Genomic DNA, 57,671 nt, shown 5'->3' with positions numbered 1-57,671 from the left:
CTGCACGGTGCGGCCAAAGTCGCGGGCCGCCCGCTCTCGCAGCAACAGATCGTCATGCTCGGCGCCGGCTCGGCCGGCATCGGAGTGCTCGACATGGTTCGGCGGCAAATGATGAACGAAGGGCTCTCCGAACAGGCTGCCTCGCAGCGCATCTGGGTTGTCGACGTCGTCGGCCTGCTCACCGATGACCGCGCCGACCTGTCTGATGCCCAGCGCGGATTCGCCCAGCCCGCCGGCCGCGTCGCCCGGTGGGGTTTGTCGGGTCCCGCGCAGCTGGCCGACGTCGTCCACCATGTCGACGTGGGCGTGCTGCTCGGCCTGTCGACCGCGGCGGGTGCCTTCACCGAGAGCATCGTGCGCGAGCTCGCCGGCAAGACCGAGCGGCCGATCATCTTCCCGCTGTCCAATCCCACGAGCCGCGCCGAGGCGCGCCCCGCTGAGCTGGATCAGTGGACAGATGGCCGGGCCCTGATCGCCACCGGATCACCGTTCGCGCCGCTACACCGCAATGGTGTGGAACACGCTGTCGCCCAATGCAATAACGTCTATATCTTTCCCGCCATGGGACTCGGGGTGACGGCGGCCCAGGCGACCAGGATCACCGACGAGATGATGCGCGTCGCCGCGGAGACCCTGGGCGAGGCATCGCCCGCCCTCGCCGACCCCGACCAGCCGCTGCTGCCGGCGTGGGCAGACGTGCCCGATGTCGCCCTGCGGATCGGGCACGCGGTCGCCGTGCAGGCGGTCGCGGACGGCGTCGCCCCGAGGCGCAGCGACGCAGAGCTCGCCGACCGCATCGCGCAGGTGCGTTGGCAACCCGAGTACGCCACGTCAGCCAACCCGTGAACGCAGGCGGTCACGGTGCCGAAAGGCCGGTGTGATGATTTTCACTTCCCATTCGTGCTCCAGTCTTGGCCGTGTGCAACGACTTTGGACGCCGCATGAAACGCCAGCGCAGCGGCGCATCCGCCTGACATCCCCGGGGGGCGACGTACCTGGATGCCGACGCCACTGCAGGATTGAGAATCGGCAGCGCGTGGTACCAGGTGGACTTGAGCGGGGGCGAACGACCGGCGCCTCCACGATCCCAGAGGAACTGAATGCACTTCGCGGTATTGCCGCCGGAGGTCAACTCCGGCCGCATGTACGCAGGTCCCGGCTCGGGGCCGCTGCTCGCCGCAGCGACGGCGTGGGATGAGCTGGCCAGTGAACTGCACGCCACGGCGGCCAACATCGAGTCGGTGATCTCGGGGCTCACCGATGAGCCGTGGCAGGGGCCGTCCGCGGCGACGGCCGCGGCCGCGGCTGCGGGCCAGGTGGCCTGGCTGAACGCCACCGCCGAGCAGGCCGCGCAGACCGGCGCTCAGGCCAAAGCCGCTGCGACGGCATATGAGTCGGCATACGCGATGACCGTGCACCCCTCGGTGATCGCGGCCAACCGTTCCCAGTTGGCGTCGCTGGTCGCCACCAACCTGCTGGGCCAGAACACCGCCGCGATCGCGGCCACCGAGGTGGCCTACGGCGAGATGTGGGCCCAGGACGTCGCCGCGATGTACGGCTATGCCGGCGCCTCGCGGGCGGCCGCGCAAGTGACGCCCTTCGCCCCGCCGCAGCAGACGACCAATGAGGGCGGGCTTCCCGCGCAGAACGCCGCCGTCGCCCAGGCTGCCGGCACCGCGGCCGGACGCGTGCAGTCGACACTGTCCAGCAACGCGATGAACGCCGTCCCAAATGCGCTGCAAAGCCTCAGTTCCACGTCGTCGGCGTCGGGACTCGGCGACTTCTCCAGCTTCATGAATCCCTACAACCTGGTGTCGCTCGGCTCGGGGTTCCTGGGCAACGGCGTGGGGCTGATCGGGGTCTCGGGCGCAGCGGGATTCATCTCCGACGCCGAACACAAAATCACCGAGCCGGGGGCGAAGCCGAAGGGCGGAAAGCTCGACGGGCCGGCGGCGCCGCGCCCGTCGACCAAAGCGATGACGGTGTCCGCGGGAATGGGGCGGGCGTCCTCCTTGGGCGGCATGTCGGTGCCGCAGGGCTGGTCCACGGCGGCGCCCGAACTGCGCCTCACCGCGCTCGAGTCGCCCACCGCCAGCGCGGCCCGTCCCGGCCCCGGACCGCTCGGCCACATGCCGCTCTTCGGTGGCGCGCCGTTGATGGGTCTGCCCGGCCGGGGCGCCCCCGACTCCCGGGCGCAGCGATCGGCAGACACGAGCGATATGCCCCGCCGTCAGGTTCCTGCCGGAGCACTGCACGAGCGGGGGAGGCCTTCGCGCAAAACGCCAACGGGGGGAAGCGCCGCCGAGCTGCGTGAAATCACCGACGTGCTAGGCAAACTCGCCGAACTCCGCGCCAGCGGCGCGCTGACCGACACCGAATTCGCCGAACAGAAGCAACGCCTCCTGGGCACCGGCTAACCAGGACGGCGCCGGCGTAGAAAGCCAGCGGGCATACCTTGACTCTGATTTCGCCGAGGGGGCCGCCATGCGTTGCGCGCCAACGATTCTGGCTGGCCCTCCACACCGTCAATCTCACCGATGAGTGTCGCTACGCGGCGATGCTGCCGCCGCCGTCGGCTCGGATGATCTGGCCGGTGATGTAGCCGGCGTCCTCATCCAGCAGGGAGCAGATCGCGTGGGCGATTTCGCGGGGTGTCCCGAGGCGGCGCAGCGGAATCGTCTGCAGGATGCGGGCTTCGCGTTCGGAGCCGACCGGGCTGAGCTCGCGGTACATCTCGGTTTCGATGGGCCCGGGCGCGACGGCGTTGACGGTGATGCCGGACTGTGCCAGCTCGCCGGCCCAGATACGGGTGCACGCTTCCAGCGCCGCCTTCGTCGCCGCATACGGCGTGCGTTCGGGCGTGCCCAGCATGGTCAAGCTGGAGACGTTGACGATGCGCCCCCACCCGTTGGCCAGCATGCCGGGCAGCACCGCCTGAACCACCTGCACGGCGGCGCGCACGTTCAGGTCGTACGTGCTGGCCAGATCGTCCAGATCGATCGAACCGAGTCGGCCGAACCGCGCGACGGCCACGTTGTTGACCACCGCGTCGATGCGCCCGTTCGCCAGGACCCGCCCGAGCACCGCGTCGGTCGCCGCCCGATCGGCCAGGTCCGCCTCGTAGAACTCGCCCGGGAAGTCGTCGGGCCCGGTGCGAGCCACGCCGACCGGAATGTCGCCGGACTTCGCGATCCGGTCGGCGACTGCCCGGCCGATCCCCTTCGATGCCCCGGTGATCAGTACGCGCCTTGCGGTCATGGTGTCCTCCTTCGACGGCCTTCGTATGATTACCTCAACGTTGTGGAATGCCAAATCCTCATAACGTTGTTGGTATGGGCGATGACGTGGCCCTTATGGAGGATCGATGACGACGTTGGCGCAGCTCAGAACCTTCATCACGGTGGTCGACCAGGGCGGCTTCACGGCGGCGAGCCGCCGGCTCGGGTTAAGCCAGCCGGCGGTGAGCCGCACCGTCGCCGCGCTGGAAAAAGAGCTGGGCCTGCCGCTGTTTCTGCGCCGCCGGGACGGGCTCTGCCTGACCGAAGCGGGCGCCGTCGCGCTGACGCATGCGCGAGAAGCGGTGCGGCAGATCGCGTTGATGCGCACCGAGGTCGCCGGCCTGGCGGGCGACATCACCGGGACGCTGAGCCTCGCGAGCCTGCCGTCCGCCACCGCGACGCTCGTCGCCCCCCAACTCCGCGCATTCGCCCAGCGGCATCCGGCCGTCGCCATCCGGCTGCTCGAGGGCAGCGAGCAAGAGATTCGGGATTGGCTCGACCAGGGGGCCGCCGAAGCCGGTGTGGTCAGCCTGCCCAGCAAGGGCCTCGACGTCGCGGTCCTCGGCGAACAGGACATGGTTGCGGTGGTACCGGCCGACAACTGGCTGGCGGCCAAGGACGTCGTCACCTACGCCGACCTGGCCAAGGAACCGTTCGTTCGCGGGACCGGCGGTTGTGCGGAGGTGTTCATGCCGATCGCGCGGCGCGAAGGGGTCGAGTTCGACCTGGCCTTCGAGGCGCGCGAGATTGCGGCGACGCTCGAGATCGTGCGCGCCGGGCTGGGCGTGAGCATCCTGCCCAGCGCCGGCCTGCCCGATCTGCCCGGCGTCGCGGTGCGTCCGCTGCTGCCCCAGACCGTGCGGCGCCTCGGCGTCGCGGTCTCCGCGAGTGCGTCCGCGCCCGCGCGCGCGTTCCTCGATCAGATCGCGGAGCTGAAGCGGCGCTGATTCGCTTGGGCCAGCGCGGTTTTGAGCCCCGCTCGGACTCGCCCCGGTCCGCAACCACCCGCGCGCCGAGACGCGCTTTCGGCCGCGCCGCACCGACGTGGTATCTTCGCCGACGTGAATATCGGCGTGCGCGCGTATTGGCGCTTTATCGTGGCTCCGGGTGGAGCCAGCGATGCGGCGGCCGATTGACGCACGCGCACGACTGATACCCGGAGCCCAGCAGTGACCACACGGTCGCTGCTTTTCGTTTTTCAGGGCATCGGGAACCAGCGGGCGTGCCCTGGGAGCCATCACAGAAAGGCACACACCCCACATGTCCATCATCAATTGCGAGACGGCGACCGTCGATACGTCCGATCACCGGATCGTCTCGTTCCGGGAACTGTCGGCACCGGCGGTGATCCGCACGGAACTACCGTTGACCGCGCGGCGTGCCCAGGCCGTCCAGCGCGATCGCGACGAGATCTCGGCGATCCTGGCCGGTGCTGACGACCGGCTGTTGCTGGTGGTCGGCCCGTGCTCGGTGCACGACCCGGTCGCGGCGCTCGATTACGCACGCCGGCTCGCCCCGATGGCCGCCGAGTACGCGGATCGGCTGAAGATCGTGATGCGCGTCTACTTCGAAAAGCCGCGGACCACCGTCGGGTGGAAGGGACTGATCAACGACCCCAACATGGACGGCAGCTTCGACGTCGAGCGGGGGATACGCATGGCGCGTGGATTATTGCTCGACGTCATCGACGTCGGCCTCCCGGTGGGATGCGAGTTCCTGGAGCCCACCAGCCCGCAGTACATCGCCGACGCCGTCGCCTGGGGCGCGATCGGCGCGCGGACCACCGAGTCGCAGGTGCACCGCCAGTTGGCGTCGGGCCTGTCGATGCCGGTCGGGTTCAAGAACGGCACCGACGGCAACGTCCAGGTCGCCATCGACGGGGTCAAAGCCGCTGCGGCGCCGCACCATTTCTTCGGCACCGACAACTTCGGTCGCGCGGCCGTGGTCGAGACCATGGGCAATCCCGACTGTCACGTGATCCTTCGGGGCGGCACCACCGGACCCAACTACGACACCGCCTCGGTAACCACCGCGATCGAACGGCTAAGCAAGGCAGGACTTTCCGGGCAGGTCATGATCGACTGCTCACATGCCAACTCGGCCAAAGACCATGTGCGGCAGGCCGAGGTCACCGCGGAGGTGACCGCGCGCATCGCCGCGGGCGAGCGCGGCATTGCCGGTCTGATGCTGGAGAGCTTCCTGATCGCCGGTGCTCAATCGCTCGGCGGGGAGCTGGTCTACGGCCAGTCCGTGACCGATCGGTGCATGGACTTCGACACCACGGCGGGCCTGTTGGCCGGACTGTATGCGGCGATGGGTTGATCGTCGAGGTCAGTCGCCCAGCACGAAGATGGGCTTGCTGCCCGCCGCATCCGAGGTCAGGACGTCTGGGATTTCGGCCCAGTCGTAGGTGCCGCTGGTGATCAGGTCGGGGTGCAGTGTGCCCGCGGCAACCGCATCGAGGGTCGGAGTCATGTTCGGGCGGGCGTGGCCCTTGCCGTTGTGAAAGTGCACACCGCGCACGTAGAGCTGCAGCATCGGCAAGGCTAAATCCTGGAAGTAGATGCCGACGCTGTTGACGTGCCCTTCCGGCATCACCGACAGCAGAGCCTTGCGCAGCCGGTCGGGGTCGGCCGAGGCGTCCACGGCAAGGTGAAAATCCTTCTCGCGCTTGCCGTTGATGTCGTGAACCTGCGCGCCGAGCTTCTCGGCGATGGCCATCCGATCGTCGTTGTCGTCGTAGTAGACGGTTCGCGCCTTCGCGCAGTGCACGGCCACATCGACGCAATACAGACCGATGGAGCGGGTCCCGCCGAAGATCGCGATCTGCGGGTCGGCGATCCCGGCGATGGTCGGCATCACGGTCTCCCATCCCAGCGCGAGGTTGTCGCCGATGGAGGCCAGATGGATTGGATCGATCCCGGCGGGCAGCGGCGCCAGGTTGTAGTCGGCGTAGGGGACCCGGATGAGCTCGGAGAAGGTGCCGCCCCAGAAGCCGTTGACGGGAAGTCCGTACTGAGCGTCACCGTGGTGGACGCACCGCGCGGGATGCCCGAGCTCGCACTGAGGGCAAGTGCCGCAGGCGATGTGCCAGGCCACGCCGACGAGGTCTCCGACAGCGACCGTGGAGCAGTCGGGGCCGACCTCGATGACGGTGCCAATGCATTCGTGGCCCAGCGGGAATGGGCCGAGGTTCGAAAAAGGGGTCTTCCCGGCGATCACCTCGTGGTCGAGGTCGCAGGTGGTGGCTGCCAGCGGACGCACCAGGGCGTCGGCCGCCTCGACGATTTGGGGCGCATCGACCTCCTCGAAGCGAAGCTGACGCGGGCCGACGAACATCACAGTCTTCACAAGAGCTCCTCGAATTCCGGACAGCGCGGCGTGCTGGTTGGCGCCGAAAGACGTTTGGACAACAGGCAATTCGTGGACGCGACGCCAGTTTTCGTCACGGGTTCCGCTCAGCTCGTCGCGTTATAACACTCGCTATAACCAGGCCCACGCTAGACTATAACGGTCGTCATAGCAAGGAGGGGCCTCAACAGTGGCCGAGAACACATCGAGCTCGCGCGCACGCATGGTTGCCGGGGCCGCCGACATGATCAGCCGCCGGGGCCTCAACGCGACCAGCGTGCGCGATCTGGCCAAGCACACCAAGGCCCCGTTGGGTTCGACCTACCATTATTTCCCCGGCGGCAAATACGACCTGGCGACCGAGGCCGTGCGGTGGACCGACCAGATCACCACGAAAATACTGATCGAAGAGCTGAAGGCCGGACCGTTGGCGGGCCTGCTGGCGTTCCTGGCGATATGGCGGAAAGTGGTACTGGACAGCGATTTTCACGCGGGATGCCCCGTGCTCGCCGTCGCGGTGGAAGACCTGCCTGACGAACAGTCCGCGCCGCGTGAGGCGGCGGGCGCCACCTTCGGCAACTGGACTGCGCTGCTGGCTCAATCGATGCAGCAGCACGGCGCCAGCGCGCCCGACGCCCGACGCATCGCCACCCTGGTCGTTGCCGCGGTTGAGGGCACGGTCGCGATGTGTCGCGCCCAGCGCTCCATCGAACCCCTGGATCAGGTCACGGCCGAACTCACCCGGATCGTGGGCGAGACCCTTGGCTAGCGGCGAGAGACGTCGTCAGCCTGGGCTGGGCGACCGCTGTCGCGCCGAAACCTGACCGGCGATCGCCTTTTTGTCGATCTTGCCGATCGGGGTGGTGGGCAGCGACGTCATCGCCACCAAGACGTCGGGGCGGGCGTGCGCGGCCACACCGCGCTCGTCGAGATAGCCGTTCAGTTCTGTCAGCGACAGTTCAGGGCCGTTGAAAACCACTGCCGCACAGATCTTCTCGCCCAGGTAGGGGTCGGGCAGCGCGACCGCGGCGGCCGAGAAGATCGCCGGATGGCTGTGCAGCTGCTCCTCCAGGTCCGCCGCCGAAACGGTCTCTCCGCCACGGCAAATCACGTCTTTGACCCGACCGGTCACCACCAGATAGCCGTCGTGACGCAGCCGCACCACGTCACCGCTGCGGAAGAACCCTTGCGCGTCGAAGCTGCGCTCGTTGTCGCGCTCGGCCCGAAAGTAACCGTTGAACGTGTACGGTCCGCGGACCAGCAGCTCCCCTTCCTCGCCCGGGGCTACCGGCTTTCCCTCCGCATCGACGACGCGCAGTTCGTCCGCCGCGGACAGGGGCCGCCCCTGGGTCTGTTCGATGAGTTCCGGGGGATCGTCGAGGCGCGTGTAGTTCAGCAGCCCCTCCGCCATCCCGAACACCTGCTGCAGGCCCGGGGTCAGCGCGCTGCGCACCAGGCGGGCATCCTCGGCTTCCAGCTTAGCGCCACCAACCTGCAAGAGCCGCAGCGTCTTTGGCGTCACGGGTTCCCAGTCGCACGCGTGCGCCCACAGCTTGGCCAACGCCGGCACCAGGGCGGTCACCGTGACGCCGTGGCGCGCGATGGCGGCGAAGGCCGCTTCGGGGCTGGGGTCGGTGCCGAACACGGTGGTGGCGCCGACCGTCATCGCGCCGAGCAGACCCGGGCAGGCGAGCGGGAAGTTGTGCCCGGCCGACAGCACCGCCAAGTAGACGTCGTCGCGGGTGAGTCCGCAGAGTTCGGCGCTGGCCTTCGCGTTGAAGACGTAGTCGTCGTGGGTGCGGGGGATGAGCTTGGGCGTGCCCGTGGTGCCGCCCGAAACCAGCAGCAGCGCAGGCGATCCCGGATCGGGCATCGCAGGCGCTGCGCCGGTGACCGCCCGTTCGCGCAGTCGCGCCCACGAGGTGAACGGCCCCGGGTCGCCGTCGACGATGACGTGCTTGAGCGCGTCGTACCGCTCGACGAGCCCCTGCGCCATGGTTCGGTAGTCGAATCCGCCTGCGGTGTCGGCGATCAGCAGCCCGGTGGCCCCGCTGACCGCGGCGAAATGCCCTAGTTCGGTGGCCCGGTGACCGGGGAGGCACATCACCGGGATCGCCCCGGCCCGCAGGATGCCGAACAGGGCGACCGCGAACTGACAGCCGTTCGGCAATTGCAGCAGCACCCGGTCGCCCGGCGCGATGCCCGCGCCGCGCAGTCCATCGGCCGCGCGGTTGGCCTGGTCGTCCAGGTCCGCATAACTGAAGCCGGTGTCGCCCATGGCGTCGAGGACGGCGATTCGATCGGGCCAGTGCCGGGCCGCGTCGGTCAGGATCGTGTCCAGGGTCCGTCCCGTCCAGTAACCGGCCGCCCGATAGGCGGCGCTCCGTTCGGCGGGAAAGGGCACAAACCCGTCGAGGACTCCGGCCGGCGGCCGCGGTGTGTTCGGGCTCATGGCTCCTTCAGAGGGGGCTTCGCACGGGGCTAGTAGCGGGGACGCAGGGAGTAAGGATAGGGTAACCAAAAAATTAGGGCAGCCTGTGCTAATTCAGGGAGGGTCTGTGGTGCACGCCTCGGCACGCTCGGAGGACATCCGGGCGGAGGTGGCCGAACTGCTCGGCGTCGACGTCGATGCAGTTCAGCCGGGTAACAACCTCATCAGCCAGGGCCTGGACTCGATCCGCATCATGACGTTGGCCGGCCGCTGGCGCCGTCAGGGCATCGCCATCGACTTCGCCACCCTGGCCGAGCAGCCGACGATCGACGCCTGGACCCGCCTGGTCACCGCCGGCGGGCAAAGCGCCGACCACCAGACCCTTCCCACGCCCGGGGGCGGTGAGCCAGCGGCCGAGGACGAGCCGTTTCCCCTGGCCCCGATGCAGCACGCGATGTGGGTGGGCCGCCACGATGACCAGCAGCTCGGTGGCGTCGCCGGTCACCTCTACGTCGAATTCGACGGTGGACCGATCGACCCCGAGCGGCTGCGCGCGGCGGCGACCGCGCTGGCACGCCGCCATCCGATGCTGCGCGTGCGCTTCCTGCCCGACGGCATCCAGCGCATCACCCCGGCCGACCAGACCGGCGCCTTCCCGGTCGACGTCGAGGACCTGCGGGAGCTGAGCGCCGACGAGGTCGAGCGGCGGCTCGCCGACATCCGCGACGTGAAATCCCACCAGCAGCTCGACGGCGCGGTGTTCGAACTGGCGGTGACGCTGCTGCCGTCCGAGCGCTCGCGGCTGCACGTCGACCTGGACATGCAGGCCGCCGACGCGATGAGCTACCGCACCCTGATGGGCGACCTCGCGGCCCTCTATGGCGGCCGCGACCTCCCCGAGCTGAGCTACACCTACCGGCAGTACCGCCAAGCCATCGAGGCCGAAGAGGCCCAGCCCCGACCGGCCCGCGAGGCCGACCGGGACTGGTGGGCGCGGCGCCTGCCGGAGCTGCCCGACCCGCCTGCGTTGCCGTCCACCGGCGGCCGCGGCCGCACGCAGAGCACCCGGCGCTGGCACTGGCTGGACCCGCAAACCCGCGATGCGCTGTTCGCCCGCGCCCAGGCGCGGGGCATCACCCCGGCGATGGCGCTGGCCGCGGGATTCGCCAATACCCTGGCGCGCTGGTCGACCACCTCGCGCTTTCTGCTGAACGTCCCGCTCTTCGGGCGCCAGGCCCTGCACCCCGACGTCGACGCGTTGGTCGGTGACTTCACCTCCTCGCTGCTGCTCGACATCGATCTCGCCGGCGCGAACACCGCGGCCGCGCGGGCGCAGGTGGTGCAGGACGCGATGCGCACGGCAGCCGCCCATTCCGCCTATCCCGGGCTGTCGGTGCTGCGCGACCTCAGCCGTCATCGCGGCACCCAGGTGCTCGCCCCGGTGGTGTTCACCAGCGCGCTGGGGCTCGGTGAACTGTTCAGCCGCGAGGTGACCGACCGATTCGGCACCCCGGGATGGATCATCTCCCAGGGGCCGCAGGTGCTGCTCGACGCGCAGGTCACCGAGTTCAACGGCGGCGTACTGGTGAATTGGGATGTGCGCGAAGGCATGTTCCCCCCGGGCGTCATCGACGCCATGTTCGGCTACCACATCGACGAGCTGCTCCAGTTGACCTACGCCGACGACTCCTGGGACGCGCCGGGCCCCCCGGCGCTGCCCCAGGCGCAGCGCGCGGTGCGCGAGGCGGCCAACGCGCGTACCGCGGAACCCAGCGGAGAAGCCTTGCACGACGGGTTCTTTCGGCAGGCCGCGCGGCGGCCCGACGCTCCGGCGGTGTTCGCGAGTACCGGCGACCTCAGCTACGCCCAATTGCGCGACCAGGCGCTGGCGGTGGCCGCGGCGCTGCGCGACGCCGGTGTGGCCGCCGGCGACACGATCGCGATCATGGGACCGAAGACCGCCGAGCAGATTCCGGCCCTGCTGGGCATCCTGACCATCGGCGCCGTGTACCTGCCGATCGGCGCCGACCAACCGCGCGATCGCGCCGAGCGCATCCTCGAATCCGGTGCGGTGAGCCTGGCCCTGGTGTGCGGCGGACGGCCGCTGTCCGTGCCGCTCCGCGAACTGGTGCTGGCCGATGTCCTTCGCGGCGCGGCCTCGAGCGCCGAGATTACTTCAGCGAGAGTCGATCCCGCCGCGCTCGCCTACGTGTTGTTCACCTCGGGCTCCACCGGCGAGCCCAAGGGGGTCGAGGTCACCCACGACGCGGCGATGAACACCGTGGAATTCATCGGCCGCCACTTCGAGATCGGCGCGGGCGATCGATGCCTGGCCCTGTCGACCCTGGAGGGCGACATCTCGGTGATGGACGTCTTCGTCACCCTGCGCACCGGCGGGTCCATCGTGGTGGTCGACGAAGCGCAGCGGCGTGATCCCGACGCCTGGGCCCGGCTCATCGAGCGCCACCAGGTCACGGTGCTCCACTTCATGCCCGGCTGGCTGGAGATGCTGATCGAAGTCGGGCGCGGACGACTGTCCTCGGTGCGGGTGATCCCCACCGGCGGTGACTGGGTGCGGCCCGAGGTGGTGCGCCGCCTACAGGCCGAAGCGCCCAACCTACGCTTCGCGGGCCTCGGTGGTGCGACCGAAACCCCGGTGCACAACAGCATTTTCGAGGTGACCGAGACGATACCGGAGGATTGGACGGCATTGCCGTTCGGCGTCCCGCTTCCCAACAACGCCTGCCGCGTCGTCGACGACACCGGCGCCGACTGCCCCGACTGGGTGCCCGGCGAATACTGGGTGTCCGGCCGTGGCATCGCGCGCGGCTACCGCGGGCGCCCGGATCTCACCGCCGAACGCTTCGTCGAGCATGACGGCCGAATCTGGTACCGCACAGGCGATCTGGTGCGTTACTGGCCGGACGGCACCCTCGAATTCGTGGGCCGGGCCGACCACCGGGTCAAGATCAGCGGCTATCGCGTCGAGCTGGGTGAGATCGAGACCGCGCTGCGGCGGGTGCCCGGGGTGCGCACTGCGGTGGCCGCGCTGATCGCCGTGTCCGGCGAGTCCGACGTGCTGGCCGCGCAGGTGTGCACAGACGACGCCTCCCTGACCGCCGAGCGCATCCGGCAGCGCCTCGCTGACCTCGTGCCCGCGCACATGGTCCCGCGCCACATCACGGTAGTGGAGCGGATCGGGTTCACCGATGCCGGAAAGCTCGACCGCCGGGCCGTCGCGCGCGAATTGCAAACCGCCGTGGCGCAATCGCAGCGGCCGGGCCACCGGGCGCCGTCGACGCCGCTGGAATCCGCACTGGCACTCATCGTCGGCGAGCTGCTCGGCCGGGAGAACATCGGGGTCGACGACGACTTCTTCGCGCTCGGCGGTGACTCGGTGCTCGCCACCCAGGCGGTGGCGAGAATTCGGGCCTGGCTCGACGCACCGGACATCATGGTCGCCGACATCTTCGCCAATCGAACCGTGTCGACGCTGGCCGCGGTGCTCGGTGCCGGCGAGGACGACCCCGGCCGGCTCGACCAGGTCGCCGAGCTCTATCTGGAGGTGATCGGCATGGACGCCGAATCGGTTCTGGCGGCCACTCAGCAACCCGCGAAATCGTAGACTGCGCAATGACATTGGATAACCTGATCGCCGTGTCCGGTACGTTCCCGTCCTGGATCAAGCTGACCTCGGGCCGCGACAACGGCTCCTCCACCGGAGCCACCGTGGTGTTCCCGCACGCCGGCGCGGCCGCCGCAAGCTACCGGGTGCTGGCGGCCGCGCTGGCCGCCGGCGGCGACACTTACGTCGTTCAGTACCCGCAACGGGCCGACCGCCTCAGCGAACCCGGCCACGACAGCGTGCACGACCTGGCCGCCAGCCTCTTCCAGGCGGCACCATGGTCCACCGTCGCACCGCTGAAGTTGTTCGGGCACAGCATGGGCGCCGTCGTCGCCTTCGAGTTCGCCCGTGTCGCCGAGACGCACGGCGCAGCCGTGCACAAGCTCTGGGTATCGGCGGGCCCGCCGCCGTGCGTCGTCGCCGAGATGCCCGAACTGCCGACCAGTGACGACGGGCTGCTGGCCGACATCGCCGATCTGGGCGGCACCGACCCCGAACTGCTTGCCGACGAAGAGTTCTCCGAACTGATCACCACCGCGGTGCGCGCCGACTACCAGGCTTTCAACGGCTACGATCCCAGCCCCGATGTTCGCATCGGTGCAGACATCCATGTGCTGGGCGGCCACGACGACCACCGCATCGCCACCGACGTGCTGCGGCAGTGGGAAAGGCACACCGCCGGGTCCTTCGCCTTGTCGTTGTACGACGGCGGGCACTTCTACGTCTACGACCACGTCGAAGCGATCGCCGCGCAGGTGAATGCCGGATGACATCGATGTCTGACGATGGGTTTGACGTGGGCCTCGACGCCGCGCACGCCGACCCGGTCGTGATCGTGGGAATGGGTGTGGAGGCGCCCGGCGGCATCGAAACCGCCGACGCTTACTGGGATCTGCTGGCACACGGCCGGGAGGCGCTGGGCCCGTTTCCCACCGACCGTGGTTGGGCGGTGCGTGAACTGCTCGCCGGCTCGCGCCGCAGCGGCTTCAAGGAGATTCATGACCGCGGCGGCTTCCTCACCGGGGCAACCACATTCGATCCGGAGTTCTTCGGCATCTCGCCCCGCGAGGCCGTCGTGATGGACCCGCAGCAGCGGGTCGCGTTGCGGGTGGCCTGGCGGGCGTGCGAGAACAGCGGCATCAACCCCGACGACCTGGCCGGGCACGATGTGGGCTGCTTCGTCGGTGCCTCGGCCACCGGCTACGGGCCCGAAATGGCCCAATTCTCCGAACACAGCGGGCATCTGCTCGCCGGGACCGCACTGAGCGTCATCTCGGGTCGCATCGCCTACACGCTGGGACTGGCCGGGCCGGCACTGACTTTGGATTCCTCGTGCGCGTCCGCGCTGGTGGCCTTCCACGTCGCGGTGCGCTCGCTGCAGAACCACGACTGCGATCTGGCGATCGCGGGCGGGGTCAACGTGCTGGGCTCACCGGGCTTTTTCGTCGAATTCTCCAAGCAACACGCGCTCTCCGACGACGGATACTGCCGCCCCTACAGCGCGCAGGCCAGCGGAACCGTCTGGGCCGAGGGAGCGGCGATGTTTGTGTTGCAACGTAAATCGGCCGCGTTGCGCGCCGGCCGGCGGATCGTCGCCGAGGTGCGGGCCACCGCGATGAATCAGGACGGGCGCAGCGCCGGTCTGAGCGCGCCCAGCGGCGAGGCCCAGGTCCGGCTGTTCCAGCGGGCCATCGACCAGGCCGGGATCAAGCCCGACGAGGTGGGGATGATCGAGGGGCACGGCACGGGCACCCGTCTCGGCGACCGAACCGAGTTGCGCTCGCTGGCCCAGACCTACGGCGACACCGAGCCCGGCGCCGGAGCCTTGCTGGGTTCGGTGAAATCCAACGTCGGTCACTCATTGGCCGCCGCCGGCGCGCTGGGTCTGGCCAAGGTGCTGGTCGCCGCCGAGCACGGCGCCGTCCCACCCACCCTGCACGCCGGCGACGCCAGCCCCGAAATCGACTGGGACAAGCAGGGTTTACGGTTGGCCCAGAACTTGACACCGTGGCCGGCCATCGACGGGCAGCGCACCGCCGCGGCGTCCGCGTTCGGGATCGCCGGCACCAACGCGCATCTGATCGTCTCCGTCCCCGAGGTCGCATGATGCCCACCCATGGCCTGCCCGACGGGCGTATCCCGGTGCTGCTGAGTGCCCACGACCCAGAGCTGATCCGCCGCGACGCCGCCGCCATCGCCGATTACGTGGGCCGCGTGGCGAATTCGGCAGACCTGACCGACGCGGTCGCCGCCACCCTGCTGCGGTTGCGGCGCATACGACGGCACCGCGCGGTGGTGCGAGCGGCGGACAGCACCGAGCTCGTCGCGGGACTGTCGGCGATCGCCGGCGGGGAGGAGCACGAGCTGGTCTCGTACTCCGCGAAGACGACGCCGCCGCGCGTCGCGTTCGTCTTCCCCGGCCAGGGCAATCAATGGCAGGCGATGGGCGCCGGCGCCTACCAACTGTTACCGGCCTACCGCGAGGCCGCCGACCGGTGCGCGCACGCTTTCGGCGCCGCCGGATTCGCCTCCCCGCTGCCGTATTTGGTCGGCGACGCAGAACGCAACTGGTCACGCCCCGAGATCCAGGCCGCCCAGTTCACCCACGCGGTGAGCCTGGCCGAGGCGTGGCGGTCCTGCGGGGTACTGCCGGACATGACCATCGGTCACAGCCTCGGCGAGGTGGCGGCGGCCTATGTGGCAGAAGCGATATCGCTGCCCGACGCGGTCGCGTTAGTCGTCGCCCGCGCCACCGTGGTCGACCAGCTCACCGGCCACTACGCCATGGCGGTGCTCGGGACGGGTCTCGAGGCCGCCGAGGCGCTGCTCGCGCAGGCCCCGGGCTGGCTGGAAGTGTCGGCGGTCAACGGGCCGTCGTCGACCGTGGTCGCCGGTGATCACGACGCGGTGGCCGCCGTGGTGGCGCTGGCCCAACGGCGCGCAATCTTCAGCCAGCAGCTGTCCGTCGACTATCCCGGACACACCAGTGCGCTACGGCCGTTGCGGGCGAGCCTGGCCGAGCTGACACCGAAGTCGACCTTCCGGGATGCCGCGGTGCGCTTCATCGGCTCCACGCTGGGCGCCGAGCTGGGGGAGGCGACCGACTTCTCCGGCTATTGGTATGAAAACCTCTGCGGTACCGTGCGATTCGACCTCGCCGTGCAGCATGCCCGCAGCTGCGGGGCGGACACCTTCGTGGAACTCTCCGCGCACCCGTCGCTGCTGTACCCGCTGGGCGACATCGTCGACGACGAGTCGGCCGTCATCGTCGGCTCGGGCCATCGCGACCGACCCATCACCGAGTCATTGTCGGCGAGCATCGCCGCCCTCGCGACCGCCGACCCCGGGTTCCGCTGGGCCGACGCGGTTGCCACGACCGACCGGCCTGCGCTGCGCGGCTTCCCGAATGCGCCGATGCGTGCGGTGCACCTGTGGGCGGCCCCGCGGCGGGTGACCGAGGCGGCGCCGGCGCCGGCGCTCACCGTGGCCGTCGAGGACTGGCAACCGGCCACGGCGCCGGTCACACCCAGCGCCCGCACGCTCGACATCGCCTTCGTCGGTGCGGGCACCCCGACGCAGCGGCTCCTCGATGCCGTTGCCGCACACGACGGGTGCCGAACCGTGCCGGCCGACGAGGCGGACATCCTCGTGATCGCCGCCCCGGAACTCGACACGCTCGAACCCGCCGCCGCCATCGACCTGATCGCCGGGCGGCCCGACGCGGGCCTACCCGATTACCCCGCGCTCATCGGCCCCCGCTGCCGCGCCGTCTGGATGCTCACCGCCGGTGCCGAACACGTCGACCGCGACGACTCCCACGTGTCTCCCGCGCAGGCGGCGCTGGCGGCCATGCATCGCAGCGTCGGCTTCGAATTCCCAGACCAGGCATTCGGGCATCTGGACCTCGAACGCCGCGAGATCGACGCCGCCACGGCACGAACCGTCATCGACGTGCTGCTGGGTGAGCCGGCCGAGGTCGCGGTGCGGGGCATCGAATCACCGCGACGCCACGTCCGGACGTTCCGTGCGTGCGGCGAATCGGCGACCCAGCGCCCGCTCGATGCGGCCGCGCTCGACGACGTGGTGATCACCGGGGGCAGCGGCGCCATCGGCCTGCAGTACGCGCGGTATTGCCTGGAACGCGGCGCCCGGACCGTCACCTTGTTGAGCCGCAACGGTGTTGATCCGGCGGTTCTGCGCGAGCTCATCGGCGAGTATGACGCCAATGTGCATGCCCCCCACTGCGATATCACCGATCGCGACGCGGTGGCCACCGTCGCCGCCGAATACGCGGGGCCCGGCGCGTCACTGCTGATCCACACGGCGGGCATCGCCCAGGCCCGCTCACGTTCGGATCTCAGCGGTGCTGACGTGGCCGCGGTGTGCGCGGCCAAAGTGCGCGGACTGGCGGTGCTGGCCGACGTCTGGCCGCTGCGGCCGGAGTGCCGGATCCTGGCCTGCTCATCGGTGTTCGGGGTCTGGGGCGGACACAACCACGCGGCCTACGCGGCGTCCAACCGGATGCTCGACGTGCTGGCCGCCCAGTTGCGCGCCGCGGGCCGCGACTGCACGGCGATCCGCTGGGGCCTATGGCAGGGCGCCGGGGTCGTCGCGGGCAACGAGATCACCCGTACCGAGCGCTCCGGCCTGGTGGCCATCGAGCCGCAGCGGGCGATCGCCGCGAGCCTGTATCGCTACGACGGCGACCCGCTGATTTTCGACGCCGACTTCGAGCGGCTTCAGGTGTTCTTCGAAAGCCAGGGCATGCCAATGCCATTCAGCGTGGCGCGCGCCGCCGAGGACGAGGCAAGCGATATCTCGGTCGAAAAGCCGCTCGCCGACATCGTGCGCGGCGAATTGGCGGCGACGCTGCACCTGGGTGATTCGCTGTCGATCGACCCCGCCACCTCGCTGATCGACCTGGGCGTGGACTCGTTGCTCGCACTCGATTTGCGCAAACGGCTGCGCCGGACGGTAGGGAACTCGGTTCCGGTGTCCCGCATGCTCGGCGGCATCACGGTGACCGAGCTGATCGACGCGTTGCGGGACGACTCAACGCCGGCGGCGACGCCGTCATTCGAGCGCGCCGGCACCGCCAACGGCGCGCACCACTCAACGCTCGCAATGCTAGAAAGGTTGGACTCCTAGCGTGACTAACACCACCGGTGTCAGCACCCGGCTCGACGACGAGCGCCTGGAACTACTGCGCCGCAAGCTAAACGAGCGCGGCCTGGCCAGGACGGCGGCCGCGGCACCCGCATCGGGCGACGACGAGCCACGCATGTCGGTCGGGCAGCACCGGATGTGGTTCGTGCAGTCCGTCGACCCTGACAGCGCGCTGCTCAACATCTGCGTCTCCTACCGCCTGTCGGGCACCGTCGACACCGCGCAGTTGCACCGCGCGGTCGATGCCGTCGCCGCGCGACACCCGGTGCTGCACACCACGTATGCCACCGACGCCGACGGCGATCCGCATCCGGTGATCCGCGCGGATCTGCGACCCGAGTGGGCCGAACACGACCTGGCCGGATTGACCGATCAGGCGCGACGGCTGCGCCTGGATGTGCTGGCGCAGCGGGACTTTCGTCGCCCATTCGACCTGAGCAAGGATTCGCCGCTGCGGGTCACGGCGGCGCGGCTGGCCGACGACGAGCTGATGCTGCTGATCACGGCGCATCACATCGCCTGGGACGACGGCTCGTGGGCACCGTTCTTCGCGGATCTGACCCGCGCCTACACCGACCCCGACGCCTTCGCCGACGGGCAGGTCCGCGGAGGCGTTCCGGCGGATTCGACCGCCGTTCGTCAGGCGGATCTGGACTACTGGCGTCCGCTGATGGCCGACCTTCCGGAGCCACTCGAGCTGCCCGGGCCCAACGGTTCGGTGGTGCCCACCACCTGGCGCGCGCAGCGCGCGTCCACGCAGCTGTCGCCGGAGACCGTCGACCGGGCCGCGGCGTTGGCCCGCGAGACGGGCGCCACGGCCTACATGGTGTTGATGGCGGCCTTCGCCGCGCTCGTGCACCGCTACACCCAGTCGAACGACTTCCTCGTCGCCGCCCCGGTGCTCAACCGCGGCGTGGGCACCGAGGATGTCATCGGCTACCACGGCAACACCGTGGTGATCCGGCTGCGCCCGCAGCCGCACCAGACGTTCCGCGAGTTGCTGACCCAAACCCGTGACGGCGCGGTGGGCGCCTTCGCTCATTCGCGCGCCGACCTCGACTGGCTGGTCCGCGAATCGAACCCCGATCGCCGGCACGGCGCCGACCGGATGACCCGGGTGAGCTTCGGGCAACGGGAACCCGATGGCGCCGGCTTCTGCCCGCCGGGCGTGCGCTGCGAACGCGGCGAATTGCGCGGCCATTTCAACCAACTGCCGCTGAGCCTGATGGTCGAGCTGGACCGAACGCCCGGGGGCGACGGCGGCGGCTTGATCGAGGCCGAGTACCTCGTCGAGGTGATGGATCAGCAGCTGGTCGAACAGTTGTTGCGCCACTACGCCGCCCTGCTGGACGGGCTGCTGTCCGATCCGGACGCGAAGCTGTCGACGTGCGCGCTGATGGGCGCCGAAGACGCCGAGTGGCTGCGTGCGGTGTCGACCGGCGAGGAATTCGTCACGCCTGCCAGCACGTTGCCCCAGCTGGTCAGCCGCCGCGCGACGCTGACGCCCGACGCCGTTGCCGTCGTCTACGAGGGCCGCGCCTACACCTACCGAGAGATCGATGAAGAGTCGAACCGGTTGGCGCACTGGCTCATCGAGCGGGGGATCGGCACCGAGGACCGTGTCGCGGTACTGCTGGACAAGTCCCCCGAACTGGTCATCACCGCGCTCGGGGTGCTCAAGGCGGGCGGGGTCTACCTGCCGGTGGATCCCACCTACCCCGAGGACCGGCTGAGCTTCATTCTCCAGGACGCGGACGCCAAACTGGTGCTGCGCGAACCGGTTTCCGACGTCGCGCACTACCCGGGCACCGCGCCCGCCGAGTTGATCCGGCCGCTGAGCCCGCAGAACACCGCCTACCTGATTTACACCTCGGGTTCCACCGGGCTGCCCAAGGGTGTGCCGGTGCCGCACGCACCCATCGCCGAGTACTTCGTCTGGTTCGGCGACGAATACCGCATCGACGACACCGACCGGCTGCTGCAGGTCGCCTCGCCCAGCTTCGACGTGTCGATGGGCGAGATCTTCGGCACGTTGATCATGGGCGCCCGGTTGGTAATTCCGCGGCCCGACGGCCTGCGCGACATCGGCTATCTCACCGAGCTTTTGGCCCGCGAGGGCATCACATCGATGCACTTCGTGCCGTCGCTGCTGGGGCTCTTCCTGTCGTTGCCCGGCGTCAGCCAGTGGCGGACGCTGCGGCGCGTGCCCATCGGCGGCGAGGCCCTGCCCGGCGAGATCGCCGACAAGTTCCACGCCACCTTCGACGCGGCGCTGTACAACTTCTACGGGCCCACCGAGACCGTGGTGAACTGCACCAGCTACCCGGTGGAAGGCGCCCAGGGCACCCGGATCGTGCCGATCGGCCGGCCCAAGATCAACACCCAGGTGTATCTGCTCGACAACGCCCTGCAGCCGGTTCCCGTCGGCGTGATCGGTGAGATCTACATCGCCGGAACACATGTCGCGCATGGATACCATCGCAGGCCGCAGCTGACGGCCGAACGCTTCGTCGCCGACCCGTTCACGCCCGGTGGGCGGATGTACCGCTCGGGAGATCTGGCCCGCCGCAACGCCCACGGTGACATCGAATTCGTCGGTCGCGCCGACGAGCAGGTGAAGATCCGCGGTTTCCGCATCGAGCTGGGCGAAATCGCGGCCGCCATCTCGGTGGATCCCAGCGTCGGGCAAGCGGTCGTGTTGGCCATGGACCTGCCCCAGCTGGGCAAGAGCCTGGTGGGCTACGTGACGCCGGCCCAGGGCGCCGGCACGGAATCGGTTGACGTCGAGCGCATTCGCGCCCGGGTGGCCGCCGCGCTGCCGGATTACATGACCCCGGCTGCCTACGTGGTGCTCGACCAGATTCCGATCACCGCGCACCAGAAGATCGACCGCGCCGCGCTGCCGCAACCACAGATCGCGGCGGCCACCGAATACCGCGATCCGACCACTCCCACCGAACAGCGCGTCGCGCAACTTTTTTCGGGGCTGCTCGGTCACGAGCGGGTAGGCGTCGACGACTCGTTCTTCGATCTGGGCGGCCACTCGCTGGTCGCCACCAAACTGGTCACCGCGATCCGCGCCGAATGCGGCGTCGAGATCGGCATCCGCGACGTGTTCGAACTCGCCACGGTCGGGGGACTGGCCCAACGGATCGACCAGTTGAGCTCCGGCGAGCTGACGCAGTCGCGGCCCAGGCTGATCGCCACCGCACACGACGAGCCCATGCCGCTCTCGGCGTCCCAGCTGCGCAGCTGGTTCGCCTACCGCGTGGAGGGGCCCAGCCGGGTCAACAACATTCCCTTTGCGGCGAAACTGACCGGGCCGTGGGACATCGATGCGCTGATCGCCGCCGTCGGTGATGTCGTTGCGCGCCATGAGATCCTGCGCACCAGCTACGTCGAGCTGGACGGCGTGCCCTATCAGGTGGTGGGCCCTGCCGGCGTCGAGGTCCCGGTGTGCCGCGAGCAGGGGCCCGACGATGCCTGGCTGCAGCGGCAGCTCGACGCCGAACGATGCCACTGCTTCGAGCTGGACGCCGAACTGCCGATCCGGGTCGCGGTGCTGCGCACCGAGAACACCGCCGAACACGTGCTGTCGCTGGTGGTGCACCACATCGCGTCCGACCACTGGTCGGCGGGCGTGCTGTTCTCCGACGTGATGACCGCCTACCGGGCACGGCGCGGGGGAGAGGCACCGTCCTGGGCCCCGCTGCGGGTGCAGTACGCCGACTACGCGGCGTGGCAGCGCACCTTCCTGGGCGACGCCGGCGGACAGGAAGGTGCGATCGCCGCCGACCAGCGCGAGTACTGGACCCGGCAACTGGCCGGCCTGCCGGAGGACACCGGGCTGCGGCCGGACTTCCCGCGCCAGCCGGTGCCCAGCGGCGAGGGCGACTCCGTCGACTTCCACATCGACGCGGCCACCCGGGCCAAGCTCGGCGAGCTGTGCCGCGAGCTGGGCATCACCGAATTCATGTTGCTGCAAACGGCCGTCGCCGTGGTCTTGCACAAAGCCGGTGGCGGGACCGACATTCCGTTGGGCACCCCGGTCGCGGGCCGTACCGAAGCCGAGTTGGACCAGCTGATCGGCTTTTTCGTCAACATCCTGGTGCTGCGCAACGACATGGACGGCAACCCGACGTTGCGGGAACTGCTCAAGCGTGCCCGGGAGACCGCCCTGGCCGCCTACGCCCACCAGGACCTGCCGTTCGACCGTGTCGTCGACAGCGTCAGCCCGGTGCGCTCGCTGTCCCGCAACCCGCTGTTCCAGGTCGTCGTGCACGTCCGGGATCACCTGTCCGCCACCCGGGTCATCGAGACCGCGGCCGCGGGCAGCGGCGAGCAGGACACCGTGTGCACCTCGCTGGACCCGATCTTCGACATGGCGCACGCGGACCTGAGCGTCAACTTCTTCGGTACCGACGGCTCCGCAGGCATCGGCTACAACTGCAACGTCATCTACCGCACCGAGCTGTATGCCAAGGCCACCATCGAGCGGCTGGCCGGATGGCTGACCAAGGCGCTCACCGCGTTTGCCAACGACCTCGACCAGACTTTGCGAGACGTCCAGCTGATCGACGCCGGTGAGCAAGACCGCATCGTGGGGGACTGGAGCCGCGGCGAGGAGCCGCCGCACGACCGGCCGCGCACCATCCCGGAATTGCTGGAACCCAGCCGCGCCTGGGGAGCCGAGCGGATCGCGGTGCGCTGCGGCGACGCCAGCATCGATTACCCCGCCCTGCACCGTAGTTCGGACAATCTGGCCGCCCTGCTTGTCAAGAACGGCGTGGGCCCGGGCGCGCTGGTGGGGTTGTCGACGCGGCGGAGCATCGAGCTGGTGGTGGCGCTGGTGGCCATCATGAAGGCCGGCGCCGGCTACTTCCCCATCGATCCCGGCTATCCGACGGCGCGAAAGCAATTCATGCTCGACGACGTCGCGCCGCCGGTCGTGATCGCGACGGTCGAAGCGGTGGCCACCATGCCGCGGGTGCCCGGTGTCGAGCTGATCTCGCTGGACGATCCCGCGGTACGCGCCCTGGTGAACGGCGACGACGTGGATCCCCAGTCGAGGAACGTGCGACTGCCACACCCCGATGACCCGATGTACCTGGTGTTCACCTCCGGGTCCACCGGCAAGCCGAAAGGTGCAGTGGGAACGCATCGTTCGATGGCCGCCCGGCTCGACTGGCAGCTGCGGCACTACCCGCCGCGAACCGACGACGTGCGACTGGCGCAGGCCTCGATCACCTTCCTCGAAGGCGGCATGGAAATGCTGGCCGGCCTGGCGGCCGGCGCCACCATGATCCTGGCCGATGATGCCGAGCACCGGGACCCGGAGGCCCTCGGGGACTTGATGAATCGGTATTCGGTTGCCCAGGTCACCGCGGTGCCCAGCCTGGTCTCGGCCCTGGTGGACAGCCGGCCCGGCGCCGTGCGCTCGCTGTCGCGGCTGGTGTGCGGCGGCGAACCCGTGAGCGCGTCACTGCTGCAACGGCTGGTGTCGGTGTGCGCTGACGGGGACGACGGCGGCACCCAGCTGTTGAACAACATCGGTTCCACGGAGACCTCCGGCGCGGTGTCCCGCGGGCGGCTGGGACCGCCGAATCCGCTTGTCGGAAGGCCGGTCCCGGGCGCCCAGGCCTACCTGCTCGACGACGGGCTGCGTCCGGTGCCGGTCGGTGTGGTGGGTGAGCTGTACTACTCCGGTGACCAGCTGGCCCGGGGATATTGGAAACGCCCGGGCCTGACCGCCACGCGGTTCGTCGCCAATCCCTATGGACTCGAACCGGGTTCGCGGTTGTACCGCAGCGGTGACCTGGCCCGGTGGACCGAGGACGGCCAGCTGGAATTCGTCGGGCGCTCCGACCACCAAGTGCAGGTCCGCGGTTTCCGCGTCGAGCTGGCCGAGGTCGAGGCGGCCCTGGTGGCCGCCGACGGGGTCGCGGCCGCGGCGGCCCGCACCTGGGAGGTACACGGCGGCACGTCGCTGGCCGGATATGTTGTGCCCCAACGGCCGATCGTGGATGACGCCGAGAAGGCGGCATTCGCCGGGGAGGTGCGCGCCGCGATCGCCACCACACTGCCGGGGTACATGCTGCCGTCGTCGCTGACCGTGCTCGATGCGCTGCCCAAGACCGAGTCGGGCAAGCTGAACCGGCCCGGCCTGCCGCGGCCGGCGGTCAGCACCGGCGGCCAGACCGAACCGGCACGCACGGACACCGAACGCGCGCTGGCCACGGTGTTCGCCGAACTGCTGTCCACCCCCGACGTCGGGCGCTTCGATGACTTCTTCGCCCTCGGCGGTGACAGCATCCTGTCCGTGCAGCTCGCTTCCCGGGCGCGGGCCGCCGGGCTGGCCGTCAGCCCACGGATGATCTTCGAGAATCCGACGGTGCAGCAGTTGGCAGCCGCGCTGGATGCAATGGGTGACGCGGAGTCCGGCGTCGAGCAGCACGAGCCGGCGGTCGACACCCGGTTCGAGCCGATGAGCACCTCCGGCCTGTCGTCGTCGGATTTGGCTGCCGTGACGCAACTTTGGTCGTCGTCACGCCAGGGCACGACGTGACGGCGGCCGACACCGATGTCGTGCCCGACATCGAAGACGTGATGGCGCTGAGCCCGCTGCAGGAGGGCTTGTATTCGCTGACCACGCTCGCCGAATTCGCCGACGGGCACGAGGCGGACGACCCGTACGTCATCGGGATCGCCGCGGATATCACCGGCGCACTCGATGTCGCACTGCTGCGTGACTGCGCGGAGCAGATGTTGGTGCGCCACCCGAACCTGCGGGCCAGCTTCTTCAGCCGGGGGATCCCGCGCCCGGTTCAGATCGTGCCGTCCCGCGTCGAGCTGCCCTGGCGACTCGTCGCCGCCGCACCCGAGGACGTGCCTGCGCTGGAAACCGGCGAACGGCGGCGGCCCTTCGATCTGGAGCGCGGGCCGGCCATCCGCTTCCTGCTGATCGAATTGCCCGGTGCGCAATGGCGTTTGGTGCTCACCGCCCATCACATCGTGATCGACGGCTGGTCGCTGCCGGTGTTCGTCAACGAGATGATGATGCTGTACCAGGCCGGCGGTGATCTGTCGGCCCTGCCCGCTGCCCCGCGGCCCTACCGCGACTACATCGGCTGGCTGGCGAGCCGCGATCCCGAGACCAGCCAACGGGTCTGGCGCGAACACCTGGCGGGCCTGCCGGGCCCCACCCTGCTTGCGGCCGCGCTGGGATCCATGGACACCACCGAGGGCCAGCGGACGGGGCTGCCGCGCACCACCCGGCTGCGACTGCCGGCCGAGGCCACCGGGCGCCTGGTCGACGACAGCCGATCCCGGGGCATCACTGTCAACACCCTGATGCAAATGGCATGGGCGCTGGTGTTGTCGCGGCTGACCGATACGCAGGACGTGGTTTTCGGGGTCACGGTCTCTGGCCGCCCGCCCGAACTGGCAGGCGTCGAGACTATGGTCGGTTTGTTCATCAACACCGTGCCGCTGCGGGTGCGACTCGACCCGTCCGCGTCCGCCGGCGAGCAATGCCGCGCCGTGCAGCGCCATGCCGCGCTGCTGCGCGACCACAGCTATCTCGGGCATGCCCAATTGCGGGCCCTGGGCGGGGTCGGCGAGATGTTCGACACCCTGCTGGTCTACGAGAACTTCCCGATGGACGGCCTGACCGCCGGCGGCGAATTGACCGCTGGCGGTGCGACATTCCGCCCGTCCGCGCTGCAGACCCTGTCGCATTTTCCGATCGCCATCGCCGCCCACATGGAAGGCGGCGAGCTGGTGGTGCTGATCGAAGCGATCGACGGAGCGCTGGGGGCGGTTCCCGCCGCCACCGTCGGGCAGCGGGTGCTGACGACCGCCGAGAGGCTGCTGCAGGGCTGGGAGCGTCCGCTGTCCGAGGTCAGCGTCCTGCTCGGCGATGAGGCCGGCCCGCTGGGCGCGATCGGAACGCCGAACCCGGTGTCGCCGTTGAGCATCCACGCGCGGTTTGCCGACGTTGTGGCCAAGGCGCCGGACAATGCGGCGGTCAGCTGGGCGGGTGGGACGCTGAGCTATCGCGAGCTCAACCGCCACGCCACCCGGCTGGCGGCGCGACTTGCCCACCAGGGGGTGCCGCCCGAAACACCGGTGGGCATCAAACTTTCGCGGGGGCCGCAATACATCATCGCGATGCTGGCCGTGCTCAAAGCCGGCGGCATGTGCGTGCCGATGGAGCCGGGCATGCCGACCGAACGGATCAACTCGATCCTGCGCCAATCGGGCGCGTCGATCGTGTTGGACGAAGAGCTGACCGAACAGCTACTCGAGGCCGCCGAACCCCACGAAGACGACTTCAAGGCCGTCGACGTTCCCCTCGCGCAGGCCGCGTACGTCGTCTTCACCTCCGGCACCACGGGAGAACCCAAGGGCGTCATCGGAACCCACGGCGCGGTGGGCGCCTACGCCGACGACCATCTGGACCGCGTAGTGCGGCCCGCGGCGGCAGCACCGGGCCGGCCGCTGCGCATCGCCCACGCATGGTCGTTCGCCTTCGACGCCGCCTGGCAGCCACTGGTCGGCTTGCTCGACGGGCACGGCGTGCATGTGGTCGACGAGCAGACCCAGACCGACGCCGAGGCTCTCGTCGCGCTGATCGCCGAGCACGGCATCGACATGATCGACACCACCCCGTCGATGTTTGCCCAACTGCACGCGTTCGGTTTGCTCACCGAGGCGCCACTGACGGTGCTGGCGCTCGGTGGTGAGGCGCTGGGCAGCGCGGCCTGGGCGCGGATCCGCACCGCCTGCGCCAGCACGTCGATGGCGGCGTACAACTGTTACGGGCCCACCGAAACCACCGTCGAGGCGGTGGTCGCCACCATCGCCGAGCACGACGAGCCGTCGATCGGACGACCGACGCGGCACACCCGCGGCTACGTACTGGATTCCGCGCTGCGGCCCGTCCCGTGCGGGGCGACGGGCGAACTGTATCTGGGCGGTGCCCAGCTGGCCCGCGGCTACCTGGGCCGCGCGGCGGAGACCGCGGCGCGCTTTGTCGCCGACCCGTTTGCCGTGGCCGAACGGATGTATCGCACCGGCGACCTGGTGCGCCGATTACCCGACGGCTCACTGCAATACGTGGGACGCGCCGACGCGCAGGTGAAGATCCGCGGCCATCGCGTCGAACCCGGCGAAATCGCGGCCGCCCTCGAATCGCATCCGGCCGTGCGGCACGCCGGGGTGCTGGTACGGCAGCGCCGCGGCATGGCGCGGCTCACCGCCTACGTCGCGGCCGACACGGCCACCGGTGGGCCCACGGCCCCCGAGCTGCGCAGCATGCTCAGCGCCCGGCTGCCGCGCTACATGGTTCCACAGCGCATCATCCTGGTCGACGATATTCCCTTGACCCCCAACGGAAAACTCGACGAAACGGCATTGGCCGCGTTCGACGCGGACGAGTCCGAAGCCGGCACGGCGACACCCGAGACACCCACGGAATCCGCGCTGGGCGAGCTGCTCGCCGAGCTGCTCGGCCAACCGCGCATCGACGTCACCGCGGACTTCTTACAGCTCGGCCTGGACAGCATCACGGCGTTGTCGGTGGTGCAAGCGGCCCGGGCACGCGGAATTGCGTTGCGCGCCAGGCTCATCCTCGAGTGCGGCAACGTCCGCGAACTGGCCGAGGCGATCGACTCGGAAACGACCAGTGCCGCCCGGCAGGCCGACACCGGTACCGGCCCGATGCCGTTGCTGCCCAACGGCCGATGGCTCTACGAACACGGCGACCCGCGCAGGCTCGCCCAGACCGAAGCCATCAGGTTGCCCGAAACGCTGCGCCGCGAACAGCTGGACGCGGCCCTGGCCGGCATCATCGAGGGCCACGAGGTGCTGCGCACCCGCCTGGACCGCTCCACCATGACCCTGGTGCCCAACCCGGCCGCCACAACCCTCGACGCACTCAACGAGGTCGAGGTGGCCGGCGACCTGGCCGCGGCGGTACCGGCCCACGTCGCCGAGGCCGTCGACCGCCTGGACCCCGAACGCGGGACGCTGCTATCCGCGGTGTGGCTCCGACCGCCCGCGGGGGAAAGCGTCCTGCTGCTGGCCGCGCACGTGGTCGCGCTGGACCCGGCCTCGTGGCGGGTGATCCTCGGTGAGCTCGGCGCCGCGCTGACGGCCGCGGCCACCGGTCACTCACCGGCACCCGTGCGCGAACACACCAGCTACCGCCGTTGGGCCGACGCGCTCACCGCGCGGGCACACCGGCTGGACACCGTGCAATTCTGGGCGTCCCAGCTCGACGGCGACGATCCCGATCTCGGTGCCCGGCGGCTCGATCCGAGTCGCGATCGGGCGCGAGACCTGATCGTCCGCAATGCCGCGACCGACGCCGACGTCACCCGCCGGCTGCTGGATTCGGGTCTGCCGTTGCCCACGCTGCTGGTCGCCGCCACCGCGGCGACCGTGACCCGCTGGCGCGAGCTGCGCGGCCAGCCCACCCCGCCCCCATTGCTCGCGCTCGAAACGCACGGCCGCGCAGACAGTGTGGTGGACGGCCCGGGCGCACACACCATCGACACCAGCGACACGGTCGGGCTGCTCAGCTCCATCTACCCCGTACGGCTGGACTCGACCGACCCGCGCAGGGTGGCAGAGCAGCTGGCGGCCATCCCCGGCGACGGACTCGACTACGGGTTGCTGCGCTACCTTCGGGCGGACACCGCCGGGCGGCTCGCCGGTCTCCCGTCGCCGCAGCTGCTGCTGAATTACCTCGGCGCCGCGCACACCGACGGCGGCACCGGGCTGCGGCTCGAGCGCGAACTGCTCGCCGGGTCGTCGCCCATTCCGGAGCCAGAGCTCGCGGTGCGCCACGAGCTCACCATCGCGGCCATGCTCCTGACCTACGACGGGGAGCGGGTCCTGGTCGCGCAGTGGCGCGCCTTGCCCGACATCCTCGATGAGTCGGATGTTGCTGCGCTGCAAGGTCTTTGGATTGAATCACTGCGGGAGATGGTGAAATGAGCACACTGGCGATCGTGGGGGCCGGCGCCAAGGCGGTGGCCGTGGCTGCCAAGGCCTTCGCGCTGCGCGAAATGGGCGTCGAGGTTCCCGACGTGGTGGCCGTGGAGCGGATCGGCGTCGCGGCGAACTGGCAGGCCAGCGGCGGGTGGACCGACGGCGCGCACCGGCTGGGCACCAGCCCGGAAAAAGATGTGGGGTTTCCCTACCGCTCGGCGCTGGTGCCGCGCCGCAACGCCGACCTCGACGAGCGGATGACCCGCTTCAGCTGGCAGTCCTACCTGATCGCGACGGCGTCGTTCGCCGAGTGGATCGACCGCGGCAGACCGGCACCGACGCATCGCCGGTGGAGCCAGTACCTGAGTTGGGTCGCCGACCACGTGGGCATGAACGTGGTGCACGGCGACGTCGAACGGCTGGCGATCACCGGGGACCGGTGGGCGCTGCACACACACGAAACCACCGTGCACGCCGACGCGTTGATGATCACCGGTCCCGGCCAGGCCGAAAAGTCCTTGCTGCCCGGCAATCCGCGCATGCTGTCGATCGCGCAGTTCTGGGACCGCGCCGCCAATCACGACCGGATCAACGCCGAGCGGGTGGCGGTGATCGGCGGCGGCGAGACCGCCGCGGCGATGCTCTATGAGCTGTTCCGCCACCGGGTTTCGAGCATCACCGTAATCTCTCCGCAGGCCACGTTGTTCACCCGCGGCGAAGGGTTCTTCGAGAACTCGCTGTTCTCCGATCCCACCAACTGGCCGGCCCTCACCCTGGCCGAACGGCGCGATGCGTTGGCCCGCACCGACCGCGGGGTGTTCTCGTCCAACGTGCAGGAAGCGTTGCTCGCCGACGATCGCATCCACCACCTGCGCGGCCGCGTCGCCCATGCTGTCGGCAAGGAGGGGCAGATCCGGTTGACGCTGTCCACCAATCGCGGCAGCGAGAATTTGGAGACGGTACACGGATTCGATCTCGTCATCGACGGCTCCGGCGCCGACTCACTGTGGTTCGCACCGTTATTCAGTCAGGACGCGCTCGATCTGCTCGAACTCGGCCTCGGTGGGCCCCTGACCGCGGAGCGGCTGCAGGAGGCGATAGGTTATGACCTGGCCGTCACGGACGTGACACCCAAATTGTTCCTGCCGAACCTGTCAGGACTCACCCAGGGGCCCGGGTTCCCCAACCTGAGCTGCCTTGGGCTGCTGTCCGATCGGGTGTTGGGATCCACCGTCAGCCCGTCCAAGTATCCCGTGAGAAGGAGACACGATGAGCGCCAACCCCTTTGATGACGAGAACGCGACGTTCGTGGTGCTGGTCAACGACGAGAACCAGCACAGCCTGTGGCCGACCTTCGCCGACACGCCGGCCGGCTGGCGGGTGGCGTTCGGGGAAGCAAGCCGCGCGGACTGCCTGCAGTACGTCGAACAGAGCTGGTCGGACATCCGGCCCAAGAGCCTGATCGAGGCGCTCGGCGCCGAGTGACAGGCCACATTCCGCGGACGAAAGATGCTGCTACATACTTGCCCCACAGGTCATTTAGCGCGTTTTCACATGTCGCGACCGTAGCGTCGTCGTAACGTGACCGACCTGAGACACAAATCCCGAAGTCACAGGGCACACTTACACCATCTTCAACCATGGAGACGTGTGACCGTGTGCGGCCATCCGCAGGATTCCGCCACGGTCCATGCGCATCGAAGGGGGACCTGTGAAATCCGTGAAGTCCATTGCCACGGGCGTGGCGGCGCTGACCGCCATTGGCGGCGCCGCCGCCGGTGTGGCTTCCATTGCAGCACCGATGGGTCTGGATCATGTGCAGTTGGCGGCGCTCGGCGCGCCCCTGCCCCAGGACCCGCCGCCACCGCCGCCTCCGCCGCCGGGAGCGCCGGGGCAGCTGCCGACGGCTGACCAGTTGGCCACTCTCTGCAACCAAATAACCGACCCCGGCGTCAACTACCGGGACAAGGCCAACTTCGTCGAAAACGGGATCCCTCAAAACGAGGGCATGGTGGCCGACCACGACCTGCGGAAGGCCTACCGCAACGGCAACTTCCCCGAGCAGTTCAATGTCACGAACATCGCGCCCGCGGGACCGAACATGGCCCAGGCCGATGTCGGCATCACGGGGCCGAAGTTCGCCGGACCGGTCAGCAAGCACCTGGTGTTCGTCAACCAGGGCGGCAACTGGGTGATGCAGCACGACGCGGCGATCGCGCTGATCCAGGCGGCGACCGCGACGAACTAAGACCGACAGAGGCAAACCCCATGCGTCCCGCAAGGCGGCGCATGGGGTTTGTCGTATCGGCCCACGGCCGCGCCGGAAAACGGATCCGCCCGCTCCCGGACGGACATGCCCGCACAGCCGGCGCACAGTCTTCTCCTGTTGCGTGCACATCGGATGGCCGTAACGTATCGGTGCCGAGACGCGAAGTAACAGACGCAACTGGCACGCTGACACGGATCACCAACCCTGCGTCGACGTTCGTGCCCACTGAAGGGGGAACCATGAAGATCGTCAAAACCATTGCCACCGGGGTGGCAGCCCTGGCCATCGTCGGGGGCGTTGCCGCCGGCGTCGCCTCCGCTGCAAGCCCGAGTGAGCTGTCCGCCGGGGTGCGGCTCGCCACGGTCGGCGCGCCGCTTCCGCAGGACCCGCCGCCGGCGCAGCCCGTCGCGGGCGCCAACCTCCCGACGCCCGATCAGCTGACGGGCGTGCTCACCAGCCTCGCCGACCCGAGTGTTCCGTTCACCAACAAGAGCAACCTGGTGCAGGGCGGCATCAGCGGGATCGAAGCGCACGTGGCCGACAAGAAGCTGCAGAAGGCGGCGAAGAACGGCGACCTGCCGCTGTCGTTCGACGTCACCAACATCCAGCCGGCCGCGGCCGGTTCGGCGACCGCCGACGTTGCGGTCTCCGGCCCGAAGCTGACGTCGCCGGTCACCCAGAACGTCACGTTCGTCAATCAGGGCGGCTGGGTACTGTCGCGGGCGTCGGCGATGGAGTTGTTGCAGGCCGCCGGTCAGTGACCGGGGCGTAACGCGCCCAGCTCCAACCTGGCGATGCGGGCCGGATCCGCGAGCACGTCGATCGCGCGGATCCGGCCGCCGCGCACCACGAAGGCCATGACGGATGCCGCACGGCCGGCGATGAAAATCACCGCGCCGGCGGCGCCGTTCACGGTTGCCGCGACCGCCTCGCGCTGCGGCCCGGCGTAACCACGGGCCAGCTCGGCCACCGGGTGCGCGCCCTCGACGCGGAAGCCCGCGACGCCGGCACCGAAGTCACCGCGCAGCACGACGTCGGGATCGAGCACCGAGACCAGGCGGTCGAAGTCGCCGCTGCGTCCCGCCGCGAAGAACGCGTCGACCACCTCACGTTGCGCGGCCAGCGAGCCGTCGGGTGTCGGATCGGCCCGCTCGATCCGGCGCCGGGCCCGGCTGGCCAGCTTGCGGGCCGACTCCGGCGTCCGCTCGACGATGGCCGCGATCTGATCGAACGGCACGGTGAAGACGTCGTGCAGCACGAACGCCAACCGCTCGGCCGGCGGCAGCGTATCCAGCACGACGAACAGTGCCAGCCCCACCGCGTCGGCCAGCATCGCGCGGTGCTCGGGGTCGGATTCGCCGTCCGCCTCCACGATCGGGTCGGGCAGGTGACCCACCAGTTCCTCCCCGCCACGGGCCCGGCGGTCGCGCAACACGTTCAGGCAGATGCGCGCCACCACCGTGGTCAGCCAGGCGTCGAGGTTGACGACGCCGTCCAAGCCGTCCACGCCGCCGGATTCGGCGGTGCGGCTCAGGCGCAGCCACGCTTCCTGCACCGCATCCTGGGCGTCGTCGATCGAACCCAGCATGCGGTAGGCGATGGCGCTCAGCCGGGGCCGCGCCGCCTCGAAGCGGGTCGCCAGGGCCGCGCCCGCGGTCATGGGCGGTCGGTCTCGGGCAAGGCGCACACCCGGTTACCGGAAAAGCCCGACGACCCGATATCGAGCGCGACGTTGAACCGGGCGCGCAGGTTGCCCAGCGTGATGACGTGGGTCAGGCCGACCAGCTGGGCCGTGTCGAAGTGCGCGCGCAGCGCGTCGAAGAGCTCATCGGTCACCTCGACGGGGGTGCGGCTGATCGCGGAGGCGTACTGCAGGATCAGCTTGTCGACATCGGAGAAGCATGACGCGCTCTGAAAGTTGCCCAGAGCCAGTAGCTCCTCGTCGGTGATGCCCCAGCGCCGGGCAATCTGGGACCCGAGGTCGATGCAGTATTCGCAGCGCACGGTCGTCGCCGATTTCAGCTCGGCCAGCGCCCGTTGGCGGGGAGTGAGGACGTCGAGCCTGGACTCCGCCTGCTCCAACTTGCCGTAGGCGTTGAGCAGCCGCGGGATGTGGGCATACATCCGCAGCGGTTCGAGCATCTCCGCGGTTTCCAGCCCGGTCATCTGCGCGAGCTTGCGCTTGGTGAAAAAGAAGGCGATCTTGGCGCCGAGTCCGGCGTCGCGGTCGGAAACTCCTTGCAGCCGTGGCATGGCGGTCCTCCTGGCAAGTTGTGGCGGGAACCAACGTCCTTACTAGGTCGACACGCGGCGAGGTCCGAACGTGACCGGTCGAATCACCCCGGCGGGTGCAGCGACATATCCATGTCATACACCCGCGCGTGCAGCACGGTGCGGTTCCGCAGCGCGGCGCGCACCGCGCGGTGCAGGCCGTCCTCCAGATAGGTGATGCCCTTCCACCGCACGGCGTGCGGGAAGAGATCGCCGTAGAACGTGGAGTCCTCGGACAGCAGGCGGTCCAGGGCGAGCACCGTTGTGGTGGTGACCAATTCGTCGAGCCGGATCTGCTGCGGCGGAATCTGGGACCAATCCCGATACGAGAGGTTGTGTTCCGGATACGGCTTGCCGTCGCGCACGCCCTTGAAGATCATCGGCCGACCCTTCTCGACTCGTTGCTGTGGCCCGACCGGTTCATTCTGGAAAGGCTAGCCGGACCGAAGTTCGTCGGCACCGATGCGTGCGAAGCAAGTCGCCTCCACGGCCCCGCCGCCATCGGGTCCACCGAACCGCCGCTGATGGCGGTCGACGCCGCCGGGGCCCGTAAAATGAATCCGGTCAACGCGGTATCGAAGGAGGTGGCAGCCGGTGGGAAGTGCCGATGACCGTCGGTTTGAGGTACTGCGCGCCATCGTGGCCGATTTCGTGGCCACCAAAGAACCGATCGGTTCCAAGGCGTTGGTGGAGCGCCATAACTTGGGCGTCTCGTCCGCCACCGTCCGCAACGACATGGCGGTCCTCGAGGCCGAGGGCTACATCACCCAGCCGCACACCAGTTCCGGACGGGTGCCCACCGAGAAGGGCTACCGCGAATTCGTCGACCGGCTCGACGACGTCAAGCCGCTGTCCTCGGCCGAACGGCGCGCGATCCAAAGCTTCCTCGAGTCCGGCGTCGACCTCGACGACGTTTTGCGCCGGGCGGTACGGCTGCTGTCGCAACTGACCCGGCAGGTGGCCGTGGTGCAGTACCCGACGGCGTCGTCGTCCACCGTGCGCCACCTGGAAGTGATCGCCCTGACCCCCGCCCGGCTCCTGATGGTCGTCATCACCGACTCCGGCCGGGTCGACCAGCGGGTCGTCGAACTCGGCGACGTCATCGACGAACACGAGCTGTCCCAGCTCCGCGAGATGCTCGGCCAGGCGCTGGTGGGCAAGAAGCTGTCGGCCGCCTCGATCGCGGTGGCCGACCTCGCCGGACAGCTGCGCAGCCCGGACGGCCTGGGTGACGCCGTCGGCCGGTCGGCGACGGTGTTGCTGGAGTCCCTCGTCGAACACACCGAAGAGCGCTTGTTATTGGGCGGTACCGCCAACCTGACCCGTAACGCGGCCGATTTCGGTGGCTCCTTGCGCTCCATCCTGGAGGCGCTCGAGGAGCAGGTGGTGGTGTTGCGGTTGCTGGCCGCTCAGCAGGAAGCCGGTAAGGTGACGGTGCGCATCGGCCACGAGACGGCCGCCGAGCAGATATTGGGCACCTCCGTGGTCACCACCGCCTACGGCACCTCCGACACCGTTTACGGGGGCATGGGTGTGCTGGGGCCCACCCGGATGGACTATCCGGGAACTATCGCCAGCGTTGCTGCGGTTGCCTTATATATCGGCGAAGTCCTGGGTGCTCGATGAACGCGCACCCGCAGGGTGGGTAGGCGCGGGGAAAGACCAGGTATAGGAGAGCAAGCGTGGCACGCGATTACTACGGGCTGCTCGGCGTGAGCAGAAACGCCAGCGACGCGGAGATCAAGCGCGCGTACCGCAAGCTGGCGCGCGAACTGCATCCGGACGTCAACCCCGACGAGGCCGCGCAGGCGAAATTCAAGGAGATCAGCGTCGCCTACGAGGTGCTGAGCGACCCCGAGAAGCGGCGGGTCGTCGACCTCGGCGGGGATCCGATGGAGGGCGCCGCCGCGGCGGCCGGCGGGTTCGGCGCCGGATTCGGTGGCCTGGGCGACGTGTTCGAGGCATTCTTCGGCGGCGGCTTCAGCGGCGGCGGCGCGACCTCCCGGGGCCCGATCGGGCGGGTGCGGCCGGGCTCGGACTCGCTGCTGCGGATGCGGCTCGACCTCGAAGAGTGTGCGACCGGGGTGACCAAGCAGGTCACCGTCGACACCGCGGTGCTGTGCGATCGATGCCAGGGCAAGGGCACCAACGGCGATTCGGCGCCGGTGCCGTGCGACACCTGCGGCGGGCGCGGCGAGGTGCAGACCGTGCAGCGCTCACTGCTGGGCCAGGTGATGACGTCACGGCCGTGCCCGACCTGCCGTGGCGTCGGCGTCGTCATCCCCGACCCGTGCCATCAATGCATGGGCGACGGCCGGGTGCGCGCCCGCCGCGAGATCAGCGTCAAGATCCCCGCCGGTGTCGGTGACGGCATGCGGGTGCGGCTCGCCGCCCAGGGTGAGGTCGGGCCCGGTGGCGGGCCGGCCGGCGACCTCTACGTCGAGGTCCACGAACAGCCCCACGACGTCTTCGTCCGCGAGGGCGACGATTTGCACTGCACGGTGTCGGTGCCGATGGTCGACGCGGCACTGGGCGCCACCGTCACCGTCGACGCCATCCTGGACGGCGTCAGCGAGATCACCATCCCGCCCGGCACCCAGCCGGCGTCGGTCATCACCCTGCGCGGCCACGGCATGCCGCACCTGCGTTCCGGCACCCGCGGCGATCTGCACGTCCACGTCGAGGTCGTCGTCCCGGCCCGGCTGGACCACCGCGACACAGAATTGCTGCGCGAGTTCAAGACCCGCCGCGGCCGCGACGTGCCCGAGGTGCGCTCGGCCCACGCCGGGGGCGGGTTGTTCAGCCGGCTGCGCGAAACCTTCACCGGGCGCTAGCCGGGAGCCGCGAGGCGCGCACATGGTCGCGACCCTGTTCTACCTCGACGATCTGCCCGAGCCCGGCTCGCTCGCCGTGCTGGGCGGCGACGAGGGCTTTCACGCCGCCACCGTGCGCCGCATCCGGCCCGGCGAGCAGCTGTTGCTCGGCGATGGCGCCGGGGTCCTGGCCCACTGCGAGGTCGAGCACGCAGGGCGCGACGGGCTGCGCGCGCGGGTCCTCGAACGCTGGAGCGTCGCCCCGGGATCCCCGCGGGTGACGGTGGTGCAGGCACTGCCGAAGTCGGAGCGCTCGGAGCTGGCCATCGAGTTGGCCACCGAAGCAGGCGCGGACGCGTTCCTGGCCTGGCAAGCCGCGCGGTGCGTGGCCAACTGGCAGGGCAACCGGGTCGACAAGGGTTTGCGCCGATGGCGGGCCGTCTCACGGTCGGCGGCCCGGCAATCCCGTCGGGCGCACATCCCGCCGGTCGACGGCGTGCTGTCCACCGCCGAGCTCGCCGGGCGGGTCCGCGACGAAGTGGCCGCCGGCGCCACGGCGCTCGCCCTGCACGAGTCGGCCACTGACCGGCTCGCGGATGTCGGGCTGACCCACGCGAAATCACTGCTCCTGGTGGTCGGTCCGGAGGGCGGCATCGCGGATGACGAGATGGCCGCGCTGTCCGAAGCGGGCGCGGCGGCGGTGCGGCTCGGGCCCCAGGTGCTGCGGACATCGAGCGCCGCGGCGGTGGCACTGGGCGCGATCGGCGTGCTGACCTCGAGGTGGGACCAGCGCGGCGACGTCCCGGCAAACGGTCACACCCTGCGGGTTCGCGACACCGGCCCGACGTCGAGTACGTTGCTGGACACTGACCAATCGGGGCCCTCGGCGTAGACTGAGACGGCCCAGCAACCGACCGACAATCCGAGAAAGTAGGCATCGAGAGCCACGTGACGCCCCGCGAGATCAGCGCTGCTGACGCAGCCGGAGCCGTCCCGGCCTCTGCTCAGGTTCGCAGCAGCATCGACGTTCCGCCCGATGTCGTCATGGGCTTGTTGGGTTCGGCGGACCAGAATCTGCGGGCCCTCGAGCGCAGCCTGAACGCCGACCTGCACGTGCGCGGCAATGCGGTCACCGTCGCGGGTGAACCCGCCGACGTCGCGCTCGCCGAGCGGGTGATCTCCGAGCTGGTCGCCATCGTCGCCAGTGGTCAGCCGTTGACCCCGGAGGTGGTTCGGCACAGCGTCGCCATGCTGGCGGGCACCGACAACGAGTCGCCGGCCGAAGTGCTCACGCTGGACATCCTGTCGCGGCGCGGCAAGACGATCCGGCCCAAGACGCTCAACCAGAAGCGTTACGTCGACGCGATCGACGCCAACACCATCGTCTTCGGGGTCGGCCCGGCCGGCACCGGCAAGACCTATCTGGCGATGGCCAAGGCGGTCAACGCGCTGCAGACCAAGCAGGTCAGCCGCATCATCCTGACCCGCCCGGCCGTGGAAGCCGGTGAGCGCCTTGGCTTTTTGCCCGGCACGCTCAGCGAGAAGATCGATCCGTATCTGCGGCCGCTGTATGACGCGCTGTACGACATGATGGACCCCGAGCTGATCCCCAAACTGATGACCGCCGGGGTCATCGAGGTGGCGCCGCTGGCGTACATGCGGGGACGCACGTTGAACTCCGCGTTCATCGTCCTCGACGAGGCGCAGAACACCACCGCCGAGCAGATGAAGATGTTCCTCACCCGGCTCGGCTTCGGGTCGAAGATCGTCGTCACCGGCGACATCACCCAGGTCGACCTTCCGGGCGGCGCCAAGTCGGGCCTGCGCTCGGCGATGGAAATCCTGGACAGCGTCGATGACATCCATGTCGCGGAGCTGACCAGTGTGGACGTGGTTCGCCATCGGCTGGTCTCCGAGATCGTCGACGCCTATGCGAAGTTTGACGAGCCCGGCCTCACGATGAACCGGGCGGCGCGGCGCGCGACGGGCTCGCGCGGTCGTCGATGATGGTGCGGTGAGCGGATTCTATGAGCATTGAGGTATCCAACGAATCGGGTATCGACGTCTCCGAGGCAGAGCTGATCAGCGTCGCGCGGTTCGTGATCGCCAAGATGGACGTCAATCCGGCGGCCGAGCTGTCGATGGTGCTGCTGGATACCGCCGCGATGGCGGACCTGCACATGCGCTGGATGGACCTGCCCGGCCCGACCGACGTGATGAGCTTTCCGATGGACGAACTCGAGCCGGGCGGGCGTCCGGACGCCCCCGAGCCGGGGCCCGCGATGCTGGGCGACATCGTGTTGTGCCCCGAATTCGCGGCAGGCCAGGCCGCCTCGGCGGGGCACAGCCTGGGACACGAGCTGGCGCTGCTGACCATCCACGGGGTGCTGCACCTGATCGGCTACGACCACGGCGAGCCGGACGAGGAAAAGGAGATGTTCGCCCTGCAGGACCGGTTGCTCGAAGAGTGGGTCGCCGAGCAGGTCGAGGCCTACCACCAGGACCGCCAATCCGAACGCGACCGCCGATTGCTCGACAAGTCAAGGTATTTCGACCATTGAGGCCACTTCGCATCCTGGCGGCCGCAGCCATCGCATTCGCACCGCTGTCGGTGTTGGTCACCACCACCGCTTCGGTGGCACAGGCGGCTCCGTGCGCGGGCGCGGGCTCGAACCCCGTTGCCTGCCAGCACTGCATGTTTTACGTGAACGCCTACCACACCGCGAACGTGTGCAACGAGGATCACCGCGGGGTGGAGGGGCCACCGAGCAATGCGCCGACGCGGGCCCCGGAAATTCCCATTCCGGTGTACGAGCCGCCGCCGATGCCGCCGCCGGCGCAGAACCCGCTGGTCCTCCCGCCGCCCAATGCGGGCCAGAGCGTCCCGGCGCTGGAGATCCCTCCGCCCGGCCCCGACGCACCGCGGAACGCGCCGGTGGTGGCGCCGCCGCGGGGGCTGGACGCGCCGTCGCTGGCGATCGCGGCGGCCAAGGCCGCACCGGTTTCGCGGGTCGATCCCGCCAACCCCCCGAAGCCGCCGACCCAGCTGGACGTCAATCAGCGGGTGCAAAACGTCGTGAGTTCGCACCGGGAGAACGTCGACATCCTCAAGGTCGACGATCAGAAGTTCGTCCGGCCGCGCCACTGGGACTACCTGGACTACGACGACGCCTACCGGCGCCCGACCATCTACAACCCGCTCAATCAGCCGATCACCTTCCGCTACTTCTACAACGGCGCCTATCAGGAGGCGTACCTGCCGCGCGGGGGCCGGATGGTGCTCGACGCCGCGACCGTCGGCGTCGTCCCGTTCACCGCGGTAGGTGACAGCTACGTGGCCGCGGGCAGCTTCTATGGCGGGGGCTCGCTTCCGTTGAACGGGTACAACGGTCCGCCGCCGCCCGACTACAAGCCGCCGGCGCCCCCGAAGCTGTACGAGAACGTCACGGTGTTCGTTCCCGCCAAGGGCGAGACCGTGGAGGTGGGCCACGTGGCGGTGGTGGGTCACGACGGGAGCCAACCCGCGGGCAGCCAGGACACCTTCCTGCTCGACGACTCCACCCTGGCCTGGGGGCAGATCGACAACTCCAGCAGCGCTCCCGCCCAGATCAGGGTGATCAAGACGCAGCCGACGCCGGGCGTCGGGCCGACCGACGACGGCAGTTTCCTGGTGCTGCTGGCCGTGCACCACCAGGAGCCCAGTCAGCCCAGCCAATCCGGATGGACCCTGGCGCTGCGCTTCGGGGGGTTTGCGGTGGTGGTGGGCCTGGTCGCCTGGCTGCTCGCTCGCCGGAGCCGGTCCGAGGAGCAGAACGCTGACTCATGACCGGCTGGTCTGAGCTGCTCGGTGCAGTCGCGCTGATCGCGCTCGGCGGACTGTTCGCGGCGATCGATGCGGCCATCAGCACGGTGTCGCTGGCCCGCGTTCAGGAGTTGGTGCGCGACGAGCGGCCCGGCGCGGTGGCGTTGTCCAAGGTCATGTCCGAACGGCCCCGCTACATCAACCTGGTGGTGCTGCTCCGCACCACCTGCGAGATCACGGCGACCGTGCTGCTGGTGGTGTTCCTCTATGACAACTTCGGGCTGAGATGGGGTTTGTTCGGTGCCGCGGCCATCATGGTGGTCACCAGCTTCGTCGTGATGGGGGTGGGTCCGCGCACCCTCGGCCGTCAGAACGCCTACTCCATCGCGTTGACGACTGTCCTTCCGCTGCAGGCTATTTCGTGGTTGTTGATGCCGATCAGCCGGTTGCTGGTGCTGCTGGGTAATGCGGTGACTCCCGGCCGTGGTCTGCGTAACGGGCCGTTCGCCTCCGAGATCGAGTTGCGTGAAGTCGTCGACCTGGCCCAGCAGCGCGGCGTGGTGGCCGCCGAGGAGCGCCGGATGATCCAGTCGGTCTTCGAACTCGGAGACACCCCGGCCCGCGAGGTGATGGTGCCGCGCACCGAGATGATCTGGATCGAAAGCGACAAGTACGCCAGCCAGGCCATCAACCTGGCGGTGCGCAGCGGGCATTCCCGCATCCCGGTGATCGGTGAGAACGTCGATGACATCGTCGGCGTCGTGTACCTGAAAGATCTTGTCCAGCAGACGGTTCTGTCGGGCGACGGCGGGCGCACCCCGCCGGTGTCGAAGGTGATGCGGCCGGCCGTCTTCGTGCCGGACTCCAAGCCGTTGGACTCGCTGCTGCGGGAAATGCAGCGCGACCGCAACCACATGGCGCTTCTCGTCGACGAATACGGCGCGATCGCCGGGCTGGTCAGCATCGAAGACGTGCTCGAGGAAATCGTCGGCGAGATCGCCGATGAGTACGACCAGGCGGAGACGGCGCCCGTCGAAAACCTGGGCGACAAGCACTTCCGGGTGTCGGCGCGGCTGCCGATCGAGGATTTGGGCGAGTTGTACGGCGTGGAGTTCGACGACGATCTCGACGTCGACACCGTGGGCGGCCTGCTCGCCCTGGAGCTGGGCCGGGTACCGCTGCCGGGCGCCGAGGTGGTCTCGCACGGTCTGCGGCTGCAGGCCGAAGGCGGTACCGACCACCGGGGCCGGGTGCGGATCAATACCGTGCTGCTCAGCCCGATCGAATCCGACGGTTCATCCGATGGCGAGGAATCCGAGCAGCATGACTGAATTCCGTTCCGGCTTCGTGTGTTTGGTGGGCCGCCCCAACACCGGGAAATCGACGCTGACGAACGCGCTCGTCGGAACCAAGGTGGCGATCACCTCGATGCGACCCCAAACCACCCGGCACACCATCCGCGGCATCATGCACCGCGACGACTTTCAGATCATCCTGGTCGACACGCCCGGCCTGCACCGGCCGCGCACCCTGCTGGGTAAGCGGCTGAATGATCTTGTGCGCGATACGTATTCCGAGGTCGACGTGATCGGGCTGTGCATCCCGGCCGACGAAGCCATCGGTCCCGGCGACCGGTGGATCGTCGAGCAGATCCGCGTGACCGCGCCGAAGACGACGCTGGTCGCGATCGTCACCAAGATCGACAAAACGCCCAAAGACCGCGTGGCCGCGCAGCTGGTGGCGGTCAGCGAGCTGGTGGGCGACTCGGCGGAAATCGTCCCGGTGTCGGCGGTCACCGGGGCCCAGGTCGACATCTTGATCGACGTGCTGGCCGCGGCGCTGCCGCCCGGCCCGGCGTACTACCCCGACGGTGAGCTGACCGACGAGCCCGAAGAGGTGCTGATGGCCGAGCTCATCCGGGAGGCCGCCCTCGAGGGTGTGCGCGACGAGCTGCCGCATTCGCTGGCGGTGGTCATCGACGAAGTCAACGCGCGCCAGGATCGCGACGACCTGATCGACGTGCATGCCCTGCTTTACGTCGAACGCGACAGCCAGAAGGGGATCGTCATCGGCAAGGGTGGTGCCCGGCTGCGGGAGGTGGGCACCGCCGCGCGCGCCCAGATCGAAAAGCTGCTGGGCACAAAGGTCTACCTCGATCTGCGCGTCAAGGTCGCCAAAAACTGGCAGAGCGACCCCAAACAGCTTGGCCGGTTGGGCTTTTAGCGGTCCTATGCGGCCGGCGGGTGCCCGCGCTTCACCGGTGGGTCAGGCGAGCACCCGAATCGTTTTCATCGACGGGTCGGCGGCGTCCGGGGTGTTCATGCCGGCGCGCACCCCGGTGCACAAGTAGTCCAGCACCGCCTCATTGAGACGCTCGCCGGGCACGACCGCCGGGATGCCGGGGGGATAGGGTGTCACCTGTTCGGCGGCGACCCGCCCGGCGGCCTGATCGGTGGGCACCGCCTCGACGTGACCGAAGAACGCGTCGCGGGGTAGACACACGGTCTCCAATTGCAGCTCTTCGGGGGAGGGCAGGTCGATCTGTGGCGGGCGGTCGAAGTCGTCGGCCGCCTTGCGCCACGCCGTCAGCGCATCGGTGAGACGCCCGGCGGTGGTCTTGTCGTCCGCGAACGACAGCGTGGCCAGGATGCGGCGGTGATCGCTCATCCCGGTGTCGACGTGCGCGTTGGCGCGCAGCCAGTCGGCGGCCTGGTAGCCGGAGGTGCCGGTGCCCGATACGTCCATCAGCACCTGCAGGCGGTCCAGGTCGTGGGACGCCTGCACCCCGAGTAGCTCGTCGTCGAGCACCTCGACGCCGGGTAGCTCTTCGATGTCTGCGCGCAATTGATGGGCGAGATCCAATGCGGCACCGAGTAATTCGTGTCCGTGCTCGACCATTTGGCGCCGCCATCCGTCCATGGCCGAATACAGCAGGACGTTGGGGCTGGTGGTCATCAACAGGTCCGCGCAGGCCGACAGTCGATCCTTGTCGATGCGGTCACCCTGCACGTGGAACACCGAGCCCTGCTCGAAACCGGCGCCCATTTTGTGCACGCTGACCACACAGATGTCGGCGCCGGCGTCCATCGCCCAGGTCGGCAGGTCGTCGTGGAACGGCAGGTGCGCGCCCCAGGCTTCGTCGATGATCAAGGGCTTGCCCCGCGCGTGGCAGACGTCGGCGATTCCGGCGATGTCGGCGCAGGTGCCATACGGGCTGGGGCTCACGATGAGCGCCCCTGCGGCGTCGGGATGCTTGTCCCACACCTCTTCGACCTGCTGCGGTGACGGCGGATGGGAGAAGTGATGTTCGGCGTCCCACCGCGGCGTGATCCACCGCGGCTGCACGCCAGAGAAGATCAGACCCGCGACGATCGATTTGTGGCTGTCCCGGCTCACCAGCAGACTGCCGTCGCCGCCGGCCACGGCCATCATCGCCGCCTTCACCGACAGGGAACTGCCGCAGGTGGAAAACCATGCGATGTCGGCGCCGACGGCCTCGGCCATCAGGTCCTCGGCGTGCTTCAAATACTGGTTGCTGGTTCTGCGGTCATCCAGGCCGCCGCTGGCCAGCACGTCGTCGAGGAACGGTTCGTGGCCCAGCACCTGCAGCACGCGGTCGTCGGTGCCGCGACCTTGGCGGTGGCCCGGTGGCGTGAATCCGTACCGGTTCTTGGCCCGATAATCGGCCAGCGCATCGAGTAGGGGAGCGGTCGATTGGTCCATCGCCAACGAGTACCCGAGTTGCCAGCGGCTAATTCCTCACGAATACCTGGGCGAACGCGGGGCGACGTGGTCAGGCGCGGGGCCCGGCGGCGCCCGGAGCGTCCGTCGTCTGGTCCCACCACGGCTGGGGCTGTTCGCTCGCCCACCCGCTGACCGCTTCCAGCTCGGCGGCCAGCGAGATCAACATGCCCTCGCTGTTCGCCGGCCCCATCAGCTGCACACCGATCGGCAAGCCCTCGGAGGTGAAGCCCGCCGGGACGTTGATCGACGGCCACCCCAGGACATTCCACGGGAACGTCAGCGGGCAGGCGGCGATCATGGCGCGGTCGGTGCCGAAGCCGCTGAGCCGGTCGAAGGCGCGGGCCAGCGGCGGGGGCTGCGCGGTGGTCGGCGCCAACACCACGTCGACGATGTCGAAGATCGAGCCGACCCGGCGCTGGTCTTCCGCCTCGTGCCGACGCGCGCTGCGCAGAATCGCCTGGCCCAGCACGGCGCCCAGGCGCAGGTTGGACAGGGTGCGGGGGTCCAGCACCACGCCGTCGCCCAGCCGCTCCTCCCAATCCCGCAGTCCCGCCGTGGACCGGGCGAGAAAGTCCCACGACAGCCGCACGCCGTAATCGGGGTTGCCCGGCACCACGGTGTGGCCGAGCAGTTCGAGCTGCTTGCCGACCGCGCGCGTCGCGGCCAGGATCTCCGGGTGCAGCTTCGGCCGGAAGCCGGTGTACGGAAACCGGGTGGACAGCGCGATGTTCAGCGGGCCGGGCGCCTTGCCCACATAGTCGGAGGCGGTGATCGGCGGCGGCTTGTGCCGGTCTCCCTCGACATTTCCGGAAGCGGCGTCGAGCACCAGTGCCGCATCGGCCACGGTCCGGGCCAGCACGCCGTTGACCGTGATGCCGTTGAACGCCTCCGGCAAGGGCCAGGTCGAGATGCGGCCGCGTTGCGGCTTGATGCCCACCAGGTGCGTCCACGCCGCAGGGATGCGGATGCTGCCGGCGCCGTCGGAGCCGATCGCCGCCGTGACCAGCCCGGCCGCCACCGCCGCTGCGCTGCCCCCCGACGATCCGCCCGGGGTGTGCCGGCGCGACCAAGGGTTGCGGGTATGCCCGAAACCGGGCCCGCTGGTGAACGGCCACTGGCCGAGTTCGCAGGTGTTGGTCTTGCCGACGATCACCGCGCCGGCCGCCTTGAGACGGCGCACTACCTCGGCGTCCTGCGTCGCCGGGGCGACCGACCCCTCGGTCCCGAAGGCGGTGGGCACTCCAGCAACGTCGACGTCGTCTTTGACCGCGATCGGAATCCCCAGCAGCGGGGCGGTGTCACCGGCCGCGCGTCGCCGGTCGGCCTCGGCGGCATCGGCCAGCGCCGACTCGGTCAGCACCACCCGAAAGGCGTTCAGCGTCGGCTGGCTGGCATGGATGGCGTGCAGCGAGCGACCCACCAGTGTGGTGGACGTCACCGAGCGGCTCGCCAGCTGATAGAGCAGGTCAGTGAGCGTGGGCAGGCGCCGGTGGCCGGATCCGGAAATGGATCCGGGACCCGACCCAGAAGCGCCAATCACGGGGTACGAGACTAACGGCGCGGATACCCGCAATGTCGCGGCGGGGTGCAAAACTATTGTGATGCGGCTATACCGAGACCGGGCTGTTGTGTTGCGCCAGCACAAGCTCGGCGAAGCCGACCGGATCGTCACCCTGCTGACTCGTGATCACGGGCTGGTCCGCGCGGTTGCCAAGGGCGTGCGCCGCACCCGCAGCAAATTCGGTGCTCGGCTGGAGCCGTTCGCGCATATCGACGCGCAGCTCCATCCCGGCCGCAACCTCGACATCGTCACCCAGGTCGTCTCCATCGACGCGTTCGCCACCGACATCGTCAACGACTACGGCCGCTACACGTGCGGGTGCGCCATGCTGGAAACCGCCGAACGCCTGGCCGGCGAGGAGCGGGCACCGGCGCCGGCGCTGCACGGGCTCACGGTGAGCGCGTTGCGGGCGGTGGCCGACGGCCGCCGGTCCCGGGACCTACTGCTGGACGCCTACCTGCTGCGCGCGATGGGCATCGCCGGATGGGCGCCGGCGCTGAACGAGTGCGCCCGGTGCGCGACGCCCGGTCCCCACCGGGCCTTCCATGTCGGTGCCGGCGGCAGCGTCTGTACTCATTGCCGCCCGGCCGGTGCGACGACGCCGCCGCCGGGGGTGCTGGATCTGATGTCCGCGCTCCACGACGGCGATTGGGACTTCGCCGAGAAGACGCCGCAATCGCACCGCAACTACGTCAGCGGTCTGGTGGCCGCGCACCTGCAGTGGCATCTCGAGCGGCAGCTCAAGACCTTGCCGCTGGTGGAGCGGACGTATCACGCCGACCGCACCATCGCCGACCAGCGCGCGGCGCTGATCGGGCAGGATATGGACTGTGGCTAAACTCTGGGTCGGCGGCTCGGGCCGAAAGGCGCAGCGCCCCACGGCGTCAGCCGATTTCCCGCAGCTGCCCCCCGCGCCCGACGACTATCCGGTGTTCCCCGACAAGTCGACCTGGCCGGTCGTCTTTCCCGAGCTGCCGCCGTCCGCCGACGGCGGGCCGTGCCGGCCCCCGCAGCACATCTCCAAGGCGGCCGCGCCCAACATCGAGGCGGACCGATTGCCCAACCATGTGGCCATCGTGATGGACGGCAACGGCCGCTGGGCCACCCAGCAGGGATTGACCCGCACCGACGGCCACAAGGCCGGGGAGGCGGTGGTCATCGACATCGTCTGTGGTGCAATCGAACTCGGCATCAAATGGCTCAGCCTCTACGCCTTCTCCACCGAAAACTGGAAGCGGTCCCCCGAGGAGGTCCGCTTCCTGATGGGATTCAACCGCGACGTGGTGCGCATGCGCCGGGTGAACCTGAACACCATCGGGGTCAAGATCCGGTGGGTGGGTTCGCGGCCACGCCTGTGGCGCAGCGTGATCAATGAACTCGCGATCGCAGAGGACCTGACCAAGGACAACGACGTCATCACGGTCAATTATTGCGTCAACTACGGCGGTCGCGCCGAAATCGCCGAGGCCACAAAGGAAATCGCCCGTTTGGCCGCGGCCGGCCGGCTGAACCCCGAACGGGTCACCGAGGCGACGGTGTCGCACCACCTGCAGCGGCCCGACATCCCCGACGTGGACCTGTTCCTGCGGACGTCGGGGGAGCACCGGTCCAGCAATTTCATGCTGTGGCAGTCGGCGTACGCCGAGTATGTCTTCCAGGACAAGCTGTGGCCCGACTACGACCGCCGCGACTTGTGGGCGGCCTGCGAGGAATACGCCTCGCGCAACCGCAGATTCGGGAGCGCATAATGCCGTCACAGCAGCAGCGTCTGGCATCGATACTCGGCGATGTCCTTCCGCTCGAGGAGGAGGCCGACGGCGCGGTGACGGTGCGTCACGACGGCACCATCGCCTCGTTGCGGGTGGTGAACATCGCCGAGGGCCTCGATCTGATCTCGCTCACCCAGATACTGGCGTGGGATCTGCCGTTGACCAAGAAACTCGGCGAGCAGGTGGCCAAGCAGGCGCGCGACAGCAACTTCGGCAGCGTGACCCTGATTGAGAAAATCAATGAGAAAGCGGTGCAACGTAATTCGGGCAAAGGCGCGTCGAAAACCGCGGACGTGATGCTGCGCTACAACTTCCCCGGCGCCGGCCTGGCCGACGACGCCCTGCGGACCTTGATCCTGCTGGTGCTCGACACCGGCGCCGAGATACGCCGGGCGCTGACGGCGTAACCGGTTACCGGCCCCCGCAATCCGAGCAGGTGCCGAAGATCTCGATGGTGTGGCTGACGTCGGAGAAGCCATGCTTGGCAGCCACTTCCGTGGCCCACTCCTCGACCTCGTGATCGCCGACCTCGATGGTGGCGCCGCAACTGCGGCAGACCAGATGGTGGTGGTGGTGTTCGGAACACCGGCGGTAGACCGATTCACCGGTGTCGGTGCGCAGCGTGTCGATCATCCCGGCCGCCGCCATCGACTGCAGGGTCCGGTAGACGGTCGTCAGGCCGATGTTCTCGCCGCGGCGGCGCAGCTCGTCGTGCAGCTCTTGGGCCGAGCGGAACTCGTCGAGCGTCTCCAGCAGCGTGGAGATCGCGGCCCGCTGCCGGGTGGAGCGGACGCTGGTTCCGGTCATTGGCGCGGCTCCTCACTGGCGTGCGCGACGGCGTCCACCACGATGTGCGCGAGGTGGTGGTCCGCCAGCCGGTAGAGCACTTCGCGGCCGGATCGCTCGCCGGTGACCACGCCGGCCGCCTTGAGAATCTTCAGGTGCTGGCTGACCAGCGGCTGCGGCACGCCGAGCGCGTCCACCAGCTCGTGGACGCAGCGATGGGACTCGCGCAGCTGCAGCACAATGGCGATGCGCACCGGCGCGGCCAGCGCGCGCAACAACTCGCCGGCGGCATCGAGGATGTCCCGCGGCGGCGGCACGGGATAGGCGGCCCCTGCGGAATGCCCGGCTGCGCCGAGCGCGTCGTGGTCATGGGCGACCACACCCGGGTCGGAGTCGCCGTCGGCGGGGGCCGGCATCGAGGCAGAAGGTGACGGGGACGTCATCATGGAGCGGCATCACCTCGAGAAGTGCCAGGTAGTGGGAAAGTATCCGCCATTGAATATCGTTGTCGGCTGCCATCCACTGTCACATGCATGATGACGCATGTCAAAGACCGCGGCGCCGATCGCTACCATGACTGATGCTCTGCGCACCGCGGTCGAGCGCCGCGCGTGCCCGCTCAAACCCGGAAAGGGAGTGCACCACCCCGTGGCGTCCGTCATCGACACCGTAGTGAACCTGGCCAAACGGCGCGGCTTCGTCTTTCCCTCGGGGGAGATCTACGGCGGCACCCGGTCGGCGTGGGACTACGGCCCGCTGGGCGTCGAGTTCAAGGAGAACATCAAACGGCAGTGGTGGCGCTCGGTGGTCACCGGCCGCGACGACGTGGTGGGTCTGGACTCGTCGATCATCTTGCCGCGGCAAGTCTGGGTGGCCTCCGGCCACGTCGAGGTCTTCCACGACCCGCTGGTCGAGTCGCTGATCACCCACAAGCGCTACCGCGCCGACCATCTCATCGAGGCCTATGAAGCCAAGCACGGACACCCGCCGCCCAACGGTCTGGCCGACATCCGCGACCCGGAGACCGGCGAGCCGGGCCAGTGGACGGAGCCGCGCGAATTCAACATGATGCTCAAGACCTACCTCGGTCCGATCGAAACCGAGGAGGGTCTGCACTATCTGCGCCCGGAGACCGCGCAGGGCATCTTCGTCAACTTCGCCAACGTGGTCACGACCGCCCGCAAGAAGCCGCCTTTCGGAATCGGTCAGATCGGCAAGAGTTTTCGCAACGAGATCACCCCGGGCAACTTCATTTTCCGGACCCGCGAGTTCGAACAAATGGAAATGGAGTTCTTCGTCGAGCCCTCGACCGCCAAGGAATGGCATCAGTACTGGATCGACACCCGGCTGCAATGGTATGTCGGGCTGGGTATCGATCCGGAGAACTTGCGGTTATTCGAGCACCCCGCCGACAAGCTGTCGCACTACTCGGATCGCACGGTCGACATCGAGTACAAGTTCGGTTTCGCCGGTAACCCGTGGGGCGAGTTGGAAGGCGTCGCCAACCGCACGGATTTCGACTTGTCGACGCATGCAAAGCATTCCGGTGTCGACCTGTCGTTCTACGACCAGGTGACCGACGCCCGGTACACCCCGTACGTGATCGAGCCGGCCGCCGGCCTGACACGGTCGTTCATGGCGTTCTTGATCGACGCCTACACCGAGGACGAAGCCCCGAACGCCAAGGGCAAGATGGAAAAACGGACGGTGCTGCGGCTGGACCCGCGCCTGTCCCCGGTCAAGGCCGCGGTGCTGCCGCTGTCCCGGCACGCCGACCTGAGTCCCAAGGCGCGAGACCTCGCCGCCGAGTTGCGCCAGTTCTGGAATATCGATTTCGACGATGCCGGGGCCATCGGACGACGTTATCGACGCCAGGACGAGATCGGCACGCCCTTCTGCGTGACGGTGGATTTCGACTCACTCGAAGACGACGCCGTGACGGTGCGCCGGCGCGACGACATGTCCCAGGAGCGGGTCCCGATGAATGCCGTGTCCGATTATCTGGCGGCGCGCCTCAAGGGTTGTTAATCGCGTACTCCCGGGCCGTCTTGTAGATTGTTCTGTCCCGTTGCATCGGCGCGCGTCTGACCGCCGGCGCGGCCGCTGATGTGTGCTCACCGACACCAAATTTCGCGAAATAAGGTTTGCGTAAAAGTCCGGCATTTCGCGGTGCGGGTGCCTTAGGATCGCCACTGGGGCATAAGTAGATAGCTAATGGCCGCGGGCGGATGTCGGCTGTCCGGGGTAGGAGCCGTTGACTCGGTCGGTTGGGGTTGTACATGATTCCCGCGTTTGTGTTCTTCCCTCCGGAGATCAACTCGGCCTTGATAGTTGGCGGCCCGGGGGCCGGACCTCTGTTCGAGGCGGCCTCGGCGTGGGATGGGCTGGCGGTCGACCTGTCGTCCTCGGCCTCGTCATTCAACACCGTGGTGTCGGATTTGGCGGCCGGCCCTTGGATGGGGCCGTCGTCGATGGCGATGACGGCGGCCGCGGCGCCCTACGTCCAATGGCTGATCATCGCGGCGGCCCAAGCGGAGGTGGCGGCCCTGCAGGCGCGCCTCGCGGCGCTCGCTTTCGAGGGCGCACTGGTGGCGACGGTGCCGCTGCCGGCGGTGCTGGCCAATCGGGCCCGGCTGCTCGTCCTGATCGCGACGAACTTTTTCGGCCTGAACACGGCGGCGATCGCGCAGACCGAGCTCGAGTACGTCGAGATGTGGGCGCAGGACGTCGCCGCGATGCTCGGCTACCACGCCGGGGCGCAATCGATGACGCAGGCGCTGCCGGAATTCAGCGTGCCACCGGCGGCGCTCGGCGGTGGCGCACCCGCCGCGGATCTGTCGGGCCTGGCCGGATTGGTCACGGCGCCCCTGAGTTTCGCGTCGCAGTTCTTCCAGGGCCTGTCCTCGCTGGGGACCGCGTTCGTCTCCCAACTGCAGTCGGTGTTCTCGGCCCTCTCGCCGGCCGTCTCGTTGCTGTCGTCGACTCCGGTCGCGACATTGACGACGGTGGCGCAGGCCGGAATGTACCCGGCCACCGCGCTGATGACACCCATGGTGACGCTCGCGCAAAGTGCCGCCCCGGCGCCGGCACCGGTGGCGCCCGCGTTGGCGCCGTCACTCAAGCCGGCGCTGGTGGGCGCGGCCAGCGCTCCTCTGAGCGCGCCGCACAGCGCGGGTACCGCCCTGTCGGACTTGCAGCCGCTGGCCGGTGGAGGGTTGGGCGCCTTGGGGGTTGCGACCGCGGGCCTCGGCGGCGCGCGGTTCGTCGGGTCGCTGACGGTGCCCGCGGCGTGGCAAGGGTCGGTGCCGGCTTACGTCGCCACTCCGGCGATGTCGGGGGCGAGCTCCGGCGCGCCGGCCACGGCGGCGGTGGGGGCCGGCGCCTCGGGAAGTGGCGTGCCGATGACGGCGATGCCGGTCGGTGACAAGACCCCGGAGGGCGAGGACCGCGGGACCCGGGCGCAGGTGGTCAGGTCTCGTCCTAAGGTGGTGCCGCGCAACCGTCCGGGCTAGCGCGGCGATGCTGCTGTTGCAGACGTGAATAGTGTGCAAAGCGGCCCGAATTCGATACTTTTGGTTATGCCCGGCATGCGCCGCCACGAACGTCGGATCCGCAACGCCGAATTCGTCCGAATGGTCGAGTGAATATCCGCAACCGGTCCGCGCGCATTGTCGGAGGAACGGGCGAGGGAAGCCGATCCGGGCGGCCCGCTCGAAACTCGGCGTCCTCGGACCGGCGTCCACCCGCACGCGCTGAAGCGTTGCGGCACAACGAATGTGGGAGTCCCGATCCACCGGGCGAAGTCGCGAGTCGGCCCGCGCGAATGTGGTTGTCGGCGCGGCGGGTGGCGATGTCCGGTGGCCGTGGCCGCGGATCCGGCGTCGCCCGCCGCCCGTCCCTCATGTGCTCACCAGAAGAAAATTGGCAATTCCCGCATATTTTCTTCAGTTTGTCTTACGATGTGAACCGGTTGGTGTAAATAGATCGCCACAGCGCCCGAACGCTCTAATCGGCTGTGGAAGGGGGCAGGGGTGCTATTGCCTCTCGGTTCGCCGTTGCCGGATGACACGGTGTCGGCAGTTCGAGGAGAGTCCGGCATGCTCGGTGGCCTGTCGGTTCCACTCAAGTGGGGCGTGGTCGTCCCACCGGACGACTATGACCACTGGGCGCCGAAGCCAGACGCCGGCGCCGAGACCCCCGAAGAGACGGCCGACGTGCCCCGCCCGACCGCGGTTGCCGACGGCGTGTGGAGCGGGTGGGAAGGCGACACCGTGCCACGGGGCTCGGGCGTGATCCCGCATTCCCCGGCAGCCGGCTGACACCGGCGAAACCCAAAGCCGCCGCGATCGCCGGCGCTAGGCGCCGCTCAGAATCGGCCGCCGCCACCCAGGAAGCCGCCGCCGGACGAGGGGCTGCCGCCGAACGACGTCGGACTCCAGCCGCCGAATCCGCCCCGCATGCCTCCGCTGAGCACATTGCCGATGATGATCCCGCCGAGCATCGCACCCATGTCACTGCCGCCGCCGCCCACGTAGGCCCGCTGCGCCAGTTGCACGTCGTCGTTGGCCAGAGACTGGGCGGTGGCGGCCAGCGTCGACGCCGCGTTGGCATGCGCGATCGCCTCGGTGGGCAGCGTCGATCGTTTGTCCTCCGCGGCCTGTAGATGCCGTCTGGCTTCGGCGAGCCGGGTGCGCGCTTCGGGACCGATGCTGCCGCGGCGGGTGTCGATGTAGTCCGACACCGCACGCACTCGCGACTGCGCGGTGAACAACGCCTGCTCCAACGACCGGTTCAGCCGCTCGGCGGCGGCCTGCTCCTGGGCCAGGGTGGCCAGGAGCCCGTTGAGGCCGGCGTCGGCCTTGGTCAGTTGACCGAAGGCGCCCAGCGGATCGTCGGAAGCCCCGGCTCGTGCGCTTTCGACGGCCCTGATGGCGGCATCGCGCGCGGCGACCAGATCACCGGTGTGCGCGGTGTTGACCTTCGGTGTCTTTCGCAGCAGTTCGTCCGCGCGCTCGATGTCGTTTTCGATGTCGGTCATGGCCGATGGCAGCCGGTCGATGGCGTGCTGAATGTCGCTGGCCGCGTTGTCCACCGCGTCGAGCAGCGCGCGCGCCTGGCCCAGCGCCGACTCGGCGGCGCGGACGGCGTCGACCAGGCGGGCCTGCTGCCCGCTGATGGCTTGGACGGCCAGCTCACGGGCGCTGGTGATGTTGCGGTCGGCGAAGGCCAGCCGCTCCTTGGCCGCGGTCACATTGCCGGACACCGAAGTCAGTGCAGCCGCGCTGAAGTCGTTGTGCAGCGCGGCAAGTCGTTGTTCGGCCGGCGTAATGCGGGTCGTGAGTTCCACGTATCGCTGCGTCAGTGAGTCCAGGCGGGTGGGGGCGTTGATCACCAGATCGCGCAGCTTCTCGAACGCCTCGGTTTGCGACTCCAGTTCGCGGTCGGCGCGCGCCGCCGAGACGATCACCTGGGTGAGTAGCTCACGGCGCTGCGCCGGCGTCTCGGGCGTGTCGTCGTCGAGTTGTTGGCGAATCGTGAAGGCTTGGGACAGAGCGGCTTTCGCGTTGGTCACGGCCTGGGTGAACGGCTGGGTGCGGTCGGCGCCGAATTCCGTGACCGCCAGGTCCAATTCGTTGGCGCTGGTGCGTAACGCGTTGTCGACGTCGACCACCAGTTCGCGGGACAGGTCGTCGAGTGTCTGCGGGGAGACCGCGGCCAGCGCGTCGGCGTCGGTGGGGTCGATCAGGCGCGCCGCCGCCAACGCGGCGGCGCGGCGTCGCCGGCCGCGATAACGCATGACCAGCAACAGGATTGCCAATGCGACGACAATGCCCGCCAGCACGGCCAGCAGTGCGACCCGGCCCGAGGAATCCGGCGAGGTGTCGAGCCCGTTGGCCGCCGCGACGGCGGCGCCGCTCCAATCGCCGTCGTGCAATGCGGGCTCGATCTTGTTGCGCCGCAACTTGTCGACCTGATTAGCGGTGACGCTCTTGATCGTGGAGGGCACCAGGAAGGCGTATTCACGACTGTTGGTGCCGACGGCCAGTATCGTGTCGTAGGCGCCCAGGTCGCTGCTGGTCACCGTGCGCTGTGCCCACCCGGCCGCGCTCTGCCCGGAAAAGTTGTCGACGTAGACCACCCACAGCCGGATGTGCCGGTCGGTGTACAGCTTGTCGAGCGCCGACGTGACCGCCGCGCGCCCGGAATCCGACAGGGCCCCCGCGTTGTCGGTGATGTAGTCGGCCAACCGGAACGGTGGTTGCGCGCCGGCGCCGGGCGCGAGCAGCAGGCCGCCGCCGAAGCCGACCGTGAGGATCGTCGCGATCACGGCGATCAGGCGAGCGGTGCGCATAGGGCCAATCTAGCCCCGTGACGATGCAGGCCAGTAGGCCTGCGGAGGAGTGGGGCGGTCAGGCGCAGCGCGGCGGCGACACGGGCCAGTACGCCTGAGTCGAGCCATACTTCGGCAGGCATTCCCTGGCAGACTGTGCGTCGGTGACCGGGAATCAGCGCGACCCCTACGACGACTTCGACCGTCAGCGACGGGTGGCCGAAGCGCCCAAGACTGCGGGCCTGCCGGGCGCCGAGGGGCAGCACCGCACCGACTTCGCCCGCGATCGGGCGCGGGTCCTGCACAGCGCCGCGCTGCGCCGACTGGCCGACAAGACCCAGGTCGTCGGGCCCCGAGAAGGGGACACGCCGCGCACCCGGCTGACGCACTCGCTCGAGGTCGCCCAGATCGGGCGGGGGATGGCGATCGGGCTGGGCTGCGACCCCGACCTGGTCGAGCTGGGGGGACTGGCCCACGACATCGGCCATCCGCCCTACGGACACAACGGCGAACGCGCGCTCGACGAGGTCGCGGCGGACTACGGCGGCTTCGAGGGCAACGCCCAGAACTTCCGGATCCTGACCAGTCTGGAGCCGAAAGTCCTTGATGCACAAGGAAATAGTGCAGGTCTGAACCTGACGCGCGCGTCGCTGGACGCGGTGACCAAGTACCCGTGGCCCCGCGGCGAAGGGCAGCGCAAGTTCGGGTTTTACGACGACGACCGCGAGCCGGCCGCCTGGGTTCGGGCGGGCGCACCGCCGGGCCGGATGTGCCTGGAAGCGCAGGTCATGGACTGGGCCGACGATGTGGCGTATTCGGTGCACGACGTCGAGGACGGTGTGGTGTCCCAACGCATCGACTTGCGGGTGCTCGCCGACGAAGACGAGGCCGCCGCGCTGGCCCGATTGGGCGAGACCGAATTCTCCCGGGTGCGCGCCGACGACTTCATGGCGGCGGCGCGACGGCTCTCCGCCCTGCCCGTCGTCGCCGCCGTCGGCAAGTACGACGCCACGCTCGCGGCTTCGGTGGCGCTCAAGCGGTTGACCAGTGAACTGGTCGGCAGGTTCGCCTCGGCCGCCATCGCCACGACCCGTGCGGCGGCCGGTCCGGGCCCGCTGGTGCGCTACCGGGCCCAGTTGCAGGTCCCCGACCTGGTGCGCGCCGAGGTCGCCTTGCTGAAAATCCTGGCGCTGCAGTTCATCATGTCCGATCCACGCCATCAGGAAACGCAAGCCGGGCAGCGTGAACGCATCCATCGGGTGGCGCACTGGCTGTATGCGGGGGCGCCCCGAACGCTGGACCCCTTCTTTGCTGCGGCCTTCAACACCGCGGCCGACGACGCCGCCCGATGGCGCGTCATCGTCGACCAGATCGCCTCGTACACCGAGGGCCGGCTCGAACGGATCGACACCCGCCAGGCCGGTCCGTAGTCACCGGTTGGCACCAAGTCGTCCGGTCCGGGAATCGGCGGGGCCGCGGCGAGTTAGGCTGCCCGACATGACGAAATTCAGCGGCTCGCCCTTTGTGGCCTCCTTCTTGATGGGGCTCCCCGTCGTCGCCATGACCGCCTGCAGTTCACCGCAGCACGCGAGCACCCAACCGGGCACCACCCCTCCGGTGAAGAGTGCCGCCCCGACGTCCTCCGGCGAGGCGACGACCCCGGCGCCCGCGGCCGGCTCGCTCAGCGCGGAACTGAAGACGCCCGATGGCCGTTCGGCGGCCACCGCGACCTTCGACTTCACCGGCGGATACGTGACCGTGACGGTGAAGACGGTGGCGCCCGGCATCCTGGCGCCCGGTATCCACGGCCTGCACGTGCACGAGATCGGCAAGTGCGAGCCCAACTCGGTGGCCCCCACCGGCGGTGCGCCCGGCAACTTCTTGTCCGCCGGCGGCCACTACCAGGCCCCCGGACACACCGGTAAGCCCGAAAGTGGCGACCTGGCCTCGCTCGAGGTCCGTCAGGACGGCTCGGCGTACCTGGTCACCACCACCGATTCGTTCAACCGGGACGACCTGCTGGCGGGCAACAAGACCGCGCTGATGCTGCACGGCGCCCAGGACACCGAGAACGCGATGGACCGGATCGCCTGCGGTGTCATCGGTACCGGCTAGCGTCCGCCGTCGCGACTTAGACTGAGCCGATGTCAAGCCCGGCAGGTTCACGCGCGGAGGGCGATGGCCGTGCCCGGGGTCGGGGCCGGATCCCCGATCGCGACATCGCCGCCATCCGCGACCGGGTGCGCATCGACGAAGTCGTCGGCGACTACGTCCAATTGCGGCGTGCCGGCGCCGATTCGCTCAAGGGCCTGTGTCCGTTTCACGACGAGAAGTCGCCGTCCTTCCACGTCCGCCCCAACCACGGCCACTTTCACTGCTTCGGCTGTGGTGAGGGCGGCGACGTGTACGCGTTCATCCAGAAGATCGAACACGTCAGCTTCGTCGAGGCCGTCGAACTGCTCGCCGACCGGATCGGCCACACCATCAACTACTCCGGCCCGGCGACCAGCGTGCAGCGCGACCGCGGTAGTCGCAGCCGGCTGGTCGCGGCCAACGCTGCCGCGGCGGAGTTCTATGCGGCGGCGTTGGAATCCGCGGAGGCCGCACCGGCCCGCCAGTACCTGACCGAGCGGAATTTCGACGCCGAGGCGGCCCGTCGCTTCGGATGCGGCTTCGCGCCCTCGGGCTGGGACTCGCTGACAAAGCACTTGGTGCGCAAGGGATTCGAGTTCAAGGAGCTGGAAGCGGCCGGCCTGTCACGGCAGGGTCGGCGCGGACCGATGGACCGTTTCCATCGCCGGTTGCTGTGGCCCATCCGCAGTTCTGCCGGTGAGGTGATCGGCTTCGGCGCCCGGCGGCTCTTCGACGACGATCCGATGGAAGCCAAGTACATCAATACGCCCGAGACGCTGCTGTACAAGAAGTCGAACGTGATGTTCGGCATCGACTTGGCCAAACGCGACATCGCCAAGGGGCATCAGGCCGTCGTCGTCGAGGGCTACACCGACGTGATGGCGATGCACCTGGCCGGGGTCACCACCGCGGTGGCATCGTGCGGCACCGCGTTCGGCGACGAGCACCTGTCGATGCTGCGCCGGCTGATGATGGACGACAGCTTCTTTCGCGGCGAACTGATCTACGTGTTCGACGGCGACGCGGCCGGGCGGGCCGCCGCGCTCAAGGCCTTCGGCGGAGAGCAGAACCTCGCGGGGCAGTCGTTCGTGGCCGTCGCGCCCGACGGCATGGATCCCTGTGATCTGCGGCTGAAGTCCGGCGACGGCGCGCTGCGCGATCTGGTGGCCCGGCGAACGCCGCTGTTCGAGTTCGCGATCCGTTCGGCGCTCGCCGAAATGGACCTGGACAGCGCCGAGGGCCGGGTCGCCGCGCTGCGCCGCTGCGTGCCGATGGTGAGCCAGATCAAGGACCCCACGCTGCGCGACGAGTACGCCCGCCAGCTGGCCGGGTGGGTCGGCTGGGAC

The 57,671-nt window shown here is 69.1% G+C and carries 42 protein-coding genes and 1 pseudogene (1 of these 43 running past the window's edge); 32 read left to right on the top strand and 11 right to left on the bottom strand.

Annotated features, from left to right (window positions below; genetic code table 11):
• Both DQP57_RS12355 and DQP57_RS12350 read left to right on the top strand, forming a co-directional pair.
• On the top strand, positions 1 to 846 hold the 3' portion of the coding sequence (locus DQP57_RS12355) for an NAD-dependent malic enzyme (RefSeq protein ID WP_112633257.1). Its footprint begins 813 nt before the window's first position; the window shows 846 of its 1,659 coding nt (coding positions 814–1,659); the start codon falls outside the window, past its left edge; its stop codon occupies positions 844 to 846.
• Positions 847 to 1,100: 254 nt separating this feature from the next.
• Positions 1,101 to 2,417, top strand: a complete 1,317-nt coding sequence (locus DQP57_RS12350; RefSeq protein ID WP_112633256.1) for a PPE family protein, SVP subgroup — start codon at positions 1,101 to 1,103, stop codon at positions 2,415 to 2,417.
• Positions 2,418 to 2,547: 130 nt separating this feature from the next.
• Here the strand turns inward: DQP57_RS12350 and DQP57_RS12345 are convergent, their stop codons facing one another.
• Entirely contained in the window at positions 2,548 to 3,258 is a 711-nt protein-coding gene (locus DQP57_RS12345; protein ID WP_112633255.1) for an SDR family oxidoreductase, read from the bottom strand.
• Between the two features lie 106 nt (positions 3,259 to 3,364).
• Between DQP57_RS12345 and DQP57_RS12340 the strand changes: the two genes are divergently transcribed.
• Positions 3,365 to 4,225: a LysR family transcriptional regulator gene (locus tag DQP57_RS12340; RefSeq protein ID WP_112633254.1), complete on the top strand. Its 861-nt coding sequence runs from the start codon at positions 3,365 to 3,367 to the stop codon at positions 4,223 to 4,225.
• A 313-nt stretch (positions 4,226 to 4,538) separates the two neighbouring features.
• On the top strand, positions 4,539 to 5,600 hold the full coding sequence (locus tag DQP57_RS12335; RefSeq protein WP_112633253.1) for a 3-deoxy-7-phosphoheptulonate synthase: 1,062 nt from the start codon (positions 4,539 to 4,541) through the stop codon (positions 5,598 to 5,600).
• Positions 5,601 to 5,609: 9 nt separating this feature from the next.
• On the opposite strand, the gene DQP57_RS12330 is transcribed toward DQP57_RS12335, so the two are convergent.
• The gene (locus DQP57_RS12330; RefSeq protein WP_430918990.1) at positions 5,610 to 6,617 is read right to left on the bottom strand and encodes a zinc-dependent alcohol dehydrogenase; all 1,008 of its coding nucleotides are present in this window, start codon (positions 6,615 to 6,617) and stop codon (positions 5,610 to 5,612) included.
• 202 nt (positions 6,618 to 6,819) lie between these two features.
• Here DQP57_RS12330 and DQP57_RS12325 point away from each other — a divergent pair, with 202 nt between their 5' ends.
• On the top strand, positions 6,820 to 7,398 hold the full coding sequence (locus tag DQP57_RS12325; protein WP_112633251.1) for a TetR/AcrR family transcriptional regulator: 579 nt from the start codon (positions 6,820 to 6,822) through the stop codon (positions 7,396 to 7,398).
• A gap of 15 nt (positions 7,399 to 7,413) precedes the next feature.
• Here the strand turns inward: DQP57_RS12325 and DQP57_RS12320 are convergent, their stop codons facing one another.
• Positions 7,414 to 9,081, bottom strand: coding sequence for a (2,3-dihydroxybenzoyl)adenylate synthase (locus DQP57_RS12320; RefSeq protein ID WP_112633250.1), 1,668 nt, complete (start codon positions 9,079 to 9,081; stop codon positions 7,414 to 7,416).
• A 106-nt stretch (positions 9,082 to 9,187) separates the two neighbouring features.
• Between DQP57_RS12320 and DQP57_RS12315 the strand changes: the two genes are divergently transcribed.
• The 10 genes from DQP57_RS12315 to DQP57_RS12270 all read left to right on the top strand — a co-directional run bounded on the left by DQP57_RS12315 (position 9,188) and on the right by DQP57_RS12270 (position 31,876).
• Positions 9,188 to 12,685, top strand: a complete 3,498-nt coding sequence (locus tag DQP57_RS12315; protein ID WP_112633249.1) for a non-ribosomal peptide synthetase — start codon at positions 9,188 to 9,190, stop codon at positions 12,683 to 12,685.
• An 8-nt stretch (positions 12,686 to 12,693) separates the two neighbouring features.
• Positions 12,694 to 13,455: a thioesterase II family protein gene (locus tag DQP57_RS12310; RefSeq protein ID WP_112633248.1), complete on the top strand. Its 762-nt coding sequence runs from the start codon at positions 12,694 to 12,696 to the stop codon at positions 13,453 to 13,455.
• Positions 13,452 to 14,792, top strand: coding sequence for a polyketide synthase (locus DQP57_RS12305; RefSeq protein ID WP_112633247.1), 1,341 nt, complete (start codon positions 13,452 to 13,454; stop codon positions 14,790 to 14,792). The genes DQP57_RS12310 and DQP57_RS12305 overlap by 4 nt, the downstream gene beginning before the upstream one ends.
• Complete coding sequence (gene mbtD / locus DQP57_RS12300; protein WP_112633246.1) at positions 14,792 to 17,833, top strand: mycobactin polyketide synthase MbtD; 3,042 nt, start codon at positions 14,792 to 14,794, stop codon at positions 17,831 to 17,833. Before DQP57_RS12305 ends, mbtD begins: the two co-directional genes overlap by 1 nt.
• A 1-nt stretch (position 17,834) precedes the next feature.
• Positions 17,835 to 24,416, top strand: coding sequence for a non-ribosomal peptide synthetase (locus DQP57_RS12295; RefSeq protein ID WP_112633245.1), 6,582 nt, complete (start codon positions 17,835 to 17,837; stop codon positions 24,414 to 24,416).
• Positions 24,413 to 28,852 carry a non-ribosomal peptide synthetase gene (locus tag DQP57_RS12290; protein ID WP_112633244.1) on the top strand — a complete coding sequence of 1,480 codons (4,440 nt, stop codon included), beginning with the start codon at positions 24,413 to 24,415 and terminating at the stop codon, positions 28,850 to 28,852. Before DQP57_RS12295 ends, DQP57_RS12290 begins: the two co-directional genes overlap by 4 nt.
• Positions 28,849 to 30,135, top strand: a complete 1,287-nt coding sequence (mbtG, locus tag DQP57_RS12285; RefSeq protein ID WP_112633243.1) for an NADPH-dependent L-lysine N(6)-monooxygenase MbtG — start codon at positions 28,849 to 28,851, stop codon at positions 30,133 to 30,135. The genes DQP57_RS12290 and mbtG overlap by 4 nt, the downstream gene beginning before the upstream one ends.
• Complete coding sequence (locus tag DQP57_RS12280) at positions 30,116 to 30,331, top strand: MbtH family protein (protein WP_112633242.1); 216 nt, start codon at positions 30,116 to 30,118, stop codon at positions 30,329 to 30,331. Before mbtG ends, DQP57_RS12280 begins: the two co-directional genes overlap by 20 nt.
• Positions 30,332 to 30,557: 226 nt before the next feature.
• Entirely contained in the window at positions 30,558 to 31,094 is a 537-nt protein-coding gene (locus tag DQP57_RS12275) for a hypothetical protein (RefSeq protein WP_112633241.1), read from the top strand.
• Positions 31,095 to 31,354: 260 nt separating this feature from the next.
• Positions 31,355 to 31,876: a hypothetical protein gene (locus tag DQP57_RS12270; protein WP_112633240.1), complete on the top strand. Its 522-nt coding sequence runs from the start codon at positions 31,355 to 31,357 to the stop codon at positions 31,874 to 31,876.
• On the opposite strand, the gene DQP57_RS12265 is transcribed toward DQP57_RS12270, so the two are convergent.
• The 3 genes from DQP57_RS12265 to DQP57_RS12255 all read right to left on the bottom strand — a co-directional run bounded on the left by DQP57_RS12265 (position 31,870) and on the right by DQP57_RS12255 (position 33,766).
• The gene (locus tag DQP57_RS12265; RefSeq protein ID WP_112633239.1) at positions 31,870 to 32,775 is read right to left on the bottom strand and encodes a sigma-70 family RNA polymerase sigma factor; all 906 of its coding nucleotides are present in this window, start codon (positions 32,773 to 32,775) and stop codon (positions 31,870 to 31,872) included. The two genes, DQP57_RS12270 and DQP57_RS12265, sit on opposite strands and share 7 nt — an antisense overlap.
• Positions 32,772 to 33,368 carry a carboxymuconolactone decarboxylase family protein gene (locus tag DQP57_RS12260; RefSeq protein ID WP_112633238.1) on the bottom strand — a complete coding sequence of 199 codons (597 nt, stop codon included), beginning with the start codon at positions 33,366 to 33,368 and terminating at the stop codon, positions 32,772 to 32,774. Before DQP57_RS12260 ends, DQP57_RS12265 begins: the two co-directional genes overlap by 4 nt.
• A gap of 83 nt (positions 33,369 to 33,451) precedes the next feature.
• The gene (locus tag DQP57_RS12255; protein ID WP_112633237.1) at positions 33,452 to 33,766 is read right to left on the bottom strand and encodes a type II toxin-antitoxin system VapB family antitoxin; all 315 of its coding nucleotides are present in this window, start codon (positions 33,764 to 33,766) and stop codon (positions 33,452 to 33,454) included.
• Positions 33,767 to 33,980: 214 nt separating this feature from the next.
• On the opposite strand from DQP57_RS12255, the gene hrcA reads away from it, so the two are divergent.
• The 8 genes from hrcA to era are packed head-to-tail and all read left to right on the top strand — an operon-like array spanning position 33,981 to position 42,224.
• Positions 33,981 to 35,012: a heat-inducible transcriptional repressor HrcA gene (hrcA, locus tag DQP57_RS12245; RefSeq protein ID WP_112633235.1), complete on the top strand. Its 1,032-nt coding sequence runs from the start codon at positions 33,981 to 33,983 to the stop codon at positions 35,010 to 35,012.
• Positions 35,013 to 35,068: 56 nt separating this feature from the next.
• The gene (gene dnaJ / locus DQP57_RS12240) at positions 35,069 to 36,220 is read left to right on the top strand and encodes a molecular chaperone DnaJ (protein ID WP_112633234.1); all 1,152 of its coding nucleotides are present in this window, start codon (positions 35,069 to 35,071) and stop codon (positions 36,218 to 36,220) included.
• 22 nt (positions 36,221 to 36,242) lie between these two features.
• On the top strand, positions 36,243 to 37,091 hold the full coding sequence (locus tag DQP57_RS12235; protein WP_112633233.1) for a 16S rRNA (uracil(1498)-N(3))-methyltransferase: 849 nt from the start codon (positions 36,243 to 36,245) through the stop codon (positions 37,089 to 37,091).
• A gap of 56 nt (positions 37,092 to 37,147) precedes the next feature.
• Complete coding sequence (locus tag DQP57_RS12230; RefSeq protein WP_112633232.1) at positions 37,148 to 38,206, top strand: PhoH family protein; 1,059 nt, start codon at positions 37,148 to 37,150, stop codon at positions 38,204 to 38,206.
• Positions 38,207 to 38,226: 20 nt separating this feature from the next.
• Positions 38,227 to 38,760, top strand: a complete 534-nt coding sequence (gene ybeY, locus DQP57_RS12225) for an rRNA maturation RNase YbeY (protein WP_112633231.1) — start codon at positions 38,227 to 38,229, stop codon at positions 38,758 to 38,760.
• Positions 38,757 to 40,025, top strand: coding sequence for a hypothetical protein (locus DQP57_RS12220; RefSeq protein ID WP_112633230.1), 1,269 nt, complete (start codon positions 38,757 to 38,759; stop codon positions 40,023 to 40,025). Before ybeY ends, DQP57_RS12220 begins: the two co-directional genes overlap by 4 nt.
• Positions 40,022 to 41,332, top strand: coding sequence for a hemolysin family protein (locus DQP57_RS12215; protein ID WP_112633229.1), 1,311 nt, complete (start codon positions 40,022 to 40,024; stop codon positions 41,330 to 41,332). Before DQP57_RS12220 ends, DQP57_RS12215 begins: the two co-directional genes overlap by 4 nt.
• On the top strand, positions 41,325 to 42,224 hold the full coding sequence (era, locus tag DQP57_RS12210) for a GTPase Era (protein ID WP_112633228.1): 900 nt from the start codon (positions 41,325 to 41,327) through the stop codon (positions 42,222 to 42,224). The genes DQP57_RS12215 and era overlap by 8 nt, the downstream gene beginning before the upstream one ends.
• Positions 42,225 to 42,266: 42 nt before the next feature.
• Here the strand turns inward: era and DQP57_RS12205 are convergent, their stop codons facing one another.
• Positions 42,267 to 43,724, bottom strand: coding sequence for an aminotransferase class I/II-fold pyridoxal phosphate-dependent enzyme (locus tag DQP57_RS12205; protein ID WP_112633227.1), 1,458 nt, complete (start codon positions 43,722 to 43,724; stop codon positions 42,267 to 42,269).
• A gap of 70 nt (positions 43,725 to 43,794) precedes the next feature.
• Positions 43,795 to 45,285: an amidase gene (locus DQP57_RS12200; RefSeq protein ID WP_112633226.1), complete on the bottom strand. Its 1,491-nt coding sequence runs from the start codon at positions 45,283 to 45,285 to the stop codon at positions 43,795 to 43,797.
• A gap of 61 nt (positions 45,286 to 45,346) precedes the next feature.
• Between DQP57_RS12200 and recO the strand changes: the two genes are divergently transcribed.
• Genes recO through DQP57_RS12185 form a run of 3 tightly spaced genes read left to right on the top strand, consistent with a single transcriptional unit; the run spans position 45,347 to position 47,482 of the window.
• A complete protein-coding gene (recO, locus tag DQP57_RS12195) occupies positions 45,347 to 46,144 on the top strand; it encodes a DNA repair protein RecO (RefSeq protein ID WP_112633225.1) in 798 nt (265 codons plus the stop codon).
• Positions 46,137 to 47,054 (top strand): decaprenyl diphosphate synthase, encoded by a 918-nt coding sequence (locus tag DQP57_RS12190; RefSeq protein WP_112633224.1) that lies wholly within the window; start codon positions 46,137 to 46,139, stop codon positions 47,052 to 47,054. Before recO ends, DQP57_RS12190 begins: the two co-directional genes overlap by 8 nt.
• The gene (locus DQP57_RS12185; protein WP_112633223.1) at positions 47,054 to 47,482 is read left to right on the top strand and encodes a hypothetical protein; all 429 of its coding nucleotides are present in this window, start codon (positions 47,054 to 47,056) and stop codon (positions 47,480 to 47,482) included. Before DQP57_RS12190 ends, DQP57_RS12185 begins: the two co-directional genes overlap by 1 nt.
• Before the next feature lie 4 nt (positions 47,483 to 47,486).
• On the opposite strand, the gene DQP57_RS12180 is transcribed toward DQP57_RS12185, so the two are convergent.
• Positions 47,487 to 47,882, bottom strand: a complete 396-nt coding sequence (locus DQP57_RS12180; RefSeq protein WP_007770286.1) for a Fur family transcriptional regulator — start codon at positions 47,880 to 47,882, stop codon at positions 47,487 to 47,489.
• On the bottom strand, positions 47,879 to 48,307 hold the full coding sequence (locus DQP57_RS12175) for an ArsR/SmtB family transcription factor (protein ID WP_205869105.1): 429 nt from the start codon (positions 48,305 to 48,307) through the stop codon (positions 47,879 to 47,881). Before DQP57_RS12175 ends, DQP57_RS12180 begins: the two co-directional genes overlap by 4 nt.
• Before the next feature lie 190 nt (positions 48,308 to 48,497).
• Here DQP57_RS12175 and DQP57_RS12170 point away from each other — a divergent pair, with 190 nt between their 5' ends.
• The 3 genes and pseudogenes from DQP57_RS12170 to DQP57_RS27625 all read left to right on the top strand — a co-directional run.
• Positions 48,498 to 49,889, top strand: a complete 1,392-nt coding sequence (locus tag DQP57_RS12170; protein ID WP_112633269.1) for a glycine--tRNA ligase — start codon at positions 48,498 to 48,500, stop codon at positions 49,887 to 49,889.
• Between the two features lie 251 nt (positions 49,890 to 50,140).
• A complete protein-coding gene (locus tag DQP57_RS12165; RefSeq protein WP_112633221.1) occupies positions 50,141 to 51,373 on the top strand; it encodes a PPE family protein in 1,233 nt (410 codons plus the stop codon).
• Positions 51,374 to 51,892: 519 nt separating this feature from the next.
• Positions 51,893 to 52,052 (top strand): annotated as a pseudogene (locus tag DQP57_RS27625) (hypothetical protein); the annotation flags it as partial.
• A 175-nt stretch (positions 52,053 to 52,227) separates the two neighbouring features.
• On the opposite strand, the gene DQP57_RS12155 reads toward DQP57_RS27625, so the two are convergent.
• Positions 52,228 to 54,213 carry a TPM domain-containing protein gene (locus DQP57_RS12155; RefSeq protein WP_112633219.1) on the bottom strand — a complete coding sequence of 662 codons (1,986 nt, stop codon included), beginning with the start codon at positions 54,211 to 54,213 and terminating at the stop codon, positions 52,228 to 52,230.
• A 143-nt stretch (positions 54,214 to 54,356) separates the two neighbouring features.
• Here DQP57_RS12155 and DQP57_RS12150 point away from each other — a divergent pair, with 143 nt between their 5' ends.
• The 3 genes from DQP57_RS12150 to dnaG all read left to right on the top strand — a co-directional run.
• Positions 54,357 to 55,622, top strand: a complete 1,266-nt coding sequence (locus tag DQP57_RS12150; RefSeq protein ID WP_112633218.1) for a deoxyguanosinetriphosphate triphosphohydrolase — start codon at positions 54,357 to 54,359, stop codon at positions 55,620 to 55,622.
• A gap of 67 nt (positions 55,623 to 55,689) precedes the next feature.
• The gene (gene sodC, locus DQP57_RS12145) at positions 55,690 to 56,307 is read left to right on the top strand and encodes a superoxide dismutase[Cu-Zn] (RefSeq protein WP_112633217.1); all 618 of its coding nucleotides are present in this window, start codon (positions 55,690 to 55,692) and stop codon (positions 56,305 to 56,307) included.
• A 29-nt stretch (positions 56,308 to 56,336) separates the two neighbouring features.
• Positions 56,337 to 57,671: DNA primase (gene dnaG / locus DQP57_RS12140; protein WP_112633216.1), on the top strand; the 1,335-nt coding region annotated here is incomplete at its 3' end.

Source organism: Mycobacterium colombiense (assembly GCF_003284935.1).
Lineage (GTDB): Bacteria > Actinomycetota > Actinomycetes > Mycobacteriales > Mycobacteriaceae > Mycobacterium > Mycobacterium arosiense_A.
Note: the sequence above shows the minus strand (reverse complement) of the source record. Positions and strands in the feature narration are given on the sequence as shown.

Coding starts and splice junctions, on each gene's coding strand:
- DQP57_RS12350 (WP_112633256.1), top strand. CDS start 1,101: ATGCACTTCGCGGTATTGCCGCCGGAGGTCAACTCCGGCCGCATGTAC.
- DQP57_RS12345 (WP_112633255.1), bottom strand. CDS start 3,258: ATGACCGCAAGGCGCGTACTGATCACCGGGGCATCGAAGGGGATCGGC.
- DQP57_RS12340 (WP_112633254.1), top strand. CDS start 3,365: ATGACGACGTTGGCGCAGCTCAGAACCTTCATCACGGTGGTCGACCAG.
- DQP57_RS12335 (WP_112633253.1), top strand. CDS start 4,539: ATGTCCATCATCAATTGCGAGACGGCGACCGTCGATACGTCCGATCAC.
- DQP57_RS12330 (WP_430918990.1), bottom strand. CDS start 6,617: ATGTTCGTCGGCCCGCGTCAGCTTCGCTTCGAGGAGGTCGATGCGCCC.
- DQP57_RS12320 (WP_112633250.1), bottom strand. CDS start 9,081: ATGAGCCCGAACACACCGCGGCCGCCGGCCGGAGTCCTCGACGGGTTT.
- DQP57_RS12310 (WP_112633248.1), top strand. CDS start 12,694: ATGACATTGGATAACCTGATCGCCGTGTCCGGTACGTTCCCGTCCTGG.
- DQP57_RS12305 (WP_112633247.1), top strand. CDS start 13,452: ATGACATCGATGTCTGACGATGGGTTTGACGTGGGCCTCGACGCCGCG.
- mbtD (WP_112633246.1), top strand. CDS start 14,792: ATGCCCACCCATGGCCTGCCCGACGGGCGTATCCCGGTGCTGCTGAGT.
- mbtG (WP_112633243.1), top strand. CDS start 28,849: ATGAGCACACTGGCGATCGTGGGGGCCGGCGCCAAGGCGGTGGCCGTG.
- DQP57_RS12280 (WP_112633242.1), top strand. CDS start 30,116: ATGAGCGCCAACCCCTTTGATGACGAGAACGCGACGTTCGTGGTGCTG.
- DQP57_RS12270 (WP_112633240.1), top strand. CDS start 31,355: ATGAAGATCGTCAAAACCATTGCCACCGGGGTGGCAGCCCTGGCCATC.
- DQP57_RS12265 (WP_112633239.1), bottom strand. CDS start 32,775: ATGACCGCGGGCGCGGCCCTGGCGACCCGCTTCGAGGCGGCGCGGCCC.
- DQP57_RS12260 (WP_112633238.1), bottom strand. CDS start 33,368: ATGCCACGGCTGCAAGGAGTTTCCGACCGCGACGCCGGACTCGGCGCC.
- DQP57_RS12255 (WP_112633237.1), bottom strand. CDS start 33,766: ATGATCTTCAAGGGCGTGCGCGACGGCAAGCCGTATCCGGAACACAAC.
- DQP57_RS12235 (WP_112633233.1), top strand. CDS start 36,243: ATGGTCGCGACCCTGTTCTACCTCGACGATCTGCCCGAGCCCGGCTCG.
- ybeY (WP_112633231.1), top strand. CDS start 38,227: ATGAGCATTGAGGTATCCAACGAATCGGGTATCGACGTCTCCGAGGCA.
- DQP57_RS12215 (WP_112633229.1), top strand. CDS start 40,022: ATGACCGGCTGGTCTGAGCTGCTCGGTGCAGTCGCGCTGATCGCGCTC.
- era (WP_112633228.1), top strand. CDS start 41,325: ATGACTGAATTCCGTTCCGGCTTCGTGTGTTTGGTGGGCCGCCCCAAC.
- DQP57_RS12205 (WP_112633227.1), bottom strand. CDS start 43,724: ATGGACCAATCGACCGCTCCCCTACTCGATGCGCTGGCCGATTATCGG.
- recO (WP_112633225.1), top strand. CDS start 45,347: ATGCGGCTATACCGAGACCGGGCTGTTGTGTTGCGCCAGCACAAGCTC.
- DQP57_RS12185 (WP_112633223.1), top strand. CDS start 47,054: ATGCCGTCACAGCAGCAGCGTCTGGCATCGATACTCGGCGATGTCCTT.
- DQP57_RS12180 (WP_007770286.1), bottom strand. CDS start 47,882: ATGACCGGAACCAGCGTCCGCTCCACCCGGCAGCGGGCCGCGATCTCC.
- DQP57_RS12175 (WP_205869105.1), bottom strand. CDS start 48,307: ATGATGACGTCCCCGTCACCTTCTGCCTCGATGCCGGCCCCCGCCGAC.
- DQP57_RS12165 (WP_112633221.1), top strand. CDS start 50,141: ATGATTCCCGCGTTTGTGTTCTTCCCTCCGGAGATCAACTCGGCCTTG.
- DQP57_RS12155 (WP_112633219.1), bottom strand. CDS start 54,213: ATGCGCACCGCTCGCCTGATCGCCGTGATCGCGACGATCCTCACGGTC.
- sodC (WP_112633217.1), top strand. CDS start 55,690: ATGACGAAATTCAGCGGCTCGCCCTTTGTGGCCTCCTTCTTGATGGGG.